The sequence below is a fragment of the Loigolactobacillus jiayinensis genome (assembly GCF_003946445.1).
GTDB classification, from domain to species: domain Bacteria; phylum Bacillota; class Bacilli; order Lactobacillales; family Lactobacillaceae; genus Loigolactobacillus; species Loigolactobacillus jiayinensis.
The window spans coordinates 1-55,704 of record NZ_RHOF01000025.1; the positions used below are offsets into that span (position 1 = coordinate 1).

At 42.2% G+C, this 55,704-nt stretch carries 69 protein-coding genes and 1 tRNA gene; 10 read left to right on the plus strand and 60 right to left on the minus strand.

The window, feature by feature from the left end; genetic code table 11:
• Positions 1 to 131: 131 nt before the first annotated feature.
• Both EKM80_RS07455 and EKM80_RS07460 read right to left on the minus strand, forming a co-directional pair.
• On the minus strand, positions 132 to 989 hold the full coding sequence (locus EKM80_RS07455; protein WP_125552495.1) for a ParA family protein: 858 nt from the start codon (positions 987 to 989) through the stop codon (positions 132 to 134).
• Positions 990 to 1,158: 169 nt separating this feature from the next.
• Positions 1,159 to 1,653, minus strand: coding sequence for a methylated-DNA--[protein]-cysteine S-methyltransferase (locus EKM80_RS07460; protein WP_125552496.1), 495 nt, complete (start codon positions 1,651 to 1,653; stop codon positions 1,159 to 1,161).
• 144 nt (positions 1,654 to 1,797) lie between these two features.
• Here EKM80_RS07460 and EKM80_RS07465 point away from each other — a divergent pair, with 144 nt between their 5' ends.
• Positions 1,798 to 2,439 (plus strand): endonuclease III domain-containing protein, encoded by a 642-nt coding sequence (locus EKM80_RS07465; protein ID WP_125552497.1) that lies wholly within the window; start codon positions 1,798 to 1,800, stop codon positions 2,437 to 2,439.
• A gap of 23 nt (positions 2,440 to 2,462) precedes the next feature.
• On the opposite strand, the gene EKM80_RS07470 is transcribed toward EKM80_RS07465, so the two are convergent.
• The 3 genes from EKM80_RS07470 to EKM80_RS14845 form a co-directional block, all read right to left on the minus strand.
• A complete protein-coding gene (locus EKM80_RS07470; protein ID WP_125552498.1) occupies positions 2,463 to 3,581 on the minus strand; it encodes a glycerate kinase family protein in 1,119 nt (372 codons plus the stop codon).
• A gap of 85 nt (positions 3,582 to 3,666) precedes the next feature.
• Positions 3,667 to 5,058, minus strand: coding sequence for an L-cystine transporter (locus EKM80_RS07475; protein ID WP_125552499.1), 1,392 nt, complete (start codon positions 5,056 to 5,058; stop codon positions 3,667 to 3,669).
• Positions 5,059 to 5,097: 39 nt separating this feature from the next.
• On the minus strand, positions 5,098 to 5,235 hold the full coding sequence (locus EKM80_RS14845; protein ID WP_164509518.1) for a hypothetical protein: 138 nt from the start codon (positions 5,233 to 5,235) through the stop codon (positions 5,098 to 5,100).
• 481 nt (positions 5,236 to 5,716) lie between these two features.
• On the opposite strand from EKM80_RS14845, the gene EKM80_RS07480 reads away from it, so the two are divergent.
• Entirely contained in the window at positions 5,717 to 6,310 is a 594-nt protein-coding gene (locus EKM80_RS07480) for a TVP38/TMEM64 family protein (protein ID WP_125552500.1), read from the plus strand.
• 61 nt (positions 6,311 to 6,371) lie between these two features.
• Here EKM80_RS07480 and EKM80_RS07485 read toward each other — a convergent pair whose 3' ends face one another.
• Both EKM80_RS07485 and EKM80_RS07490 read right to left on the minus strand, forming a co-directional pair.
• A complete protein-coding gene (locus tag EKM80_RS07485; protein WP_125552501.1) occupies positions 6,372 to 7,532 on the minus strand; it encodes a pyridoxal phosphate-dependent aminotransferase in 1,161 nt (386 codons plus the stop codon).
• 72 nt (positions 7,533 to 7,604) lie between these two features.
• Complete coding sequence (locus EKM80_RS07490) at positions 7,605 to 8,177, minus strand: TetR/AcrR family transcriptional regulator (RefSeq protein ID WP_125552502.1); 573 nt, start codon at positions 8,175 to 8,177, stop codon at positions 7,605 to 7,607.
• A gap of 113 nt (positions 8,178 to 8,290) precedes the next feature.
• Here EKM80_RS07490 and EKM80_RS07495 point away from each other — a divergent pair, with 113 nt between their 5' ends.
• The gene (locus tag EKM80_RS07495; protein WP_125552503.1) at positions 8,291 to 9,208 is read left to right on the plus strand and encodes an NmrA family NAD(P)-binding protein; all 918 of its coding nucleotides are present in this window, start codon (positions 8,291 to 8,293) and stop codon (positions 9,206 to 9,208) included.
• Positions 9,209 to 9,692: 484 nt separating this feature from the next.
• Entirely contained in the window at positions 9,693 to 10,004 is a 312-nt protein-coding gene (locus EKM80_RS07500; protein ID WP_125552504.1) for a nucleoside triphosphate pyrophosphohydrolase family protein, read from the plus strand.
• 42 nt (positions 10,005 to 10,046) lie between these two features.
• On the opposite strand, the gene abc-f is transcribed toward EKM80_RS07500, so the two are convergent.
• The 44 genes from abc-f to EKM80_RS07705 form a co-directional block, all read right to left on the minus strand.
• A complete protein-coding gene (gene abc-f, locus EKM80_RS07505) occupies positions 10,047 to 11,540 on the minus strand; it encodes a ribosomal protection-like ABC-F family protein (protein WP_125552505.1) in 1,494 nt (497 codons plus the stop codon).
• A 294-nt stretch (positions 11,541 to 11,834) separates the two neighbouring features.
• A complete protein-coding gene (locus EKM80_RS07510) occupies positions 11,835 to 12,671 on the minus strand; it encodes an NAD(P)H-hydrate dehydratase (protein ID WP_125552506.1) in 837 nt (278 codons plus the stop codon).
• An 874-nt stretch (positions 12,672 to 13,545) separates the two neighbouring features.
• A complete protein-coding gene (locus EKM80_RS07515; RefSeq protein WP_125552507.1) occupies positions 13,546 to 14,244 on the minus strand; it encodes a hypothetical protein in 699 nt (232 codons plus the stop codon).
• Positions 14,245 to 14,267: 23 nt separating this feature from the next.
• Complete coding sequence (locus EKM80_RS07520) at positions 14,268 to 14,771, minus strand: hypothetical protein (RefSeq protein ID WP_125552508.1); 504 nt, start codon at positions 14,769 to 14,771, stop codon at positions 14,268 to 14,270.
• Between the two features lie 228 nt (positions 14,772 to 14,999).
• On the minus strand, positions 15,000 to 16,007 hold the full coding sequence (locus tag EKM80_RS07525) for a peptidoglycan recognition protein family protein (protein WP_125552509.1): 1,008 nt from the start codon (positions 16,005 to 16,007) through the stop codon (positions 15,000 to 15,002).
• A 2-nt stretch (positions 16,008 to 16,009) separates the two neighbouring features.
• Positions 16,010 to 16,240: a phage holin gene (locus EKM80_RS07530; RefSeq protein ID WP_164509522.1), complete on the minus strand. Its 231-nt coding sequence runs from the start codon at positions 16,238 to 16,240 to the stop codon at positions 16,010 to 16,012.
• Positions 16,237 to 16,539 carry a hypothetical protein gene (locus EKM80_RS07535; RefSeq protein ID WP_225418837.1) on the minus strand — a complete coding sequence of 101 codons (303 nt, stop codon included), beginning with the start codon at positions 16,537 to 16,539 and terminating at the stop codon, positions 16,237 to 16,239. The genes EKM80_RS07530 and EKM80_RS07535 overlap by 4 nt, the downstream gene beginning before the upstream one ends.
• Positions 16,540 to 16,573: 34 nt before the next feature.
• Complete coding sequence (locus EKM80_RS07540; RefSeq protein WP_125552512.1) at positions 16,574 to 16,801, minus strand: XkdX family protein; 228 nt, start codon at positions 16,799 to 16,801, stop codon at positions 16,574 to 16,576.
• Positions 16,801 to 17,181: a hypothetical protein gene (locus tag EKM80_RS07545; RefSeq protein ID WP_125552513.1), complete on the minus strand. Its 381-nt coding sequence runs from the start codon at positions 17,179 to 17,181 to the stop codon at positions 16,801 to 16,803. Before EKM80_RS07545 ends, EKM80_RS07540 begins: the two co-directional genes overlap by 1 nt.
• 83 nt (positions 17,182 to 17,264) lie before the next feature.
• Positions 17,265 to 17,720, minus strand: coding sequence for a hypothetical protein (locus EKM80_RS07550; RefSeq protein WP_125552514.1), 456 nt, complete (start codon positions 17,718 to 17,720; stop codon positions 17,265 to 17,267).
• Positions 17,721 to 17,734: 14 nt separating this feature from the next.
• A complete protein-coding gene (locus tag EKM80_RS14850) occupies positions 17,735 to 17,890 on the minus strand; it encodes a hypothetical protein (RefSeq protein ID WP_164509519.1) in 156 nt (51 codons plus the stop codon).
• Between the two features lie 131 nt (positions 17,891 to 18,021).
• Entirely contained in the window at positions 18,022 to 18,519 is a 498-nt protein-coding gene (locus tag EKM80_RS07555) for an acyltransferase (protein WP_225418838.1), read from the minus strand.
• A 95-nt stretch (positions 18,520 to 18,614) separates the two neighbouring features.
• Positions 18,615 to 21,563: a glycerophosphodiester phosphodiesterase family protein gene (locus EKM80_RS07560; RefSeq protein ID WP_125552515.1), complete on the minus strand. Its 2,949-nt coding sequence runs from the start codon at positions 21,561 to 21,563 to the stop codon at positions 18,615 to 18,617.
• Positions 21,564 to 21,603: 40 nt separating this feature from the next.
• Positions 21,604 to 23,106: a phage tail protein gene (locus tag EKM80_RS07565; RefSeq protein WP_125552516.1), complete on the minus strand. Its 1,503-nt coding sequence runs from the start codon at positions 23,104 to 23,106 to the stop codon at positions 21,604 to 21,606.
• Positions 23,106 to 23,828, minus strand: a complete 723-nt coding sequence (locus tag EKM80_RS07570; protein WP_125552517.1) for a phage tail domain-containing protein — start codon at positions 23,826 to 23,828, stop codon at positions 23,106 to 23,108. The genes EKM80_RS07565 and EKM80_RS07570 overlap by 1 nt, the downstream gene beginning before the upstream one ends.
• Positions 23,812 to 29,109: a phage tail tape measure protein gene (locus EKM80_RS07575; protein ID WP_125552518.1), complete on the minus strand. Its 5,298-nt coding sequence runs from the start codon at positions 29,107 to 29,109 to the stop codon at positions 23,812 to 23,814. The genes EKM80_RS07570 and EKM80_RS07575 overlap by 17 nt, the downstream gene beginning before the upstream one ends.
• Positions 29,110 to 29,134: 25 nt before the next feature.
• A complete protein-coding gene (locus EKM80_RS14855) occupies positions 29,135 to 29,305 on the minus strand; it encodes a hypothetical protein (RefSeq protein WP_164509520.1) in 171 nt (56 codons plus the stop codon).
• Positions 29,306 to 29,325: 20 nt separating this feature from the next.
• The gene (gpG, locus tag EKM80_RS07580) at positions 29,326 to 29,676 is read right to left on the minus strand and encodes a phage tail assembly chaperone G (RefSeq protein WP_125552519.1); all 351 of its coding nucleotides are present in this window, start codon (positions 29,674 to 29,676) and stop codon (positions 29,326 to 29,328) included.
• Positions 29,677 to 29,738: 62 nt separating this feature from the next.
• Positions 29,739 to 30,359, minus strand: coding sequence for a major tail protein (locus EKM80_RS07585; protein WP_125552520.1), 621 nt, complete (start codon positions 30,357 to 30,359; stop codon positions 29,739 to 29,741).
• Positions 30,360 to 30,379: 20 nt separating this feature from the next.
• Positions 30,380 to 30,796: a hypothetical protein gene (locus EKM80_RS07590; RefSeq protein WP_125552521.1), complete on the minus strand. Its 417-nt coding sequence runs from the start codon at positions 30,794 to 30,796 to the stop codon at positions 30,380 to 30,382.
• The gene (locus tag EKM80_RS07595; RefSeq protein WP_125552522.1) at positions 30,793 to 31,206 is read right to left on the minus strand and encodes a hypothetical protein; all 414 of its coding nucleotides are present in this window, start codon (positions 31,204 to 31,206) and stop codon (positions 30,793 to 30,795) included. The genes EKM80_RS07590 and EKM80_RS07595 overlap by 4 nt, the downstream gene beginning before the upstream one ends.
• Positions 31,203 to 31,595, minus strand: coding sequence for a hypothetical protein (locus tag EKM80_RS07600; RefSeq protein ID WP_225418839.1), 393 nt, complete (start codon positions 31,593 to 31,595; stop codon positions 31,203 to 31,205). The genes EKM80_RS07595 and EKM80_RS07600 overlap by 4 nt, the downstream gene beginning before the upstream one ends.
• Positions 31,564 to 31,887 (minus strand): hypothetical protein, encoded by a 324-nt coding sequence (locus EKM80_RS07605; RefSeq protein ID WP_125552523.1) that lies wholly within the window; start codon positions 31,885 to 31,887, stop codon positions 31,564 to 31,566. The genes EKM80_RS07600 and EKM80_RS07605 overlap by 32 nt, the downstream gene beginning before the upstream one ends.
• A 148-nt stretch (positions 31,888 to 32,035) precedes the next feature.
• Positions 32,036 to 33,229: a phage major capsid protein gene (locus tag EKM80_RS07610; protein ID WP_125552524.1), complete on the minus strand. Its 1,194-nt coding sequence runs from the start codon at positions 33,227 to 33,229 to the stop codon at positions 32,036 to 32,038.
• Positions 33,230 to 33,240: 11 nt separating this feature from the next.
• Entirely contained in the window at positions 33,241 to 34,005 is a 765-nt protein-coding gene (locus EKM80_RS07615; RefSeq protein ID WP_125552525.1) for a head maturation protease, ClpP-related, read from the minus strand.
• Positions 33,965 to 35,134: a phage portal protein gene (locus EKM80_RS07620; RefSeq protein ID WP_125552526.1), complete on the minus strand. Its 1,170-nt coding sequence runs from the start codon at positions 35,132 to 35,134 to the stop codon at positions 33,965 to 33,967. The genes EKM80_RS07615 and EKM80_RS07620 overlap by 41 nt, the downstream gene beginning before the upstream one ends.
• A gap of 18 nt (positions 35,135 to 35,152) precedes the next feature.
• The gene (locus tag EKM80_RS07625) at positions 35,153 to 36,835 is read right to left on the minus strand and encodes a terminase TerL endonuclease subunit (RefSeq protein WP_125552527.1); all 1,683 of its coding nucleotides are present in this window, start codon (positions 36,833 to 36,835) and stop codon (positions 35,153 to 35,155) included.
• Entirely contained in the window at positions 36,832 to 37,161 is a 330-nt protein-coding gene (locus EKM80_RS07630; RefSeq protein ID WP_125552528.1) for a P27 family phage terminase small subunit, read from the minus strand. The genes EKM80_RS07625 and EKM80_RS07630 overlap by 4 nt, the downstream gene beginning before the upstream one ends.
• 120 nt (positions 37,162 to 37,281) lie before the next feature.
• On the minus strand, positions 37,282 to 37,446 hold the full coding sequence (locus EKM80_RS14860; RefSeq protein ID WP_164509521.1) for a hypothetical protein: 165 nt from the start codon (positions 37,444 to 37,446) through the stop codon (positions 37,282 to 37,284).
• Positions 37,447 to 37,519: 73 nt separating this feature from the next.
• The gene (locus EKM80_RS07635) at positions 37,520 to 37,861 is read right to left on the minus strand and encodes an HNH endonuclease (protein WP_125552529.1); all 342 of its coding nucleotides are present in this window, start codon (positions 37,859 to 37,861) and stop codon (positions 37,520 to 37,522) included.
• 139 nt (positions 37,862 to 38,000) lie between these two features.
• Complete coding sequence (locus EKM80_RS07640) at positions 38,001 to 38,270, minus strand: hypothetical protein (protein ID WP_125552530.1); 270 nt, start codon at positions 38,268 to 38,270, stop codon at positions 38,001 to 38,003.
• 340 nt (positions 38,271 to 38,610) lie between these two features.
• Positions 38,611 to 39,036: a transcriptional regulator gene (locus tag EKM80_RS07645; RefSeq protein ID WP_125552531.1), complete on the minus strand. Its 426-nt coding sequence runs from the start codon at positions 39,034 to 39,036 to the stop codon at positions 38,611 to 38,613.
• 11 nt (positions 39,037 to 39,047) lie between these two features.
• Complete coding sequence (locus EKM80_RS07650; RefSeq protein WP_125552532.1) at positions 39,048 to 39,419, minus strand: hypothetical protein; 372 nt, start codon at positions 39,417 to 39,419, stop codon at positions 39,048 to 39,050.
• A gap of 5 nt (positions 39,420 to 39,424) precedes the next feature.
• Positions 39,425 to 39,742 carry a VRR-NUC domain-containing protein gene (locus EKM80_RS07655; protein ID WP_125552533.1) on the minus strand — a complete coding sequence of 106 codons (318 nt, stop codon included), beginning with the start codon at positions 39,740 to 39,742 and terminating at the stop codon, positions 39,425 to 39,427.
• 281 nt (positions 39,743 to 40,023) lie between these two features.
• Complete coding sequence (locus EKM80_RS07660) at positions 40,024 to 42,378, minus strand: phage/plasmid primase, P4 family (protein ID WP_125552534.1); 2,355 nt, start codon at positions 42,376 to 42,378, stop codon at positions 40,024 to 40,026.
• A gap of 19 nt (positions 42,379 to 42,397) precedes the next feature.
• The gene (locus EKM80_RS07665) at positions 42,398 to 42,925 is read right to left on the minus strand and encodes a DUF669 domain-containing protein (RefSeq protein WP_125552535.1); all 528 of its coding nucleotides are present in this window, start codon (positions 42,923 to 42,925) and stop codon (positions 42,398 to 42,400) included.
• Between the two features lie 34 nt (positions 42,926 to 42,959).
• Positions 42,960 to 44,474 carry a DEAD/DEAH box helicase gene (locus EKM80_RS07670; protein WP_191985941.1) on the minus strand — a complete coding sequence of 505 codons (1,515 nt, stop codon included), beginning with the start codon at positions 44,472 to 44,474 and terminating at the stop codon, positions 42,960 to 42,962.
• A complete protein-coding gene (locus EKM80_RS07675; RefSeq protein WP_125552536.1) occupies positions 44,437 to 45,153 on the minus strand; it encodes an AAA family ATPase in 717 nt (238 codons plus the stop codon). Before EKM80_RS07675 ends, EKM80_RS07670 begins: the two co-directional genes overlap by 38 nt.
• Before the next feature lie 14 nt (positions 45,154 to 45,167).
• Positions 45,168 to 45,650, minus strand: coding sequence for a siphovirus Gp157 family protein (locus tag EKM80_RS07680; protein WP_125552537.1), 483 nt, complete (start codon positions 45,648 to 45,650; stop codon positions 45,168 to 45,170).
• 1 nt (position 45,651) lies between these two features.
• The gene (locus EKM80_RS07685; RefSeq protein WP_125552538.1) at positions 45,652 to 46,260 is read right to left on the minus strand and encodes a hypothetical protein; all 609 of its coding nucleotides are present in this window, start codon (positions 46,258 to 46,260) and stop codon (positions 45,652 to 45,654) included.
• Between the two features lie 258 nt (positions 46,261 to 46,518).
• Positions 46,519 to 46,779, minus strand: coding sequence for a Gp49 family protein (locus EKM80_RS07690; protein WP_125552539.1), 261 nt, complete (start codon positions 46,777 to 46,779; stop codon positions 46,519 to 46,521).
• A 19-nt stretch (positions 46,780 to 46,798) separates the two neighbouring features.
• A complete protein-coding gene (locus EKM80_RS07695) occupies positions 46,799 to 46,984 on the minus strand; it encodes a hypothetical protein (RefSeq protein ID WP_125552540.1) in 186 nt (61 codons plus the stop codon).
• An 18-nt stretch (positions 46,985 to 47,002) separates the two neighbouring features.
• Positions 47,003 to 47,212 (minus strand): hypothetical protein, encoded by a 210-nt coding sequence (locus tag EKM80_RS07700; protein WP_125552541.1) that lies wholly within the window; start codon positions 47,210 to 47,212, stop codon positions 47,003 to 47,005.
• A 16-nt stretch (positions 47,213 to 47,228) separates the two neighbouring features.
• A complete protein-coding gene (locus tag EKM80_RS07705) occupies positions 47,229 to 47,471 on the minus strand; it encodes a hypothetical protein (RefSeq protein WP_125552542.1) in 243 nt (80 codons plus the stop codon).
• A gap of 91 nt (positions 47,472 to 47,562) precedes the next feature.
• Here EKM80_RS07705 and EKM80_RS07710 point away from each other — a divergent pair, with 91 nt between their 5' ends.
• Positions 47,563 to 48,354, plus strand: coding sequence for a hypothetical protein (locus tag EKM80_RS07710; protein ID WP_125552543.1), 792 nt, complete (start codon positions 47,563 to 47,565; stop codon positions 48,352 to 48,354).
• On the opposite strand, the gene EKM80_RS07715 is transcribed toward EKM80_RS07710, so the two are convergent.
• From EKM80_RS07715 to EKM80_RS07750, 8 genes are all read right to left on the minus strand, one after another.
• Positions 48,310 to 48,507 (minus strand): hypothetical protein, encoded by a 198-nt coding sequence (locus EKM80_RS07715; protein WP_125552544.1) that lies wholly within the window; start codon positions 48,505 to 48,507, stop codon positions 48,310 to 48,312. The two genes, EKM80_RS07710 and EKM80_RS07715, sit on opposite strands and share 45 nt — an antisense overlap.
• 15 nt (positions 48,508 to 48,522) lie before the next feature.
• Positions 48,523 to 48,948 (minus strand): hypothetical protein, encoded by a 426-nt coding sequence (locus EKM80_RS07720; protein ID WP_125552545.1) that lies wholly within the window; start codon positions 48,946 to 48,948, stop codon positions 48,523 to 48,525.
• Positions 48,945 to 49,199, minus strand: coding sequence for a hypothetical protein (locus tag EKM80_RS07725; RefSeq protein ID WP_125552546.1), 255 nt, complete (start codon positions 49,197 to 49,199; stop codon positions 48,945 to 48,947). Before EKM80_RS07725 ends, EKM80_RS07720 begins: the two co-directional genes overlap by 4 nt.
• Before the next feature lie 51 nt (positions 49,200 to 49,250).
• A complete protein-coding gene (locus EKM80_RS07730; protein WP_125552547.1) occupies positions 49,251 to 49,454 on the minus strand; it encodes a hypothetical protein in 204 nt (67 codons plus the stop codon).
• Positions 49,455 to 49,732: 278 nt separating this feature from the next.
• Complete coding sequence (locus EKM80_RS07735) at positions 49,733 to 50,056, minus strand: DUF771 domain-containing protein (protein WP_125552548.1); 324 nt, start codon at positions 50,054 to 50,056, stop codon at positions 49,733 to 49,735.
• Positions 50,057 to 50,066: 10 nt separating this feature from the next.
• Complete coding sequence (locus EKM80_RS07740) at positions 50,067 to 50,255, minus strand: hypothetical protein (protein WP_125552549.1); 189 nt, start codon at positions 50,253 to 50,255, stop codon at positions 50,067 to 50,069.
• Positions 50,256 to 50,270: 15 nt separating this feature from the next.
• Positions 50,271 to 51,047 carry a phage antirepressor KilAC domain-containing protein gene (locus tag EKM80_RS07745; RefSeq protein ID WP_125552550.1) on the minus strand — a complete coding sequence of 259 codons (777 nt, stop codon included), beginning with the start codon at positions 51,045 to 51,047 and terminating at the stop codon, positions 50,271 to 50,273.
• Between the two features lie 11 nt (positions 51,048 to 51,058).
• On the minus strand, positions 51,059 to 51,244 hold the full coding sequence (locus EKM80_RS07750; RefSeq protein WP_125552551.1) for a helix-turn-helix domain-containing protein: 186 nt from the start codon (positions 51,242 to 51,244) through the stop codon (positions 51,059 to 51,061).
• A 274-nt stretch (positions 51,245 to 51,518) separates the two neighbouring features.
• On the opposite strand from EKM80_RS07750, the gene EKM80_RS07755 reads away from it, so the two are divergent.
• The 4 genes from EKM80_RS07755 (at position 51,519) to EKM80_RS07770 (ending at position 54,888) form a co-directional block, all read left to right on the plus strand.
• A complete protein-coding gene (locus EKM80_RS07755; protein WP_125552552.1) occupies positions 51,519 to 51,893 on the plus strand; it encodes a helix-turn-helix domain-containing protein in 375 nt (124 codons plus the stop codon).
• A 6-nt stretch (positions 51,894 to 51,899) separates the two neighbouring features.
• Positions 51,900 to 52,331, plus strand: a complete 432-nt coding sequence (locus tag EKM80_RS07760; RefSeq protein ID WP_125552553.1) for an ImmA/IrrE family metallo-endopeptidase — start codon at positions 51,900 to 51,902, stop codon at positions 52,329 to 52,331.
• Positions 52,332 to 52,423: 92 nt separating this feature from the next.
• Positions 52,424 to 53,572 (plus strand): hypothetical protein, encoded by a 1,149-nt coding sequence (locus EKM80_RS07765; RefSeq protein ID WP_125552554.1) that lies wholly within the window; start codon positions 52,424 to 52,426, stop codon positions 53,570 to 53,572.
• Positions 53,573 to 53,715: 143 nt separating this feature from the next.
• Complete coding sequence (locus EKM80_RS07770) at positions 53,716 to 54,888, plus strand: site-specific integrase (RefSeq protein WP_125552555.1); 1,173 nt, start codon at positions 53,716 to 53,718, stop codon at positions 54,886 to 54,888.
• Between the two features lie 164 nt (positions 54,889 to 55,052).
• Here the strand turns inward: EKM80_RS07770 and EKM80_RS07775 are convergent.
• A tRNA-Leu gene (locus EKM80_RS07775) sits at positions 55,053 to 55,136 on the minus strand.
• Positions 55,137 to 55,286: 150 nt separating this feature from the next.
• Here EKM80_RS07775 and EKM80_RS07780 point away from each other — a divergent pair.
• A complete protein-coding gene (locus EKM80_RS07780) occupies positions 55,287 to 55,649 on the plus strand; it encodes a DUF1304 domain-containing protein (RefSeq protein ID WP_125552556.1) in 363 nt (120 codons plus the stop codon).
• Positions 55,650 to 55,704 lie beyond the last annotated feature (55 nt).

Genomic DNA, 55,704 nt, shown 5'->3' on the forward strand with positions numbered 1-55,704 from the left:
CTTACCACCCAGAAAGTCGCTTAAAGTTTCGTCCAATATTTGGGGTTCACTTCAGTGCAACGTTTTTTTGCTGTCACCGTGCTAACTATGACCAAATAAAAAAGCCGCCACCCTTGTGACGACCTAACATATCATGAAAATAAATGAACGCCTTGCCCACGTTCGGTTATCCCGTTAGCATTGGCAAACTTACCTAATTGCTTCTGCAACGTCACTCGCGCCTGTAGTTCATTGAAAACTTCGGCGTACATGGCGCCGGCCATTTGCCGTGCTGCCGTGGCGTGCGTCGCATTAGGCGCAAATGGCTGACTCTCCGCCAACCACGCATTGCGTGTGATCACAACGCGAAAGGCATCGACCACATCAAAAGAGGATGCTGGTTCCACTTGATAAAATGGCTCAGCGCTGGCCAGATCAACTGCCAAATGACCAATAATTGTGGCCCGGACAGTTGGCTGCTCTTCCTTTAATTGCTTGAGATAATAGAAAAGTTTATCGGTCGCATCAAAGCCACCATGCCCAACTGGTTGCATAATGACCACGTAATCGGTACTGGCCAAGCAATTATCCATCACCGTCGCAAAGTCCGCATCTGTATCAATAAAGATATAATCATATTGATGACGCAGATCCGCCATTAACTGCGGCACTAGATCCAGCGTCCGCGCTGTTTTAGCGGTTGCTTCAGCTTCCATCGCCATATCAAAATAATCTTCTAATTTGTCTACCCCAGGAATGAAATCTAATTGTTCCCGTAACGGTGTCACTACTTTAGCTAAATTCTGCACCGCTAAACCAGTTAATAAATTAGCCGATGACTCATAATTAAAAACTTGATTCACCGTTTGCGTCAGTTCCAAAGTTGATGTTGCATCGATGAGCAAAACGCGCTGTTCAAATAATCGATTAGCCGCTAACGCCGTCATCATTGTCGTGGTTGTTTTCCCAGTTCCTACTCGTGAGCCAGCGAACATGACCACTTGTCCCATAAAATCACCTGCTCCACTCCACAATTCTGTGGATATTTTCTGTGCTAAAAACACTTAATGTGCCAGCGCTTAATTACCACTACGCCCACCCATTGAAAAATAGCTTGTTTAGTTTTAAGTCCACTTCTATTATACCGTAAAATGGTAGCGCTGACAGCTGTTATTTTACTTACGCGGCCTGCTCCAATTCTAGTAAGGCCTGTTTCATCGCCAAGCCACCCCGATAACCGCCGAGTTGGCCGTCTTTACGCACAACACGATGACAAGGCACCACGATCAAAAGTGGATTTTTGCCCACCGCACTAGCAACAGCGCGCACCGCGTCGGGATAGCCAGCTTGTTGCGCCAACGCTGTGTAGTCAACCGTGGCACCATAAGGCACTTGCAATAAGGCCTGCCAAACCGCCTGTTGCAGCGGTGTTGCAGTTGGCCACACTATTGGCAAATCAAAGGCGTGCTGCTGACCGGCAAAATAAGCCGCTAACTGAGTAGCGGCGCGCTGCGTTTGCGTCGTTGCCACCTGCAAAGTCGCCTGCGGATAAAATTTTTCCAATTCGCTTAAGTCTTGATCCCATGAACCGACAAAACAAAGGCCCTGCGCCGTCGCAGCAAGATAAGACGTGTGCTTGCCGAACGTGTTTCTACTATAATAAAGGGTTGGCATATCGCCACCTACTTTCAATAATTTTCCTAGCTAAAGTATAGCAAAAATTTTTTAATTCTGAACCCTCGAATTATTGCGCTATTTTGCGTATGATAAAGAAGCAAGGTGACTGACCCTGCCAATACTGCACAAAGAAGGCAAGCCATGCAATTAACAATGAGACAACTTTACCAAACCATGTACCAACAAATGGGTCCCCAAGGCTGGTGGCCGGCCGATTCAAAATGGGAGATCATCCTCGGCGCAATTTTAGTCCAAAACACCAATTGGCGTAACGTCGTCCCCGCTTTGAACCAGCTGAAAGTCGCCACCAACTTGGAACCCGCACGCCTGCACGCACTAAGCACCACTGAACTAGAACCATTGATCCATTCCAGTGGCTTTTACCATAACAAAAGTAAGGCGATCAGCGCCGTTTTCACGTGGCTGGCGCAATTTAATTATGATTTAACGGCCATCAAACAAGCCCGCAACCACCAATTACGCCACGACCTACTAAGTTTACGGGGTATCGGTGCCGAAACCGCCGACGTGTTGCTAGTCTATATTTTTGACGTGCCCACCTTTGTCGCCGATAACTACGCCCGCCGCTTATTTACCCACTTAGGCCTGTCTAGCACTAACTATCAGCAATTGTACCGCCAAGTTAGCTTAACGCCAGACTTCACCGCCGCCGACGCCCAAGAATTTCACGGCCTGATCGACGAATTCGGCAAAGTCTACTTACAAACTGCCACCGCCTGGCAAGACAGCTTTTTAGTGGGAGCGACGTTTGCGCAAAAATAAGCGTGTGCCCTACAATAGTTGGGCTAAATGGCCTGCGTCAGTACCGCCGCCACGCGCTGTGCCGTCCGCGCTAAATTAACTTCACCAGCCGCTAACGCTTGGTCTAACGTACAGACATGATCGACGATTGGGAAAATACTAGTTAGCCCGTACGGCTGAAACGCCGCCAAATCGCCAACTTGATTCCCGACAAAGGCCAGACAAGGCTTACGCTGCTGTTGCGCAATTTGAGCAATTTTTACCGGTACCTTGCCTTGCATACTTTGTGAATCAATTTGACCTTCACCTGTGATCACAATATCAGCCGCTTGCACTAATTGTTCGAATTGGCAAACTTGCGCGATCAAATCAAAACCAGAATGCACTTGACTACCCAGTAAGCGCAAGCCAAAACCAAGTCCACCAGCCGCACCATCGCCGGCAACTTGGCCTTTTTGTTGCGGATCAAGCTGCTGTGCTAATTGCTGGAATTCTTGTTCTAATTTAACTGCGGCCGCACCAGCCAACCCTTTTTGGTGGCCAAATAACTGCACCGCCCCATTTGCACCAGTTAGCGGGCTGGTCACATCGCTGGCGCTTAACAACGTCACGCCATTGGTTACTGCCTTGCTCGTGTCGATCCGTTTGATTGCCGTTAACTGTTGCAGCGGTTGCGCCAATACTTGCCCCGCTGCTGTATAAAATTGGACACCTAAAGCCGCTAACAAGCCGATACCAGCGTCAACCGTGCCGCTACCACCTAGCCCAACGATCACTTTTTGCGCACCTAACTTAATCGCCGCGCCAATCAACTCACCGGTGCCTTGCGACGATGCTAACCGATAAGCGGCTTGTGGCTGAACAAACTGAATACCAGAAGCCGCTGCGGTTTCCACCACCGCTAATTTTTCGGCTGGATACCAACCAAATGCAGCCTGAATCACGTTACCATAAGGATCATGTACCGTTTGTGTGACTAATTTGCCACCAGCCTTATTATGTAAAAAGGCCGCAACAGTCCCCTCACCGCCATCAGCGATTGCGACTGGCGTACTGGTAATTCCCGCCTGCGTAAACGCCTGCGCTACGATATCACCAGCGGCCAAACTGGTAAAAGATTGTTTAAATGAATCAATTGTAATTAATGCTTTCGTTAGTGCCACTTCCTCATTTTTTTCTGCTTTAAGTTTACCATTTTACCTAGTGGACAACAAAAAAGCACTTGTCCGCAGACAAGCGCTCCACTTATTAAAGCGTTGACTCCACCACATGGCTGGCGTCATCAAAAACCGTTTCATCCAGTGTTCCACCACGTTTAGCAGTGATCACACCAGTGAGAATACTATCGTTAACATTGGCTAAAGTTCGTGCCATGTCAACGATTGGATCAATGGCAATCAAAACACCTAAAACGCCGATCGGCAAATTTAAAGTCCCCAAAACGATCAACGTGGAAAAAATCGAGCCCCCACCGACGCCGGCAACACCAAACGACGCTAACGTGACCACCGCAATAATGGTTAAAATATATTGAATTGAAAACACATTGATCCCAACTGTTGGCGCAATAATCGTTGCAATCATGGCTGGATAAACACCAGCGCAACCATTTTGGCCAATCGTCAAACCAAAACTAGCGGCAAAGTTAGCCGTTGGTGAGTCGACACCTAAGGATTTAGTTTGAATTTCAACATTTAGTGGTAAGGTTCCTGCGCTAGTCCGCGAAGTGAAAGCAAAAATTAATGCTGGCCAAGCTTTACGATAATAAATAACGGGATTAATTCGATGCGCTAACAAAATTAGCGTATGTAACAATAAAACACCGATAAGTGCGACGTAGGCCGCGATGATAAACACCCCTAAGTTAGCAATCAAGGCAATACTATCAGTGGCGGTTGCTTTAGTCATCAAAGCGAAAATCCCATAAGGTGTCAATTGTAAAACAAGATGAACTAAGCGACTGACAATTTGATGAATTGCTTCAAAACCCTTGGCAAAAATATCGGCTTCTTGCGGATGATCCTTGCGAATACCCAAAAAGGCGACACCGACAAAGGCGGAAAAAATCACAACGGCGATCGTACTCGTTGCCCGCGTTCCCGCAAAGTCAGCAAAAATGTTGCTAGGTAAGAAACTAACGATCTGCTGTGGAATGCTTAGCCCTTTGACGGCACTTTGATGATCCCGTAAAATTGCTAAGTTAGCTTTGCTGGCAGTATCTTTGACAAAGTCTGCACCTTGTAAATGAAACAAGAAAACACTCAATACCCCTAATACAGCCGCAATCGCAGTGGTCGCTAGTAACGTTACTAAAACCGTTGAGCTGATTCGGCGCAAATTAGTTGATAATTTCAATTTGATAAACGCACCAACTAGTGAAACGAAAATCAGTGGTGTGATCAACATTTGGAGCAACGCCACGTAACCACCGCCAACAATATTTAACCAATCAATAGCGTTGGTGATAATTTTACTAGTCGCACCAAAAGATAATTGCAGAATTAAACCAAAAACGATTCCTAAACCTAAAGCCAGAAAAACTTGCTTAGAAAACTTAACTTGCCGCCGTTGCAAAACGTACAAGCCGGCTAAAATTAAGCCAGAAATAAGAACGATTAGAACTGTAAAACCTGTTGTCATAAAAATTCCCCCTATGTGTACGCATCCTGAATGCGCCATTTAAAACGAACTAACTGCGGCCACATCACGCCCGCCAAAGCGCACCACCTCCTTAAATTGACCACAAAAAAATGCGCCGTCACCTGGATCAGAAAATCCAGGGACGAACGCAGTCGTGTTACCACCCTTATTTGTCACTACCTCACGATAGCCACCTCAAACAGTACGTCAGTGTGCGCGAATAAAAACTCATTCAAACACAGTTACATTAACATCGTCAAAGTAACGCTGATTATACTGGGCAAAGTATCGCTTGCGAAACGAATCAAGGGCGTAAACCCAATATTAGCTCAGAGCTCATCTTCGTTCGCTGCACTTTTGTACGCTTCCATCAACCGTACTTGCTGGAAAAAGCTAGGCGACTTACTCTTCTCATCAACACCATTTATTAAATTAGTGTTAATTATTAAACTTTTTAGAGTAACTGTCAACCCTTATTTCTAATTTTTAATTAATCAAGTGAGTACCCACCTTACAAAATACAGCAATCTACACTAGCTCTAGTTTGCTCCACCTTAAGTTACCCTAAAATTGCGACTTTTGGCCGAAGCTTTTTTATCGGCAAATTAGCTAAAATATGGTATAACATTTGTAATTCAGCAAAATGGAGGACCTGCGTATGAGTACTGCAACATCCCGCCGCCTACTTAACATTGTTTCACTGGCCGGCTTAATTATTTCAATCTGGTTTACAATTTATTGTTTCCACCTTGGCGTCTTTAAAAATACTGCAGCGCTGCGCGATCTAGTTGGTCATGCCGAGTTTTTCGGGCCGTTACTGTTCATTGCCTTACAAATCGTTCAAGTGGTTATTCCCATTATCCCCGGCGGTATCAGCTTAGCCGCCGGCGTGCTGATTTTTGGCCCTGTTGAAGGCTTTGTTTACAACTACATTGGCATCGTCATCGGCTCATTGATTGCCTTTTCCCTAGGCCGCCGCTTTGGTAAGCCACTGATCCACCACTTGATCAGTCAAAAAACTTACGCTCGCTATATCGGCTGGCTTGATAACCAAAACCGTTTCACGAAACTATTCGCCATCGCCATTTTCCTGCCTGTCGCCCCCGATGATGTCCTCTGTTTACTAGCTGGCTTAACTAAAATGTCATTCAAAACTTTTACAATGATCATTTTGCTAGGTAAACCAGCCACGATCTTAGCTTACAGCTACGCCCTCGTCTACGGCGGCATGTTCCTAAGTCATATTATTTAAAAATTTAGCGCACAAAAATAGCACTACGACCTCAATAAAGTCGTGGTGCTATTTTTTATGCTTAGTGTGCTTGTACAAAAGCCGTCAACCGTTCAACTGCTTTGTGTAAGTTTTCCATGCTAGCAGCATAACTGATCCGCACGTAGCCTTCACCACCGGCACCAAAAGAGATCCCGGGAATTAAAGCTAATTTTTGTGTTTTAGCTAATTCACGAACAAAGGTCCATGAATCTTGTGGGCAGTTAGCTGGTATTTTAGCGAACAAATAGAAAGCACCGTCTGGCCGTGCCATTTCAAAGCCTAATGGTTCTAAGGATTTGATCAAATAATCACGACGTTCGATATATTGTTTAGCCATAACCTGGCTGTCTTCTTTACCATTCGTCATGGCTTCCAGCGCAGCATATTGCACCAGGGTGACTGGAGCAGTCACCATGTATTGATGAGATTTGATCATTTCTTCAGTGACTGCTTTAGGCGCCAATAAGAAACCAACCCGCCAGCCTGTCATTGCGTGCGACTTGGACAAGCCTTGCACCACGATGACTTGGTCGGGAATAAAATTAGCTAAAGATTCATGGGGCTCACTGTAGGATAATTCAGCATAGACTTCATCGCTAACCACCCAAAGTTGGTATTTTTCAATGACTTTAGCTAAACCAGCCAATTCATTATGATTATACGTGACCCCGGTTGGATTATTGGGATAGTTCAAAACTACTGCTTTGACGATTTTGTCCCCTTGCGCCTTGATCGTTGCTTCCAAACGTTCTGGTGTTAACACAAAACCGTCAGCACTAGTATCAATAAAAACAACTTGGCCGTGATTTAACAACGTATCTGGAATATAGATCGGGAAAATTGGTGTTGGGATAATGACCACATCATCAGGATTGATGATGGCTTGTAATGCAGTCGCAATTCCTTCGGTAGCACCAACTGTTGTAATCACATTTTCAGCTTGATAATGCCAGTTAAATTTTTCGTTATAATAAGCTGCTGCCGCTTCCCGCAAAGCTGGGATCCCAGGATTGGGCGTATAATGTGACTGATTATCTTCGATTGCCTTGATGGCAGCCTGTTTAACGTGTTCTGGTGTATTAAAGTCAGGTTCACCTAACGTTAATTTGACCATCCCTGGTACCTGGCTAACCTCATTATCGAATTGGCGAATATCCGATACCGCAATCTTTTTAACAATTTGATTAAAATCTTCCCGCAAAATACTCCCTACTTTCTCAATACATTTTAATGTATATTATACGCGTTTTAACCAAACTGTGGCAGAAAAATTTTAGTTGTTAAAATTTGCGCCTAAAACTAAATGCAGAATTTGCGCAGTACTGATTTGATTTGCTGGATATTGCCCCTGCCGAATATTCTCACCGTGACGCCGGGCAACCGCAAAAACAGCGGCAATATACAGACTCACATCGATTGATTGCAGTAGTCCTGCTTCAATGCCAGCTTGAAATAATTGCACCACTGGGTTAGCTGGATCATTCAAATTGGGACCGTTGAAATCTGGTAAAAATTTAATTTGTTCAATCAAGGCTAAGCTATCTGGATTCGAAACTGCAAAATCAGTTAAAACCTGCACGTAACTGATCAAGCGCTGTTTAACTGATTGAGCTGTATCATTGACACCTGCAGCGATTGCTAACTGAACTAATTTTTGTTGCTCACAATTAAAAACCGCCACCAGTAACGCTTGTTTATTCGCAAAATAGGTATACAGCGATGACTGTCCAATACCAACCCGCTTTGCTACTTTAGTGGTTGACACTGCTGCTGCGCCTTCGCGAATGATGATTCGTGCTGTAGCAGCAAGAATTTGTTGACGTTTATGTTCATCTTTTATTTTCATAAATTTAGCATACACAGAAACTTTTCGACAGTCAACATTGACAACCGATAAAGTTATCGGTTATACTACACTTTATTAAAACCGATAGTTCTATCGCTAAAGGAGATTAAATCATGCAGATAACTTTATTAGGTTCCGTTGGTCATATTAATCATTTTCTAATTCCTATGTTGGTTAATGCTGGTCATCACTTAACCGTGGTCACTCATTCCGCTAAACGAGTTCCTGAAATCGAACAATTAGGGGCTACGGCCGCAATTGGCTCGATGTCTGACGTTAATTTTTTAACCACTGTATTCACTGGTGCTAATGCTATTTATTTAATGCTCAGTGGCAGCAGTACTGATCCACAAGTAGCTGCGCAACAACAAGGCCAAATTTTCTATCAAGCCGCTAAAGCTGCCGGCGTACCCAACATTGTCGATCTGAGCAGTGTTGGCGCCAATCTCGATTATCAAGCCACTGGTGCGTTGTCGTTTTATCATTTTATTGAAGCTGCTTTGCGCCAATTAACTGACGTCAATATTGCTTTTGTTCGTCCAGTTGGCTTTTACGCAAACTTGTTGGCCGATATTCCGACAATCAAAACACAACATAAACTGTTTTCAACCACACCAGCAACCATAAACCGAATGTGGGTAGCACCCCAAGATATTGCAACTAAAGTAACCAACTTGTTGCAAGCAACACCCCACGGTCACAGCGTTCACTACGTTGTTAGCGATAATCGAACGGGTCAAGAATTACTGACTGCCTTACAAACAGCATTAGCTTTACCTGATTTAAAATACGTCACCATCAGTGATGCCAAATGGCAGGCTAATCTAGTGACACATGGTGTTCCAGCAAGTACAGCTGAAGCCTTGATGCTGATGAACCGCGCTCAACGCCACCCAGAAAAAATTTACGCTGATCTGTACGCCCATCAACCAACATATGGCCAAGTCAAACTACCTGATTTTATGCAGCAATTTGCGGCCGTTTATCGCGGTGATACAGATGAGCATGCACAAACGTTAGCAGAGCGCTAATTTAATTGTTCTTCCAATCTAGTTAGCTGACGCTTAATCTGTGTTAATTCATCCTGCGCATGCTCAGTGATCTCAGTTAATCGTAACCTTTTTTAGCTAAACCACGCTGCGTATAGATTTTAGTACCAACTGCATGTTCATCACGTAGGACTAACTTAGCAACTAATAGTGTCAAGAGCAATAATTAAAATCCGCTCATATACGATTCCATCCACTCTAAGATAGACCCCTGCTGATACTTTCATTCCTGTCAACGCACTGATCTATATGTCCTGAACTTGTGATTTAGATAATTTTTTGCTCAATTAATCAGTTATCAAACAAGCGCTGATACAAGCCGTAACGTGATTTGATCATACCGAGTTTCATTATATTGACCGCCAATTTCAATCCGCTATATATTTAATATCCGCAAGTTAAGCACACAGGCTTTTTTAAACGTATAATAAATTATTTACAAAAAATAAAAATCGAGGTTACTGCTATGGAAATCAATGAATTGGCCGCACGCAGCCAAAAAATTCGCGCTGCTTACCATCAATTAGAGATTAAGCAAGACGGTCAACCCTGGTCGACTGAACAAGATGCGCTGGCCTTTCTCACCGATGCTGGCTTAGTCGGTCGGCTTGTCATGGCGCAACAAGGGAGTTGGCCGACAGCCGACAAATCATTTTCGCTGGACTATAAAATTGCCGAAAGTATCTGGTGGCTCAGTTCATTGGCAGACGCCAACAACATCGATCTAGACACCGCATTAACCGACTTCCTAAAGTCACGCGAACAACATTTAGAATAACGCAAAGACGCCCGGCCCTTAATTAAGAGCTAGGCGTCTTTTCTATTTCAGCGATACAATTTTCGTTGCCACATGTTCAATAAAGGTTTGGTCGTGCTCAATCAGCAGCATCGTCGGCTGTACCATTAGCAGCAATTGTTCCAGCTGTTCTTGATTGAACACATCTAAATAGTTCAGCGGTTCATCCCAAATGTACAGCTCCGCCGGCAACGATAATGACTTCGCCAGCTCAACTTTTTTGCGCTGGCCCATGCTCATCAGCTCGATACGTGTGTTAAAAACAGCTCGCGGCATGCCTAATTTATGCAAATTGTTCAAAAAAGCCTGATAATCCAGCTTTTGTAGCTTAGCAAAGTCACTTAGTGTGCCGTGATTATCCTCATAATCTTGATGCACGTAACTGATCTGCAAGTGCTGCGGTCGCTGAATCGTCCCACTGACTTGACCGGAAAATTGGCCCAATAACTGGTGTACGATCGTTGATTTACCAGCACCATTTGGCCCCACCAGCGCCACACGTTGGCCTTGTTGCAATTCAAATGACAACGGCTGAAATAACGGTTGCTGCGCGTAACTTAATTGTAGGTCGGTGACCGTCAGCAAACGCTGCTGATGACTGGGCTGAAACGCCATGGTCAGTGGCTCAATTTGCTCAATATTTTTTAGCAATTTTTCCTTGTCATCAATTTCAGTTGCCATCCGCTGGGCCAAATGCTTCGAGCGTTTCATCGTTCGTGCTGCCCGCGCACCGATAAAACCAGTGTCGTACACCGCACCACTACCCTTTTTGTGCGGATCACCATATTTATCACCTTCACGTGCTTGCGACCATTTGGCCTTCTCCGCCGCCGTTTGTTTCAGCCGACCGATATCCTTTTTCAACTGACTATTTTGGGCCTGCTCAGAGGTGTCACTGCGCTGTTTTTGCGCCTCGTAAACAGCAAAGTTGCCTTGATAACTGCTGATTTGATTTTTTTCGATGGCCAAGGTGTGATCGGTGACTTCATTAAGAAAATGCCGATCATGACTGACCACAATGAAGCCCTGACGCTTTTGTTGTAAATAAGCGGCTACTTGCTGGCGGCCAGCCAGATCTAAATGATTAGTCGGCTCATCGATCAAGGGAAAAACACCGTCCTCGATAAATAGCACCGTCAATAACACCTTGGTTTGTTCGCCACCAGACAACGTGTTAAATGGTCGCCACAACAGATCAGCAGCCAACCCGAGCTGACTCATTTCCCGTTCAAGTTGCCATTGCTGAGCAGTACTAATTTCCGCCAATACATCAACGGTCAACTGACTTTTATCACTGATTGGCTGGGGAAAATAGCTAAATTGCTGCTGTTGCTGAATCGTGCCCTGATAGGGTAATTGTCCCTGTAACAAGCGTAACAACGTCGTTTTTCCACGACCGTTACGTCCAACCAAACCTAATTTCCACTGACTATCCAGTATAAAATTAGCCCCTGCGAATAACGGTTTTGCCTGACCATCATAGCCAAAACTTAGATTTTTAATTTCAATTTTAGACATAAACTCACCTCATTATGCTTAACTAACTGCACTGCAAGGAACCACTACTGGTTCAGCGCCAGCACGGCCTTTTAACAGCACGCTTATTTCAGAATCGGCATAAAAGTGAGCACACAAAAAGAGACCCACGCATCAAGTGACTAAGCCAATTCTGAAAATCTGCAGACTCCACCCGTAAATTTACGGTTAAAGTTAACAACAGTTTTAACAGATTGACTTAATTTCTCAACGCACGGATCCCTCATTTCGTCTTATATTAGTTGCATTGTAACATGAACTAGCTTGTTCGTCACGTTATTTTTCTTGACTCATTTGCGCCATATAGGCCGGCAGCGCGGCAATGATTTGTGTTGGTAACGTCACGTATTGCTGCTGGGCCAGCTGATCACTGATTGCGCTGTGGGTATAAACCGCCGCTAAAATCGATTGCGCTGGTGCCGCAGAAAATTGTGCTAAAAAGCCGGCTAAGATTCCCGTTAAGCAGTCACCCATGCCACCAGTAGCCATCGCCGCCGAGCCAACTGGATTTTGCCAAGCTGGTTGACCAGGTAAATAAATTTCTGTGCGGTGCGATTTAACGATCACCGTTGCCGCTAATTTCTGTTGCGCTGCCTGATTGTTGGCCGGCGTTTGCTCAGCCAACGTTAAGCCCGACAAACGCTGCCACTCCATTTGGTGCGGCGTAAATACAATTTGAGCTGACGGCAACGTTAACTGTTGCTGGGCCACTAAAGTGATCGCCGAACCATCAATGATTAAATGCTGTTGTGACTGTACCTGACTGAATACGAATTTTAAAATAGCCAGTGCCGTAGCGTCAGTGCCTAACCCAGGGCCAATGACGAGCACATCCATTTGTGGCAACAACTCAGCTAACATCTGCTGGTCGCGGTAATCCACCACCATGGCTTCTGGTAACCGCGCGTGGAGGCTAACGAAGTTTTGCGGGTCCGTGGCGCAGGTTACTAAGCCAGCGCCACTATAAACTGCGGCACTCGCGCTCATGATGATCGCACCACCAAAATATTGGTTACCGCCAATCGTTAGCACGCGGCCAAAACTACCTTTATGGCTTTCCTGTGTGCGCGGCTTGATCACCTGGCACACTAATTTTTCTGTAATCTGTTGCATCCACGAGTACCTCCAATTAACTTAGGTTACTTACAGTATAGCATCAGCAAAACAAGAATTGTCCGGCGAGCCTTTATCTTAGCGACTAGCGGCAAAACTGATAAGCTGGCACTCACCTTTAGCAATAACTTTTTGCCGTAGCTATTAGAATTGAATAGTGGCATTCATAACACTTTTAGGCTATCATTTAAGGTGCGGTGTTGCCGTAGCGCTTGCCGGCAGATAATGGATCAATGTGCAATCGCTACATTTTAGTCGGTGACACAAAAAAATAGACTTGCCCTAAACACGATTAAATCAGTGTTTTAAGCAAATCTAAATTTTCCTGAAACAACTATTTATGCCGCTGGCAGGCTTTCTCATACCTATTATAGCAGCATTTAGAGATTGCTTGTGTGCAGATTGTGTGCAAAAAAAACAAATCACTCCTACTTGCGAATATTAAAGTAAAGGAGTGATTTTATTATGCAAATTATCTACTTGCTTAACAATGTACAAATCAGAATTATTGGTGACACGATTATCACAGTAGTGGTAGACGCGGACAATAACGTGATGGCTTACCGAATGGGTAGGTAGTAAAAAAGGCACTCCGGCCGCATATGGCTGAGGTGTCTTTTTATAATTATTCTTTCTGCGACTTAATAATTGGATCCACAAATTGCTTACGCCCCAGTCTTAGTGCTTCCTGTGCTTTGGCCATTGTTTCAAACTGGCCGAGATAGTCCCATTTTTGCGCAACTGGAAGTTAACTGCGATTACGTTGTCCCAAGTTTTCCCACTTGTCAAGCGTACTTGTTGCATTTGTTCGTTAGTTAAATTTTCGGCTAAGATTAGTTTATTCAATAATTCGGAAATATTCCTACTCAATCGGCTATTCACGTGGCGCTAATCGTTTGTCAAAGTATTCATTTTCAAAAGTTGTCGCAAAGTTTTTGAACACCATTTGCCACACCCGGTTGCCCGACAAGTCGTTTAATAATTCCAGTGCTTCAGCCTCTGCAGACGGGTCGTCTAAATCCTTTTCGTGCCGATCACCAAATGGGCCACTGGCATCAGGTTTGATTGCACCAATCATAAAGAGCGCGGCGGGTAATTTGGCAACTTCATTGACCACTAGCTTTTCAGCTTCACCGTAAGAATTGATCAGACTGATTTCAAAAGCAATCCCGTCTTTTTTGAGCACGCGAACGACGGTAAACTTTCTAGCGGGCTTAAAGCTAACTAGCGGTTTATCTAGCGCAACTGCATTATATTCGCTATCCATTGCTCTCAAAATGTCATCAGTAATGTTATCCCGTAATCCCCGTCTCGGAAGTTCTTTGCCCTTATTCGCCATTAAATCACGCTGCCAAATGCTTTCTTCGATCGCATATAGCTCATTTAACACGCTCCCAGCGTCACGATTAAAGTACCGCGCGATCTGATCAATCACTTGCACACGTAGATCGTCGACGCTACTTTCTCGGGTTAACCGAGCCAGCGTGGGATAGCTAAGCGCAGTGTGATCCGCGACTCGTTTCGCGTTTGTCTTATATTTGCCAAAAAGTACTGCTAATGGTTTTTGTGTCATGATGTAAATCCTCCTATTTTTAATTAGATCAATTCGGCTGGAGCAACTAAACCTAAGTCGTTGATTTTTTTAATTACTGTTGCTTTCTTCATGCGAGCACGCAAGCCTTTAACGCCGTGGTCTTTAGCCCAAGCTTTTAAGGCATCCATTTTAGCAAACGCATTTTGTTTACGATCATCATTTGCTTTTAAATCAGCTGCAGTCATTAATGCGGCTTTTGGTGCCCATACTTTTAAATCCCAGCCTAAGTAAGAGATAAAGTCTAATTTAACGGCCTTTTCAGTTTCGGCAACTTTTTTAACGTCAACATAGCCACCGCAGACAAGGTTCAATTCGTCACCGGTCAAGTGGTCTGGAGTAAACCAGTTTTTGAAACCGTAGAAGCGAAAATCATCAATATGCTTAGCTTCGAACCAAGCGATTTTGAAGCTGTCTGATAAGTAGGAAACAACTGAACCACCGAATTGGGATTGACCATTACGAGCGACTTTCCAAGCGGATGTTACGATTGATTTTAAGTTAAACATTATGATGACTTCCTTTCGTTTTGCTTTACCTCAACTCTATAATCTTATTATATATCACATTTGATATATGTCAATATAAATATATCATTTTTAATATTTATTTTTCGGCAATAAAAAAAGGCCTACCCCGCAAGGGATAGACCTATTACTTACTATAGTAAACACGTATGTGTTAATTAATTATAAAAAATAACGCCACCTCCGATTAAGGAAGCGACCTTTGTTTTTTTAAAACGGGTTCGATGGCGAAATTTTAATCTGTAATCGATCCAGTGGCTCGCCGTCTATCCCAGCCCAGCTATCAAAACCAGCAACAGATCCATCGTCAGCACACACGCCAAGCCAGCCAGCACGTTGTGTCGTTTGGCTGCGGTAATAAGCTTGCTGATAGTTTTCGCCGACTGGGGTGTTATAAACGATCTGTACGCCCGTGATCGCATGACCACTGACACCAGCAGCACCGTTAGCTAGATCATTCTTATTACTCCCAGTGACCCAACCCAACCAGCCGTCCTGTGCGGTTTTAACGCGGTATTTGACGGATCCGTGATTTACGCTGACAGTTAAATAATCGTGTTGCTGATTCGGGACGCCGGCAAAGCCATTGTCGCCAGAGCCGAAGTTAGTCACGTTATCCAGCCAGCCGCCATTAAGGCTACGTAACGCATAAGTGACATCAGTGCCGACTGTCTTAGCATTGCTAGCTACTGGCGCGATAGTAGCTTGACTTGTACCACCATTAGCCAAACGCACAACTTCATCAACGTTGATGCCACCAGGACATGCAGTGCTAGTCACTTCTTTATGGCCTAAGACATGACCACGGTCACAAGGGATTCCGTACCGATTGCAGATATCTTTAACTAGTTTTGCTAGATTAGCCATAGTGCGTGGGTCGATCTGCCAGCTTGGTGCGCCTGTAGAATTTAAGTTTTCGATACCGATTGATCGTTGGTTTGGGTTAGCCATCTTAGGAATATCTGCACCACCGGTACCCCCGCAATGCCAAGCTGCATCAGACTCACTGACACAACCAATAATCTCAGTCGGTGTTACCTCATAGTGTGCGGACGTCTGCGCGGCGCCACTTTGAAGCCAAGTTGCTAAGGCGACGTTTTTATTTGTCGTCGCGTTGTGGTGGATCACGATCCGATCGATCTTGATGCCGTTACGACTACTAAAATTCATCGGCCGTGGATCGACACTGGTAATCAATTTACTGTAAACTTCTGCCATAATTATTTATCCCCCTTGTCTGTAATACCCGCTGTTGTCGGATCAGCGACGATCCCGACAATCGTCAGCACAGCAAATGCGGCGTTAACGATATCCAATAACTGCTTGTTGATCAAATCGATGTCAAATTTATAACCAAATGGCACAGCAACCACTTGCGCGAGCAATAAAATAGCCGGCACCAGGGCCAGCCAGAAAGTCTTGTTTTTAATTCGAGTTTTCCAGTTCATTATCTATCGTCCTTCTTATTATCAAATTTAATATCACTACGTTTTAAGTGGCTTCGATCATATAAAATTCCAATCTCCTGATCATGCTTCCATAGCTGTTTATCATGGATATCGTAGTGCTGCCACAGCCGATTATGTTCGATCAATGAATTTTCGCTAATCTGGTCGATCGATTTACTTAACGCTTCTAATTTTGTCAATAATGGCTTAACGATAAAACCGTAAGTGCCGGATAAAATTCCGATGATCCCGACCCACTCCGATACTGTAAAGCCAAAAACTACGTGTGGCCCCAACCGCATCACCTTCCCTTAAATCTGGACAAAATAAAAACGCCTAAGCTGTAGGCGTTACGTTAGCTGTGCCACTAGTGGCAGCAGTAGAATCAGATGCTACGGTCGAAGTGCCGACTGGTGCCGTGGAAGCAGCTGGCACCTGATATTCCTCACCAACGATTGTCTTATACTGGTCAGCCGTAATCGCTGATTTAGCGACTTGTGCCGCGACGTCTTCCTTTGTCATGGTGTTCCAAAGTTGATACGCGAATTTAAATGTAATAAACATTATGCATTACCTCCATTTTTTGTTGTTCCTGTTGCCAACGCCGTTACTGACTGTGCTAGCGACTGTAAATAAGTTTGAGTATTATTATCATTGTCTGCAATCTGTTGAGCTAGTGCAGTCAACGCTTGTTGTTCAGCGGTCGGTTCTGGCGCCTCTTCTGGATGTTCCTTTAGCATCTCGGATTGCTCAGCTTCTTGTGCCGCTTGCCACACTTCTTTGTCCGTACCAACCCATGTTGTTCCACTCCAAGTGACTGGTTCATATAATCCATCAACCGGCTTAATTTCTGTTTCTCCGGCTTGCACTACATAATTATCATCAACCAGCTTTGAGTTTTTAAACTCGTGACTAGTTGTGTCATATAAATAAATTGCTTTCAATTTTTGTCCCTCCTATATTACGGTTAAAGTACCACTTAATAGTTGCTGTCCTCTCAATCATCAGAGCAGAGCAATATAATCAATTACCAGCTTAGACAAAGATTAGTCTGAACCATCGCTCTAGTAGTGAATTCCTTTGTAAGACCCCAAAGATTTATCGTCAGTGCCGAATCATCCGAGTTCGTACCGAACATAACGTACTGACCAGTTGAAATATAACAATTTTTGTTGAATATAAGTGTGAGACCACTTCTAAAGATTTCAGTTGGAAACTTACAAACTTCTACCACACCTTGCGTTGACTTTAGTGCTGGCGCGTCAAAAAATCCGCCAAATTGGGTTTCTATCAGTACACCACCTAGTTTAATAGTGCGATATTTCAACGTATTTGGCATGTCTATAGTATGTTGGGAATACCCATTAATATAGGTCATACCAGCATCAGTCCATGCACTAATTTCTAGTAAATTATCCTTAAAATTTGCATCAATTGCTTCCGGTCCTAGTTCCATGCCTGAAAAAATCTTAGTTAAAGTCATTATTTAATCTCTCCTTATCCATAATAAATCGCCTTATAACCACTAAAAGCTGCACAAATGCCATCAGGCTGTAATGATAGGCTTGTGCCATCTGCAAAACTCGTATCAGCGGTGGCTAGTTCAATAACACTATTAGCTGCCGTAACACTAGCTACTTCCTTTTGGTGCAAAATAAAAACGCCTAAGCGGCTGGTCGTTGTGTCGGGTTATCTCTGATTTTATTTAGCATTTACTCACTTCCTTTAGTGCAAAATAAAAACACCCTATTACCTTATTAGTAGAGTGTTTCGTTTTCACATGTTTAATTTTTTTCTAAATCCCTTTTTCGTACTGCCGGAACTCCTGCGTATAGGCCATTTGGTTCAGTACTTTTAGTAACCACAGATCCTGCAGCTATAACACAACCTTTTGTTATGGTTACATTAGGTAAAACTGTTACATTTGCACCAAGCCAACAGCCATCTTCAATTTTAACGTCACAGTATTTACCCTTTCCTGCCCGAGCGTTCTTTTTACCAATATCATGGGTTACACCTAATATCGTTGAATTAGGTCCAATTTGTACATTATTACCTATATAAATATTAGCAGTTCCTGCACCACAAATGATTGCCGTGCCAACATTTATAACACATTCACGGCCAATTAGTATAGCAAGTGTATCCATATATACATGTGGTGCCACTATTGTCTTATTTCCAATTGTCATTCCAAGCATTCTTAGTATTTTAATTTTTACTGAGCTCTTTAAGTTTGACGTTGATAGGTGCCTTAGAGCTATTTTGGTTAATAAATCCACGCTAAACACTCCCGATTGCATTAGTTAACACTTTTGATTATATTAATTTAAAGCCATTTTTTCAAGTCAAGTCTATTAAATACTTTACTCACTTCCTATTCAAACAGTGCATCCGCGACATTTAACCCATTCGTCATGATTGCACTAACACCGAGATTTGCGAATCGCTTAATATCGTTAGCATTGTATGCAACCCAAATGATCACATAATAGCCGTGTTGTACTGCGTCGGAGATCTGTTCATCTGTGCATCTGCTGTCTAATGAGATACATACTCTATTTGAACTAGTTACATAAGTCTTAGCATCTTCATAAAATGCATCATCTAGCATATCTGTTGCATGAACTAATAATTCAATTTGCGCCCTTGGTTCTAATTCGATCATCGGCTTTAACATATCGCGTTGAAACGCTTGCCAAGCAATACTATCTTGCATATGCCATTTAATTACAGTGTCGTGCAGAATGCTAATCTGCTCTGTTGTATATGGATATTTGAATTCAACATGCACGTATGCGTCATATTGTTTAGCTAGTTGACAGAATCTATCAAATGTTAAGAGCTTAGTTCCAACAAATTGTTCGCCTTTTGCAAGGCCAAAGTCGTAATTAGTATTAAGCTCTTCTAACGTTAATTTGCGCATATCTGTTGTTTCAGTGACTTCAGTTCCATCTGCGTATCGCGCGAAATTATTAATAAACGCATCATGCAGCATGACTGGCACATTATCAGATGTGAACATAATGTCGCCTTCCCAATTGTACGTACCAAGTTCTTTGATTGATTGAATGTAAGCTAACTCGGATTCTTCTGGATATTTATCACTGTAACCACGATGGAGAATAGCCGTGATATTAGCCTTTTTCGGATTCTGTCTGACCGTTTCAGTAGGAATGCCATCGACAATCACTGGAAAATCCGAAATAATCTCCGTTTTTTGATTTGCACCACTTAAAATTGTGCAAATTATGACACTGTATGGAGGGACCATCTCTGCATATGTTTGTACTTTCGCAACATTAGTTTTCAAATTGTAAACGACTTTCTTACGATAATTTGATAATGCAGCCGTTGTTGGTTGCGCAATTGTTCCAACTGGTACTAGATAAAATCCTTTATTACTGATAATTGTTGCCGGATTTGATTTCTGACTGTTGAAATCAAATGTTTGTTTATTACTATCATACATCGGATAATTATTAACGCACGGATAGAATTTGATTGTTTCCGGCGTCATTTTGCTTAAGTTGCCGCAATCTAGTTGATTTAGTGATCCATTGACAACACAATCGAATCCGTTGAATACGGCATAATTTGGCCCTGATGTCATGACACTTCCAACAACAACTTGTCTGCTCAAGGAAATGGTTCTTGCAACAAATGATAGCGTTTGAGTGTCAATATTAAATACTAATATTGCCGCATAGCTACCAACACTGTTTGTAATGACAGTGCCGCTAGGGATGTTATATTTCTTACCTCCAAATTTGATTATGGCCGGTTGGTTATCAGTTGATTGAAAGTCAAGAGTCTTTGTGTCGAGGTCATAAGCGGGCAATCCATTTAGCGACGCAATAAATGTTGCTTCGCTGTAATAATCATAATTTAATCTTCCATCAATTGTGCACGGAAAATCAGCAGTAACTGTTGTTGTCTGTTCAACATCTTGGTTGTTGATAATTGCAACTAAATAGCTTCCCGTTGGCGTTCGACTATTCCAATTAATAAATTGAAATGAACTGCCATCATAAATCAGCTTGGCTGCTACTGATGTGGCATTGTTAACAACTGTTGTGTCAGGCGGTATTAATGTATATTTATTGTCGCCCATAAAAATCGCAGCCTGTCGTTCGGAAGCTCCACCCCAACTCCATATTTTTGTTGCAGTATCATAATTTGGTAATACCTTGCCAGGCATTAATTTGATTCCAGCCATGACGGCAGTATCAAGTTTAGCTGCAGTGATTGAACCATCAGCAAATCCAGTTGCTTGATAAACGCCTGCATCAGTCCATACGTTATTTGCCCAAATATACTTGTGCCCGTTATCGGCGGTTACGAATATACCGGTTTTTCCGTTTGGATAAGCATTTTTTAATGCAGCAAGATTAGCGAATGTTCCTGAAACGGCACTGTCGCCTTTGTCGCCTTTAGGACCAACGAGAGATGCCAGCCATTGACTGACATTGCCAGAGAAGCCATTTTTGACGGCAATCTGATATGAAGAAAGCCCAAGGTCTCCAGCATAGCCACCACCGTTTGCATTTGTCGACGTTTCATTGCTACCGTTTCCGGCTGTTGCTTTGGCATCGTCAATACCATCGCCAAGATCAAATCTAAGCGTCTTGTATCCATCAATCAGATACCAGTAACCAGCCTTGTAAGTGACAATACCTGTCAACGCGTATGCCAATGGTAGATTAATAACAGCGGTATCATCATCGAGATAATCTACAGTGCATGAAATCGTTTGTGTCGATGTTTCTCCAAGCCCATAAGGTCCTGTACCGAACCCGTGAGTCTCGGTCCCAATAGCATACTCGTAATAATGCACAACAACTTTAGGTTGCCGATTCTGATTGTGTTTGATTGAGACGTGAAAGCCGGCTGGTACGTGTGCCGCCAACCATGACTCAATGTACTCCAGCCGATCATCAAGCACCGTGTAATCTCCAAACCGTACCGAATCACGAGCCAAGGCGACTTCACTGTCCTTAGTTACGTTGGAAATAACAGCTTTAAATTGATCGACAACGTCACTCATAGTTCCTTCAACTTGTGTTTGACGATCTTTTACACTGTCTTGTTGATTTTGCATATCAACTTTGAATGCTGTCTCATCGTAATTGATGTATGTCTGCACTGCCAGCATAATCTCAATCCATCGAGCCAACGACTCCCGCACATCAGTGCCATACATCTTTGTTCTAATGAACTTAGCTAACTCAATCGCAATCGGTTCGATGTTGCTTGGTGTATATTCCTGTTGTTTAGGAATCGGAGTTGAATCTTCATAGTTAACTGATCCACTAACTGTTGCCATTTAAATACACCCCCATTAATCTGTATTTTCGTTAGTCTTTTTATTCATCTGTCTTCGTTCCCCCTGTGCCTTCCAACGCACTAATGCGCCGGTCAAGTTCAGCGTCTGCGACTTTAAGCTTAGAGATCGCACTCTGATTAGCCAAGACTTCCGCACCGATTTCGCCGAGATTGGTCAACACTGTTGTGGCCTGATTCTGCAAGGCGGTTAACTGTGCCAGCATCGTCTTGTAATCAGCGTCACCAACGGCGTTAATCAGCTTGTTATAATCAGTCTGCAGCTCACCCAATGACTCACTAGTGGCTTTGGCGGCATCAGATAAATCGCCGATCTGTGTGACTTGTGCTTGCTGTACTGACTGTATCGCGGCAAGCTGTCGGTCTTGATTACGTCGCTTTTTCTCAAACTCTTCCTGACCAATAATCTTGTCACCAATACTTAGTGTTGACTGGCTAGGATCATTTAAATTGATCGTCATTTGAACAATCCGTAAATCCTCGTCGATTGCCATGAGCCTGTTACTGACGCGGTAAATCCAGCCTAGGTCAAAATCATCAACTTGCTTATTGATCATTGATAAATCAACAGCTGTAACTTGGTACTGGATAGTAGCAGTTTCGCCATTAGCCAAGTAATCTTTGCCGCGAGATAACAAAACTTTTGGGTCTTTGATGGTATCAAAGACGACCGGCTTAACTTGCAAGCCGATCGCCGCTATTAACTTCTCATCTCTGAGATAAACTGAGTTATTGTTTACCGACGCGATTGTGTAACGTGGTTGTGCTACAGCAACTTCATCCGGGTTTGTTTCTGTCGTTGTTCCTGCCGGCTGGTCGATTGTGGCGCCAACCGGTTTAATCACAGATATCATTTTCGTTGGGTCAACTGTAGTAGACACCGACAGTAGATTTTCAGCCAAACGAATGATCTGCGTTCCTTTTTGACCAACTTGTTTCAGATAATCCAAGTACAAGCCGGCAGATTCTTCACGCACCAAAAGCTCGCCATTTAGGCGCGAAACAAGTTTGTCTTGAATTGTGTCCCAGGTGTCCTTGTCGTCTTCGGTATAGCGGACTTTGTTCTCATTGCCAGTCCCAGTCACGTCACACTTGCCTAGCTTGAACTGCTTGAACGACTCAACCTGACCATTGTGTTTTGCCAATACTTTCTCCAAATATTGTGGTGGCGTTAACTTCTCATACTTGCCGTAATCTTGTGTTGAATCATGCAAAAACGCCATTATCCCTTCGCAGGTTACGTCTTTTTTGAGTACACCATCCTTGTCCATCGATTCATTCGGATAGAGCACACGGCCGTTAAACAGTACCTTGCCGCTAACCGTATTTATGACGCGGACAAATGAAGTGAAGTAATGCAACTCATTATAAGCAGCACTATTCGGATAAATCGTAAAGGTGAAATTATCAATACTACCAACATCCTTGTGAACGATAGGGCTGATTAATTTGGTCTCGTTATTCCAAGGCGATTGGATAGTTGTTTCTTCACCATCCCAGCCCTGCCGCAATGTCACTCTGTACACTAGATCAACTCCTCATAAAAGATAATCTCAATATGACCAGTTCCTGTTAACGTCACATTCTGCACTCCCGGCGGCATCGTTAAATCTGGGGAACTAGTGGTTCCGGCTTTAATCTGATAAGTGCTAGTGCCGATTGTTACTGTAAAATCTGCATCAGTTTTAATTGTGGGATGCACCCATTGACCAGGGTTGATCATAATTGTTGTTTTTGAACCAACAACATCGAACTTAGTTTCCTGTGCCACGCCATTCTCAAAGTCAAAATCATTCCAAATGTCATTACCAGCACTTGTATCGTGGATTCGGAATGGGTAACACGTAAATGTTACCGTCAGCGTACCGATATAAAGCAGTTCTTCAAACGTCGGTGCCGATACCATTTCAGCCAAGTAGTGGTAAGTTGGCATAATATCATCGTACAACGCGACTTTACCAGTAGGTTCTGCAAGCCAGTTAACGACCTGGGTCCATTTTCGATACATCCCTTCTTTGCTCAAATTGTTACGATCTTTGATTTCAAAAGCTATCTTAATTGTCCGTTCTTCAAAGGGCTGCTGCCCATAGATTCCGGATAAATCGATTGGCGCATTACTAAATGGCACATCAATTGTTAGTTTACGTTTAGCCGGAAAACCAATCTCTTTACCAGCACCAACCATCAACCCAAATTCGGACGAATGATGCCCATTAAAGGTGATCCCGTACTCAGATTGATTGGTCAATGCTTAGCCCCCTGTCTGCGAAATTTGAACGTTGAACTTGATTGACGGAATTGAACGGTGCCATTTGCTTAGAAAAAGAAGCACCGTCAAGCTTCAATTCTGTCTTCTTTTCAGCAAGACTTTGCAGCTTTTCGCCAATGCCGGTACCTGCAAACAAATTCATAAACGCTGCTATCATGTTTGACTGCTGTTGCATAAGTTCAGCTTGTTGTTGCTGTGATGCCTGGATCATTCTCGTTGTTTGGTTATTACTATCAACAATGCGGCTATCATCCATTTGCACTACTTGCTGATTTAACTGAGTGGTTAAATTGCGTGCGTCCTGCAAGTAATCCGCATTTTCCGGAATGCCTCCAATACCATTGGCAAACTGTGGGATACCGCCCAGTAATCGATTAGTCTTTCCAGCTGGCACCACTTTGGTGTGCTTGGGTGCATTAAAAACAACGTTGCGCCCATGCGGCACAAATGTTTCACCAGTCGGAAATTGAACTAATTCACGAAACATTGGGCCTGCCTGGTCATTGACCATCATGGTCCCACCTTCGAAGTCGCTAGTACCGCCTTTCAAGTGTTTTTTAATAAATTCAGTAATATTTCGAGTGATCGTCGTTAGTGTCACAGTATGACTACGTCTCGCCGAAAATCCATCAACCGCACGGCTCGCACTGTGTGCAGGCCCCGAAGCATTATCCACCGCAGTAGCACGTTTTGCACCACCTGGTGACGTGCCACGGAAACGATCGATTGATCTTTTAGCCGTGCCGAAAGGCTGGGAAGTGTGATCAGAACCGTTAGCATTTTTTGTGCTACCAGGCGACGTGCCGCGAAATATATTAGTGCTTCTGGTGGCGGCACCTAGTGGCCTTGAGGTGTTATCTCGACCATTGGCTGTTTTTGTGCCACCGGGCGATGTGCTTTTGAAAGTCTTAGTTGAGCGAGTAGCTGATCCCATTGGTCCACTGGCACTATCTTTGGCATTGGCCGTTTTTGTGCCACCGGGGCTGGTTTTGCTCCAACTCATAATGGTGCTGATTGCGCCTTGTACATCGCCTTTACCAACTTGTTTAGCGATTGCGGTCTGTTGCTTAGGAGTCAGCTTATTCCAACCGTTAAAAGTGTTTATAGCTTCTTGAACATCGCCTTGACCAATTTGTTGGGCAATTGAAGTTTTGACGTTTTGTGGTAAGCCATTCCAATTTTGGAAAGTTCCAATGGCCGCCCAAACTTGATCTGAGCCTCGTGTGTTTGCAATGGCCCATTGTTGAGCCGGTGTTAGCCCAGTCCACTGATTCATGGTATTGGTCAACGCTGTGATGTCGCCATTACCAATAGCCACTGCAACGGCTTGTTGAGTCTTTGGATCTAATCCATTAAAAGTATTAATTCCACCGATCATTTCAAGCATCTGCGAGTTACCCAAAGCTTGAATACTAGCGGTTTTTTGGTCAGGCGTCATTGTTTGCCAAGCATACAAGGTGTTTAACGATCTTGCAACTGATTCACTACCGATTTCATGTACAACGGCTTGTTTCTGTTCCAAACTCATGTTGTTCCATGATTCCAAGCCACCCATGGCGGCAAACAATTCTTCTTTGCCTTTCGCGTGGGCAACGGCATTTTTTTCATCGGGGTCTAATTGATTCCAAAAACCTAACTGGTCTAATAACTCTGCCAGTTCCTTGCCACCTTTAGATTTGATTGCAGCAATCTGTTCTTTTGAAGGCAAGCTATTCCACAATTGATATTGGGTGAAAATGTCAGCTAATTCGTCCTTACCCTTGGCTTGGACAATTGCTTGCTTAGCTTGGATTGATAAATCATTCCATTTACCAGCATCGTTTAAAGCTTCCATGACCGGTTTTGATGCCTTATTGGTTACTAAAGCTTCTTGGTCATCAAATTCCAAATTATTCCACTGACCAGCATCAAAGATTGCCTGAGCAATTTCAGCTTTACTGTTAGACCGTACAATCGCCTCTTTAGCTTCAAGGCTCATGCCATCCCATTGACCTTTAGCCATTAAAGCTTCCATTGCTGTTTCGCCAGCGTTAGTTTGGACTAAAGCCTTTTGTTGTTCCCAAGTGAGGTCGTTCCAATGACCGTTATCGATCATTGCTGCGCCAACTTCACCCTTAGTGTTTGAATTGATAAGAGCTGCTTGCTGTTCCCATTTAATTTGGTCCCAAGTTCCATTGTCCTTCATCACGTTGTACATAGTTTCCGCAGAATTTGTACGAATCAGAGCTTTTTGTTGCGGCCAAGTCAAATTATTCCACTTACCGTTTTGTAGGACAGCGGTGGCAATTAACTCTTTGGCGTTTGACGATAAATTAGCATGTTTCAAATCATACTTAATTTGTTTCCAACCCGATTCAGAGGCAACGGCTTTGGTGACTTCCTCTTGTGCATTAGTTTTTACTATTCCAGTTTTTTTATCCCAAACAAGATCATTCCAGTATTTCGCCGCTTTACTAGCTGTTTTACTCATATTGCCGGTTTCATTCGTTAAAACGCCACTAGATTCTTTCGCCGATTTACTTTGCTTTTTGATCTTGGCGGCGACCTTATCATAAGACGACCCGACGGTTTGTAAGTCCTGGTCAATCTGTGCCGCACTTTCACCATTGGCTTTGCCGAGTTTATAGACTGACTCAGCCATGGTCTCGTTCTTTTTCTTGTGATCATCAGCCAGCTTGTTTAAAGCTTTGTGATAAGAGTCAGCCGAAATTTCACCAGACTTGTACATATCCGTTACAGTTTTTTTCTGTTTACCGTACAACATGTATTCTTTTTCAAAAGAACTTTGCAAAGCCGAAATAGCAGTGGAACGTTGCTGCTTAGTCATGTTGTTAATTTCACCGTTTAATGCCGCTAATACAGTTTTTTTCTGTTTACCCGTGATATTTAAAGTGGCTACTTCTTGCTGGTTCAATTTTTGCTGTGAATTAGCAATATAGGTATTTTCATCGTCAGTCAGTTTGCGATGTTCTTCGCCAGCTCGTTTAACGATATTATTGACATTAGTAGTCGTCTCCTTGGCGGAAGCGACAGTGTCGTTATTCTGCTTTTTTCGTGCTTCGGCTGATGCCGTAAGGGTAGCAGCCACAGAAGCAGGTAAAGATGCCAGATTTTTGTCGATCTTTTTATTAGTACTTTCAGCGTCCTTGCTGATCTGTGAGTACATATCGCTAAAAGCACCAGAAACTTTTTTAGCGGAGCCCTCAGAGTTGCTGCTCCAAGTTTCTAGAGCGGCCGAAGCGTTACCGCTAAACTCGCTCATTTTGCCGAGTGACTTATCGGCGGCAGCGCCAACATCAGTACCCCAACGAGACGTGCGATCAGCTGCAGCAACTGCTTGCTTACCCCAGCCTTCCCAGATGACGGCACCAACTGCGACAGCAGCACCTACACCTAATACAGTTGCACCTAGTGGTGTCAAGGCTGAGCCTAATACTCCAGCTCCTGTGCCACCGGTCGTCAAAGCTTTGCCAAAAATCGTAAAGCCTTTAGCACCGCTAGTTGCCTTTGTACCAACACCTTCGGCAGCATTACCAAACAGCGATAACTGGTCCTTAGTGGTATTGCTGGCAGCACCTAAAACTCCTAAATCACTAGCCGCTGTTCTAGCGGCCTTTAATCCTGCTAGTTTAGCCGCTAGCTTAACAATTCCGGTTAACACCTTGCCAGAGCCAGTGGTCAAACGACCAAACACGGACAGCAGTGGTCCTGCAGCGGCCGCGCCCACGCCAAGCTTGACAATAAAGTCTTGCATCTTAGGACTGAGATTGCCAAAAGCGTCTGCCAGCTTGCCAAAAGTGTCCATACCCTTAACAATATATGGCATTAGCTTTTCGCCAAGTGTGATCGCGGTAACTTCAAACTGTTGCTGCAGTCGTTTCAAGCGTTCAGCTGGGGTCTTCATCATTTCCTCGGCGACACGCTTTGTCGCACCACCAGCGGCGTTAGTTTTATCCGTCAAGTTCTGTAACTTATCCGCACCAGCGCTGATTAAGGCATTCATTGACGTTTGATTTTCCTTGCCAAACGCGGTGGCGATTGCCTTATTTCGATCGGCTTTGTCCCAACCTTTTGTGCCCTCAGTAATATCACGGATCAATTGCGGTAGATCTTTAGAGTCACGTTTTAACTCAGATGAGCTAATACCCATTTCATCAAATGCGCCCTTAGCGGCTCTGGTTGGTTTGACCAATGAGGTTAAAATCGACCGTAAACCAGTACCAGCTTTTTGACCCTCAATACCGCGATCAGATAAGACACCGATAGCAGCGGCTGTTTGTTGCACGGACAAGCCCGCCGAAGCGGCAACTGGCCCAACATAGCTAAAGGCTTCGGACAAATCGCCAAAGCCAGAAGCTGTTGCGTTCGCAGCGTAAGTCAGTGAGTCAGTAACCATTTGCGTGTTCTTCATTGTGCCAGCCGTCGAGTTCGTTTTTAATCCAAACTGTTCGACAATTGACGCCGTCGCGTTCATCACGGTACCCATGTCTTCGCCACTGGCTTTTGTCGCGTCTAAAATCGATGGCATTGATCCTAATACCTGATTAGTTGTAAAGCCACGCTTGACCAACTCAGACATGCCGTTATTAATTTGAGTCGTAGAAACCCCATATTGCACAGCCCATTTTTTCGAACTTTCTGCCATCTGATCTAACTGGGCGCGGTACTTAGCAGTAACAGCGCCACCGTTAGTTAGCAGTGGCCCCATCGCATCGATCTGACTGTTAAAGCTAATTGCGGCCTTACCAGCTGCAGCAAAACCTAAGGCAATTGGTGCGGTAACGCGTTTCGTCATCGTATCGCCAACGCTAGTCACAGAGCGGCCAACCTTAATTGCACCATTGCCCATGGTGTTCATGGCGCCAGTGACGCCAGTAGTTTGAACTTTTGCCTCAGCAGCAGCCCGCGCATTATCGATGTATTGCTTATTCAGAGCGGCAAGCTTAGCCGAAGCATTGTTAAATTGTGAGGCTAACTTGGCTGTTTGCGCCGATGGTTGCCCATCGACCAACGAATTTTTGTAAGCTTTGCCTAATTCGTTAACTTCGCCACGTTGAGCCATAATTACTTTAGCCAAGCCAGACGACTTTGCCGAGAGTAGATCAAATTTGCCACCAGCTTGACCGATCACGGCCATGCTGGCTTTCATCTCGGCCATAGATGATCGTACGGCCTTACGAGCACCCTGTAGTCCTTTTCCAAGCCCGGCATCATCCAAGCCGAGCTCAATGACCATCCGGCCTAATGGTTCATCTGCCATTTATTTTTCCTCCTTTCTTTAAAATTTAAATTGATTTAATAAAATCACCTAAATCCATTGGCTTTTGTTGCGATTTTTGTGGCACCGGACTGCCAGATTGCTCATTTTCATTGTCGCTGTCAATATCCATGCTGATCACTTTGATCAGAGTATCCCAATCAGTATCCAGCGCGTCATTGATCGAGTAACCAGGCATTCGCTTAACTATAGTGCTAATTAATCGGTAGATACTGTCTCTAGCGTCTCCAGGACTGACGGATCTACCGGATTCCAGTTTGGGCTATCAGCACCCGTCACTGCATTGATAATTTTTTGCAGTTCATCATCCATAGTCAGCGCGTTCATGCCGTCCCAAATCATATCTTCGGTGACACCTTTATTAGCAAATAGGTTAGCAACTAGGCGCACTTCTTCTTCATAAAACTGTTTCATATTGTATGTCGCCTTACGGGCGGCGGTGTCAAAATCTAAGAACTCAAGTCGTTTCCGTGCCGTGATGGTCGTTTGCACATAAGTTTTGGTTTTACCATTTTTGTCCTTAAGCTTTAACTCAATTCGTTTAGTCAAAATAAATCCTCCTTATATCAAAAAAGCGAGGCGGAGCTATCCCCATCCTCGCAGTGGTTAGATTATCCAGCTGGTTCTGGTGCTGGTGCTGGTGTGAACGTCTTATCATCAGGGTTTAAAACTTGGTCTGATAACTCCTTAATGACTGTTGCATCCGTGCCGACATATTTAGCAACAACTTGGCCATTTTGGTCGCCTTCGTGACCGGTAGACATCGCTGAATAAGTAAACGAGTCTGCCTCAGGCTCAAATGATTTGCTTACGTCCAAAGTATTGGCCGAAATTTTTTCTCGTGAGAACGTGCCTGAGAAAAAGCCGAGTAAAGCTGCTTCGCCTTGCATATTTTCAGACTCCATTAGAGCTGCGCAATATGGTGCTTCGGTGTTTTCACCAATATAAGCAATTTTACCTGGCTTGTAATAGCCCATAATGATGTCTAGTTGTTCTTCAATCATATCCAATATGCCAAAATCGACAGAAACGTCGCCAGTACCTTTGCGTGAAATATAATAAGCAATATTTGAGGCGGAAACTTTTGTTGGGTCTTTCGACAACCCAGAAATTTCTGCACTAACAGTACCGCCTTTATCCTTCTTACCTTCGATTACAATTGGTTCTGACAATAAATCGCCATTGCTAGCAAATGGCTGAATCGTCAACCGCTTAAAGCCTACTAGAGTCATATCTATTTCCCCTTTTCATATTAATAATCTATATCATAAAGACGAGTGTTTCCACGGTAGCGCCTTGCATCCACAAAGCGGCTGGTTTCTGGGAAATACTCGTCTATTCCGTCATTTAACTGGCCGAAGCCAAGCTTAAACATTTCTTTTTTTATTTCATACTGCGCCTGCTTACAAGCTTTGCGATCTAGCGCCTCAACATTGATCTGGAACGTAAATTGTAGTGACAGCTCTTGATCACTGCCAGAAGTAATCGGCACCGGCGGCTCCAGCGGCGTGATCACAATAAACAAATTGTCGTGATCAGCTGTAGCTGGATTGTCGTAATATTTAATCCTGTGTCTGCCATCATCAGCCAGTGATAAGTCTGCGATGGTCTGATTACTCAGTAACTGTGAGTAGATCGTGGTTAACATGTCTTTTAGTGGCTCACTCATAGCAACCGCTCCAATTCATGGCGTTCAAGCTGCTTAACCGCGTCCTTAGAGCTATCAAAAGCCCCCTGGATTTGGCCCATGCCGCGAGGACTATAACTGCGACCCCAGCGCGTGTAGCCAAATTCGTTTAGGTGGACTAACCGCCAACGTTGACCTGAGCCACTGCCAGACCAACCAATGCTGATTGATTTAACACCGCCACGTGTGCGAGCACTACCGGTAGTAATTTCGATCACTGTTTTACCAGTATCACGGTAGCTGGCTACCGCTTGTTTGAGTCTTACCGCCATTAAGCGCCCAGCAATTCGTAGCGCATTGTTTTCAATTCGCGAAACGCGTCCTTTAGAAAACTTGGCTTCCAGTTTTGCAATAACTTCGTCCACACCAGTAATCTTTACTGTGCCACTCATTCGTCCACCCCCAATACTATTTTGACAAAACGATTGTCCTCAAAATCTGGTGCTACCTGTTTGATTTTCCAGGTAATTGGGCGACCATTTTTGTAATAGCGGCGATCATCAATCACAGCCATATGCTCAGCGCTTGGGTCGTACTCGCCAGCAGTGTCGCGGATTTTAATCGTGACGCCAAGTTTAGCGCCATGACTAGTTAAATAGTCCTGGTCTTTTGCTGAGGGCGAATAGGCTAAGCCAAGGCATTCAAAAAGCAACTCCGTGCCTGATTCGCCCGGTTCAGGCCCATCATTCGGAGCTGCTCCAATAAACCGTATTGGTGTTCGCAATTGTCCAGTATTTACTGCTATCTTTTTAAACTGGTACTGGGGTCGTTCCGCCATCATCGTCACCTCCATCACTTGGCTCGTAATGCTGCAGTGATGCGGCTAATAAATCACTTAAAAAGTTTTGTTCAAAAAATTCAAGCTGATCGTTATAGGCATAGCGCGATCGCTCCATAATCAGCTCAGCAATTAACGGCTCCGTTAAATCTTCACAATTAGTTAGCTGCTTAATTCTGGCTTGCGAAGCTGTTAAGCTTCGTGAAAGCTCTTCGTCTTCGCTTTTGTGAAAAATCTTCATACGCCGCTTAAAATCAGCCAGCAATTCGTGTGGTACGAAATCTTCATCTGCCATTAATCCACCTCATTTACAAGCGCCAAAAGGTCGGCTTTCAGGGTCACGCCGTTATAGTCAATGCTATTTGCGTCCAAGAAAGTTTTAATTTCAGCAATCGTATTTTTATCGGTTGGTTTCACAACCCCGTCGTTTTCAGACGGGGAAACTATTCCCCCGATTCAACTGGCGGTACAGTGGGCGCTGTTGTGTCAGGATTCTTAAAGTCTTTAGCTGGATTAGTTGGTGTGAAATCCAATACTAATGCAGCATTATTATCCTTAGCTTTCCCGTATGCGAACTGTTTGGCGGTAAAGAGCTGCATGTCTTCAATGGCAAGTGTTTGATCAAACTGCTTAATGTTCACACCGCCAGCCGTGTAGGCATCGTAACGACCTTTAACAAAGGCAATCACTTTATCTTCTGGAGCAAATTCTGATTCAATAACTTGCATCCCGAATGGTAGGGCAAAAACCCATTGACCGTTAACGTTTTGAATCATTGAAGCTGCGCTAAAGTCGATGCTAGCACCAGGAGTAACCACCAAAACAACATTGCCCTGAGCTACGACAGGCTTGCCGTTTTCTTTTTTGGAAAGAGTACGGACAATACCGCCCATTTCAGCAGCAGTCGTTTTAGCATCAGCCAAAGTGATTGTGCCGGCAGATTTCTTTTCTGGATAAACACCACCGGTTACTGGTGCGTCTTTAGCAACATTACGATTTAAGCCAATCGGTTTTTGGTTACCGTCACCAATCAAGAAAGCTTCTTCTAGACCAACTGCAAAGGCTTCTGTGACTTGTGTTGTCACAAATTGTTTGAGCCATGCTGCCCCATATTCAAGCGCATCATTTGGCACAACAACGAATGCTGTCACCTTGTTTTGAGTTGCCGGTTCTTCGGTAAACACTTGATCTAATTGACCTTTGATTTCGTCAAAAATCTTGCCCCAAACGACGGCACCTTTTGTGTCAGATTTCAAAATCTTGAGACGTAATCCAGTGGTCTTCAAAGCAATGGCATCTAGAAACGGATGCAAAGTTGTTAAATCATCAAAGATTTCATTAACTGTTGTTTCTGGCAAAACAATTTCGTTTTTAGCGCCAGTTTCTGTGGTCAGCTCATCGAAAAACTTAATTTCTTCATTCGTGATTTTTGGATCAACACGCCGATTCGCTTCAAAAGTTGATAATTTAGTATCCACTTGTTTGGTGATTTCATTAGTCATATCACCTTGTAAAGCGTTCATCATGTCGTCATATGCAGTTGCTTGGTCGTCCACACTTACGCCGTCTTTAACAGCTTTTGCATAGGCAGCTTTCTTGTCTTTAAAATTGACAAGGTTGTCTAAATTCATTGTCATTATTTTTCCTCCTAAAAAAGGAATCGCTTAGGTTGCGGTTCCTCGGGTTCAGTATTTTGTTTTGCAACTGGTTTTTTTAAAGCGTCGATCTGTTCTTGTAGTGGCTTAATTGCCTCTACAACAATCGCTTTAATGGATTCTGCTTTTAAAACGACAGTAGACTTGCTAGCTGGCTCATTGCTCATCATTCGGCGCGCTTTATTAAGCACTTCGGTAGGCAAAACACCAAATCCAGCTGCTACAGCAGGTGCTTCATTCTCGGCAAACATGATTTCATCTGCTAAGCCTTGTTCAACGGATTCCTTCGCCGTGAAATAAGTTTCTTTGTCCATCAACGCTTGGAAGTCTGCAGCGTTCTTTCCAGTTCTTGCAGCATAAGAATCAGCAATTTGTGCAGAAACGCCGTCTAAAACGTCTGCTAAATGTTTATGATCGGTGGCATTGCCTTGAATTCTGGCAGATGCATTGTGAATCATCATTTGTCCCATTGGGCTAATAGCAACGTGATCGCCGGCCATCGCAATTACAGAGGCGGCAGAAGCAGCAACACCAACAATATTTGCATTAACTTTCCCGGTGTAACCCCGCAACTTCGTATAGATTTCAGCACCAGCGTAAACATCGCCACCTGGAGAATTAATTTCAACTGTCACATCGGAATCGTCTTCTGGCAGTTGAATATCCTTGGGCGCCGTCACATCATAACCAAGCCAGCGATAAATGGCAGCATCACTATCACTCACGATTGTTCCCTTCACTTGAATTGGTTTCATCATTTTCACCTCCCTTCATTGTGTAATTCTTGGTGATCACATAGTCATCGCCGCCTTGACGCGGTTCATAGCCTAGTTCACCGCGTAATTCATTAGGACTGAATGCTGAGGAACTAATCAACTTGTCAACGGCTTCGGATACGCCAAATAGATCACGTTTATTAAGCCCGACCACTTCAATGTGCTTTCCATTGCCGTATTCCTGCGGTGTGAAAATTTTTGCATTAAGTTCATCTTGAATTGTTTTGATCAACGGCTTTAAACAAAAATCTAAATAACTTTGAATATTAGATTCTAGTTTCTCATTGGAACCGTGAATCAATGCTGGCGGTACTCCAATCAAGTTAGCCACCGAATCAGTCATCTGATCCTGCACGCTTTTCAAATCAGCTGCCGATTGTTTTTGAGTGCCGGTTTGCTTGGTTAGTTCCTCGTACTCAAACCCGCGCACCTGTGGTACCAATGCAATTGATTTGTCCTTAAACGACTTATAAATTTTATCGATATAAGCCTGCAGTTTTTTCATATCCTCTTCATTCACGCCAGCAGTCAAGTCCGCTTTAATTGTGCCGCGAATCTGGCCATTGCGCATTTGAACTTCAAGAATCCGCTCATACAGTTTCCCGATTTCATTGCCTAAATCGTCGATATAACGGCTTAACTTTGAGTTTGAATAATTTAAATACCAAACATCATCCATCGAAAAAGTTCGATAAAATGTATAGCCAGTACCTGAATTGCTGGAAATTGACACGTTGGAAAACGTCAATGGAAATAATGCAGCTGAGTTAGTGGTCCAAGTGTCAGCAATTAATAGATCATGTGTATCTGACTCGATTACTAAGGCTTCGTTGTCTTTAATTAGCCGGTAAACGAGATCACGCCAAAAAGTCGTAGACGACTGATTAGCATTTGGCCGGACGTTCAACTTGTATGAAATTGGCCCCGTGTCAATTCGACTGCCCTTATAAACTCTAAAATCGGACTGTGCCAAAGATCGGGCTACAAAATTAATAACTGTCTCTAACGCGATTGTTTTGATATAAGCAGCATTCGCGCTATCCTCAAAAAGGTCAAAATCAAAGACTGTGCTCGCATCTTGTCGGCGTCTGAAAATATCTAAAAAGCTCACTGTCTCACCTCCTTTCGCTTAAAAATTGAGGTCGACAGCGGCACTTAGAAAGCCACTCACATCTGTTCCAATAACCTCATCAATCCGATACAGTGTGTATTCAAAACATTTGAAGCCATCGGTTTTTCGTCTGACTTCTTCTTTTTTGAGATATTGCTTGTTGCCGCGTGGATCAGTTTTAACGGCAATATTTTGTGTGTTCCAGCGAAGTATCGGGTTGTCACCCCAGATAAATTTACGTTGGGCGAAGCCATCTTCAATCCGCGGCGCCAGTAAACCATCAATTGCGGTCGGGTTCTTGATCACTTCGATTTCGATGCCAGCTTCTTCAAAAAAGCGCCGCAACACGTCCGCACGGAAATTATCAATGATCACTTTTTTTAGCACATATTTACGCCGAACTTTGTTAAAGTAATCAATGATCAAACGCGGGTCGATTGTTGGCTTATTGACCACAGAGAGTAGTCCCATTTGTTCCCATTTCCCAATCGGTGCCGCGGCGGTGAACTTAGCCCGTTGTTCATCGCTAAGCGAATAACCGTAGTACTTATCTACGAATTGTTTTCGGGCAAATTGGTGTTGAAAATGGATCACTTTATCACTTTTACGACCAGAAAAACCGACTGCCGCAAAGTCGCGAAGGCTAGCAAAGTCCACCGCACCGATCACCTCTTGACCAGAGATATCAGGCTGATGAACGTTAGTCGCTTTAACTTGAGCGTAAGGCACAACCGATTTTTCCAGGTCAACTTCTGGATAATCCATGCGCTTAGTCATAAACTCAGCGCGACCAGATGGTTCCGCTTGTAATTTGTTAAATTGCTTCACGATTTTTCTAAATAGTGTTTTGCCATAAGAGTTCCGCGGCTCTTCTAGCATCGGGTTAGCCAGTGGCCAATATTTCGGATCGTCAGCTTGTTCGCGAGTGTCAATTTTGCAAATAAAAGGAAACATGGTATCGGGTGGTAGTTTTCCGGTCAGTACTTGCTTAGCCACCGCCTTTTTACCGTCAAGGTAGCCCTCGCGAACAAACCCATCGGAACCAATTTCAAATTGTCGTGACTGCGGTCGCTTACCCAAGCCAGACTCATAAACGCCAACGCTTGAGCTATCCTTGTACATATGGATTTCGTCGAAAACGTCGAAGCCATCACGTAAACCGTCTTTTGTTTTGCCATTGCTGGTTTGATAAGTAACCGTTGAGTTAGTCGCACGTCCAGTGATCTGGGATTTGTGGGCATCAAACTCTTTTGCTAACCGATCATTTGCGGAAACAATATTATAAATTTCGGTGACCGACGTCATGGCCTGCTCTTCTGAGTTAGCGACAATGGAACCATCATAGCCGGGAATACCATTTAGTGAGCTAATAAAGTAGGCGGAAAGTCCTGAGATCAATCCATTTTTACCAGCCCCACGACCGATCACATATAAAAATTCATCGTAAAAAACATCCTCGGTACGACGATCATATAGAAAAATAAAGGCTACTAAAAATTTTTGATAAGGCACCATTGGGAAAAACCATTTTTGAATGAAGTTAATACAATCGTTAATACGTCGTTCATCAAAAAATAAATCTTCGTTGTTCAATACATATTTTTCTAAGTATTCAACTAACATCTTGCGTTCTTTATTAAAGAGTATTTCACCCTTTTTATAGCGTTTAAGATAGCTATCAACATATTCCTGATGAATCATACCAATGTTTCCTCCTCGTCCTCTACGGTCGTTTTAGGAGGTAATTTAGATGGGTCATTATCTTTTGGCAAAAACAATTTGAAATCACGTTCCAGCGCTAGTAGTTGTACGTTGATTTTTTCCTTCTCAGTGACAGCAGGGTTGATTTTGATATAACTTTGCTTGCCATTTTCCACCGTCACAACCGCGCCGTGTTCGCGAATAGCCGTGTCTAGCTTGTCAAAAAGTCTGCGCAAATTTAAGTACCGCTTGATTTTTTCTTGCTGAATAAAATCTTCTGGATCAGAATTTTCCTGCAAGAATTTTTCTACTTTACTTTTAGTCACACCCCCACCCCCTCACGTGAGAAAAAATTTCAGTCAAATCTTTCCGGAGTTGAGCTCACCCACCGGTTCTCTGTTTCAAATATTTTCCTCAGGTTTTTGACCCGGGGGGCTTGCTCAAAATTATTTTCCAAACGGACAGCGCTCAATGAAAAAATAGCCACGCTCACTCTCAGCTGGATCGGCATTGTGAGCCTTAGCGTAACGCTTGGCGTCCTTCTCAGCCATGAACACTCGCTCAGTCATCACGACCTTGCCTAGCCCTTTAAGCATGACCACATAACACATACGACTGCCTCCTCATTGATAGAACACTTGACCATTGATCGCACACTCTTTATTAGTTAGATGCTTACTCACATTAGTCCCACCTTTCGTCCTGCGCCCATCTATTCCTGGGCTTGCCATTGCCATTGCTACGCCAACCCATGCGACCATGCCGCTTATTGTGACAATCTTTGCACAGTGTCCTTAAGTTATCTGGGTCAAGTCGCAACTCAGGATGCTGCTCTAATGTTTTGATATGATCCACCTCTAACACCACAGCATTGCCTTGAGCATCAACACCACCTACCCTAGTCACTCGACCCTCGTCTTTACACCACTGACACTCATAGTGATCACGCTCTAGGATTTGCTCGCGCAAGTGTCGCCACTTACTGGATAGATAAAAGCTATGGCATTGGTCTTTAGTCCACACCATTGTTGACTGCCTCCTAATCAACCGCATAACAAAGACCCCAGCCGAATCGACTGAGGTCTTGCTGAATTACTATGCTATTAATATAAACCCTGTAAAGCAATAAGTCGTTATGATAAAGGACTGTACTTAAATCATACCTTTACCGATCAAGCGAGAAGCGTAACACATCAAGCTCGTACTTATCAATAAACGTGAGCCATCGCTTTAGCTCTGCATGACGCTGCTTGACATATGAGTAAGAGTAATCACAGTCATTTGCGATCTGTTCTAAGGTCTTGCCCTCAACATATTTACCATAAACAATCGCGCTGTCGATGCCATCAAATGCTTTAAGCAAGGCTTCCGCTTCTTGCGCTTCTTGCTTTTGTACTGCCAGCTCCGTCTTTATTTCCGCGATATGTTCTTCCAATTTGGCTTGCTTAGACCCTTCGGCAACAGCGATACGACTAAGGTCACCTGTGAGCCACCGGTCTAACTCATGCTCTGATTTACGCAGGTTCCAGCTCAACAAAAGCATCAACAAATTTTTGTTGTTTAACTGTTAGTCCCACTCTTACTACTTCGCTTTCTGGCTAATAAATATGTAATAAAAAGAACATCCAATACTGGATGCTCTAAAAAACTAAATTAAGACTCGCGATTGAAACGTTTTTTTAAGTTTTTGGTTAACTACGTCCTTAACTTAATTTTTCTACAATACTAATTTAACACGAAAGAGGTGCTCAGTTTTTGCGTGTTTTTCCCGTTCGCTATAAATCGTATAACCCAAGCTTTTTTGCAACTTCACTAACAAATTCATTTCTTAACTCGTATGCATGACGCTGACTGATATTAACCACATGATTATTAACCAAGCCGAGCAATGTGTATTGTGGATGTTTTTTAAAATATAGCTCCTTGATAATTTTTTCGGTATTGTCGTCCACACCATCTAAGCAGTCATCAATTATTTCGCGCTGTCGTTTCAGTGCGTTAATACGGCGGTCTTCGTCGATAGTAATTAATGTGTCTAACGTAGCTTCGTTATACTTAAATTGTGCTCGGCCACCACCGATATTTTCATCGGTTTGCCCAGTTGGATAGCGTAATTGTTGCTCGCGTTCTTCGATATAATCATCTATTTTCGTGTAATCACGAAGTAGATCTTCAACTTTTCTGATTGTTGACCGTCTCAATTACTCACCTCCTATCGTTCTGTTATATTTAACGAAAACTGATTACCGCTATAAATCACAGTAGTTCCAGTATTATCGACGACTTTTATATCTCCATTATCCAGCCTAATTGCTGAAGCCAACGTCTCTCTGCCATCGGTCATATCATCAATTACTAACTTGTCACTGTCATTTTCAACCACTTCCGCGAAAAAACTGCCTGTATATTCGCAGTTATTGAAATCAAAGCCTAATGTTTTACAAATTTGTTTAACATCGTATATATTTCGACTGCTCAAAAGTAACTTGCTTGTATCGTTTTCGCTCTCGGCATAAAGATTGATAACCGCATTACCTTTATAATCCACCGTTAAGCAAAAATTCAAGTCTTTAATTATTTTCATTTCATTCACTTCATTTCAATAATTTTTAATGCATCATCAACCGATTGGGCTACACCATACAGCACCGGTAATTTACTAACCATTTCCGCAAATCGTTGCTGTTCTTTGCGCAAACGTCCGTGTTCATTTTTAACTTCGATCAGCACCATTTTGCCATCGCTTTTTCGAAATCCGGTTAAGTCAGGCCATCCTTTCGGCGGACCTGCGCTAAACAAACGGCCATCCTCTGTTTTAACGGTACCGGTATTGGTGCGAATAATGGTACAGCCAGCTGCTGATAGCGCTACGCGGATATCATTTTGTATCGTGTGTTCTGCTGTCATGATTTACCTCCACAGTTTCAAAGGACGATTTATAGTTTATTTATTAAATCATCTACTAAGATTAGCTCTTACTCCCACAAGGGATACATACATTCCGAGATGCTTTTAGTAGACGATTTGGACGTTTCCTATTCTTTACTATATATTTTAACTTTTTTTATTTTGTATAGTAAACAATAAGAAAATCATCTATATCATCTACTAAAACGGCTTCACCCTTACTCTAGCAATGGATTAGCTTAGTAGACGTTTTTTTATGATATCATCTACTAAACTAATTTTCAGAAATTATATCCTTGCTGAAAAGGGGACAATCCTTTTTTGATTCTTAATCCAGCATATTGGCGCTGCCCCATAACTGTCTTTTTATCAAATCGCTGCGCTAATTCACGACCCAGTTTATTTTTTGTAATACCCGTTCCATGAATTTTTTCCCATTCATCAAATGCTAGTGAGATTTCCTTAAATGACGCTTGGTAACCAGGTCCAACTTCTGCTACTTCTTCTAAGAAGCCACCGATGGTATCCATTTCGCCGCGATATTGTTTCGAATCTTCCTGTACAATCTGTGGTGGATTTAAGCCTTCACGTTGCCACATTAGTGCGCCGTCGACAGCCCAGTTTAAAATACCCGGTCCTTCACGCAATAGTTTTTGTTTTAGTTTAGGGTCTTTTTTATTATTCGGCACTTGGACTAAAAATGGGATAAACAATAGTCGCCGCCAAATACCGTCGTCTGTGCCACGAACGATCGGTTTATGATTAGTCGATAGCCAAATCGTACCTGTCGGCTGAAATTCAAAATAATCACCATATAATTGTCGTGCTGTGACTTTTTCGCCACCAGTCATTTGCTTGATCAGGCCTTCTGATAGTCGCATGCCTTCGTCTGGCTCACTAGACGCAATAAACCGTGCGCCTTTCATACGGGCAATGTCATTATTCGGACCACCAGAACTAGCTAACGGCTTCGCCATTAATGTTTCCGGCTGAATTGTGATGGCATAATTACCGATAATGCTGCTAACTGTTTCGACAAAAACAGATTTACCGTTAGAACCATTTTTACGTTTTTCACCATGTAGAATTGTCATGACTTGTTCGTCCATAGTACCAGTTAAACTGTACCCAACTAGCTTTTGCATAAAATGGATCAAGTCCTGATTACCGTCGAAAGTTTGATGTAAAAACTCTTCCCAACGCGGTGCGGCGTAAGTATCAGAATATTCAAAATTAGTAATTTTAGTGAACATTGATTCTGGTGTCGTTTCCATTAAGCTTCCTGTGGCCAGATCAATATAGCCGGACGGTGTATTTAAAACATTTAGCTCTTGATCAAAATCATCGGTAGTTGTGGCAATTAGCGTCTGCGTTTCCGCAAGTGCTGCCCGTTTTCCAGAGTTGTTACGGCTACGTTTGATAAATTTGGCTTTTGCTTCTGTTGCCGCGTCTTTATCATCAATCGAAGCATCTTTTGGCACATGTACTGGCTCATCTTTCAATGATTCGACGACTTTATTTAATAGCTTTTGTGCGACAAAAGTTTTATCCTGCCGCCAAGCGTGACCATCAAAATACATAAACTTTCCTGCGGTGGTATCAAACTTAACCACGCGACCGTACCGATCAAAATAACGCTGTGCACTACCAGTATCATCATATGAGCGCCACTCGTCTTTTTTATCAGTGACTGAATGCTCGTCTACAGTTAATCCAGGTACAGTCAGGCTAAAGGTCGACTCGGCTTGTTTAGCGCTATAAACACTGCCTGTACTCGAGATTGCCTTGTTCAATAAACCTTCGCCGTACGTGACCTTGCCGTGCTTTTCATCATATTTATCCCGCATCAAACCCGATTGACGGAAAATCTCGTCCATTTTCTTGAAATCTTTTGCCGTCCAAAAGGCTAGGTCATTCGCAAAGGCAAGGTCAGCCTCAGACTGGGAATCATAATAACCTTCCCAATTACCATTCATTAAAACTTTAAACCGTTGCCCAGTTTTACTTTTCAAGGCCGCTTCAGTGATTTGCTCAGTCGTGAGATCAGTAATCCCGTACTGCGGTTCATCGTTTAGCATAATGATATTATTGCCACTATCGATGTAGTGTTTATATAGCGTTTTAAGCGCCTTGTTATCAGGCTCAGTCACTTCACGGCAATCGGTAAAAGCATTGCCTGTCAGGGCAAAAAAGCGACCTGAATCGTACATTTCAATGTCACCTTTACGCCGTTTTCCTTCCGGTAGCTTGCCCTTAACAATGATGTGGATGCCTTCGCCTGATAACGAAACTTCGGTGTACGAGTTTGTGGTTTGCATAAATTCATAAACCAAATTTTCGGCGGTGTCACCATGTAAAACCCGGTCGATTTCTTCTTTAACGTGATCTAAATCAATGCCGACATATGGTGCCTTAAAGAAAAAAGCTAAGCCGGCAAAGTGTTCGTTTTGGTTGACCGCCTTTAAGGCGGTACTAAAATCTGTCCAAGTGGTTTCATCGTTTGATTTTCCTTTCTCTCCTGTGGTTGCATCGTATGGAATTTTTGTATATTTGCCACGTTCTGGTTTCCATATTTTTTTGAAAACGCCCCACTGTTTGAGGGCTTTTAACTCATTGGGAATTGCTGAATAATCCATAATGCCCTCCTTTATCTATTTAAAACGGTAAATCTGAGTCTGAAATATCAATCGATTCACCATTATTTGCAAACGGATCATCATTTTTTAATTTATTAGGATTGGTTTTATCAGGCCACTTGTGCTGTAACTGTGGGAAATCAGTTTTAGTCCAACGCTTTACATTTAAATTATTATAAGTTTTACCATCGTAGTCCGATGATTCATTTTTAACTCGTAATTTTGCTGGTTTAGCTAAAAAGTCTTTCATAAAATTGTCGAAATTGTCGTATGATTTGCCATCTTCTAAGCTGAATGCTTCAGCAATTCGCATAATAAATTTTTGCGGGTATTTATTAGTCGTTTTATTGCGGTAAATCCGTTGAAAGACGTGTGAATTTTGAAATCCTTGCTTGATATCATTGCGGATAATCATATCAAAATTAATAAATTCAGTACCGGTATTTGGATTAGCATCCTCTTGGACGTTGCTCATAACTACTTCATAGTCGCCGTCTTTTACTTCTGGGAAATCTTCGTTTTCTGAAAAATCTAATTTAAATGACATTTTATTTTCCTCCTCAGGAATGTAAGTTTAGTAATTAAAAGTTAAATAACGTTGGTAAAGCAGCTTCTGCTTCGTGTTTATCTTTAACGCGCTCATAGGTAGCAGTAATTTTGTTAAGTGAATTGCCGGCGCGAGCGGCTAATTCTGCTAATTCTTCTGGCTGGATTTCTTTTACCTGATTTAATCTGAGATGCATTGCTCGATAAACTGGCCATTTAACTTGTCGCGTTTCAGTTTCTTGTTGGGCAACTAAAATATCGTAAATTTTACTGAGATTACGCGAACGTGTCGGATTTTTCTTGGCTAACATTAGTTGATTAAATCGTTTGATATCAGTGATTTCAGCCATATCATCTTGGATGATTTCCTTACCGTTGTCGCGTTCTTTTTTATCATCTTCATCAATAGCTGGTGCTTTGCTGCAGTAAGGGCAGATACGACGTTTATTTTCGTCATGAGCCCATTTATAAAAGGCACCCTGGCAAAAGTCGCAAGTAATTAAGCGTGGCGCGGCGTCTTTTGGCTTGCCTTCTAAAGACCAACTGCGTGGCGTATCTGGCAAGCCATGTTCAAGTGCATTAGCAACCTGATCAATAATAATCGCTGTCTTATTTGGCTGGTAACGCATCCCACGCATCGCTTGTTGAATGTGGAGGACTAAGGATTTAGTCGGCCGCAGTAGCATAATCACGCTCACATCCGGCACATCAAACCCTTCTGAGATAAGGTCAACGTTACATAATACTTTTATCTCATGATTACGAAACGCCTTAATGATTTGTGCTCGCTCGTGACTAGGTGAGGTTGCGTCAATATGTTTAGCCGTAATGCCAGCATTCACGAATTGCTGTGCAAACATCTGACTGTACTCCACACTGTGGGCGTAAAGAATCGCCTGTTTACCGTTTGCTAACTTGCGGTAATTATCAACCACATCACCGAAAATGGTCTTTTCTAACGCTTCATCGATCGATTGCTTAGTGAAATCACCTTGTGATGACCGCTTTAACTCGTCGCGGGCAACGATTGATTGGGGCATAAAATATTTATACGGTGCCAGCGATTGATTTTTAATTAGCCAATCAACGGTTGGCCCTTCAACCATCGTTGAATAAATATCGGTAAAGCCTTGTCCACTCATCCGCCAAGGTGTGGCTGTAAAACCTAATCGCGGCACATCGGCGTAGTAATCGTATATTTTACGGTAAGTCTTAGCTAAGGCGTGGTGTGTTTCGTCCGTTATAATAACCGTCGGCACCGGTAGCCTTGCTAGCCGTCTAACGACTTTCCCGACCGTCATAACAATCGCTCGGCTCATATCCACAGCGTTGTTTTTAAACGATTGTGTGATTTGCTCCACTAGCTCTTTACGATGCACTAGGAACAACACTTGCCCCTGCTTTTCTGTTGCTAGGCGGGCAATCTCGGCAATGATGACACTTTTACCCGAACCCGGTGGCGCAACTAGTAACACGCCTTTATTACCTTTAGACAGTTCTTCACGAGCGCGTTTAACTAGGCTCGTCTGGTAAGATCTCAGCTGATACATTATCATCACCTTCTTTAAACAAATCCTCTTGTAAACAAAACTCGCGTTGATCAAGTTGGTTTTTAGCAAAAACTGCATTGGAAGGTGTTAAAATAATGCCCCGCTTACCTGTTTTAGCTGATACTTGTAAGCGACCAACTTGTAGAGCTAGACCCATCACATTGCTAAGAATTGGCTTGCGAATCTGTGGGTAAGCTCTAGTAAAAGTTTGTCCTGATTCGGTAGCAAAATCATCCGTCTGCTCCCACGCTGTGATCACAATATTTTTGTTCCAGTTTTTCATGTAACGAATCATATCTAATTCAAAAAACTGCAATTGTTGGTAGTTTTGAATACCGGGAACGCCGTTGTTATTGCCTTTTTTTCCATATTCAGTTAGGACAGCATTTTCTAATTCTGAAATATTATCCAATGCAATACTGTCGTATTCATCGAGATGCTTATCTTTGATTTCTTTTAATAATTTTGGTAGTGATTCGCGCGGATTATATGGGTCATCAAGCGTCACAATATCAATATCGGGCTTATTGCTCAGGACCGACGACGTGCCGTCTAAATCAATGATTAATTTACGGCCTGGCATGTACTGGAGTGTGGATGTTTTGCCCATCCCTGGTGCCGCGTAAAGTATCCGCAACGCCGCTGGTTTATTAATTTCGGTTGCTTTAATTACTTTCAATTTATTTTCACTTCCTATTTAATCATCAGGGATTCACTATGTGTCAGCTCAGCACCAGGTACTTCTTTACCACTTTTCAACGCTTCTTTAATGAGTGTTTTGGATAATTTCATCGGCTGTGGCTGATAGTAGTCAACTGGAACTTCTTTATCATCGATCATGTGGACTGATGCGGGATTGTGCCGAATTTTAATCGTAAATAATGAGTCTTTAACCTGATTAATATCAGCCGTGTGAAATGCATCGATTAAATTAGCTTTCAGCCGATTAATATTATTTTCGACTGCTTTTTTTCGTGCCTGCAGTCGTTTAATTTCCTCTGAAATATCTGTGATATCAGCTTGCATTGCGTTGATCACCTTGGCGTAACCGATGGCCTTATCCTGAATGGCGTCATCAATCGATGCCATCGTATCGTTAAATACTTCTGGATCAGTTTCATCTGCCAGCGACTGTAACTTCCTGTAGTTACTTGTTAATTCATATAATGTTGCCATTTTAAAACCTCCGAATAGGTGTGATTAAATAAGTTGCTTTTTGAGCCGTTAGCGAGAAAGGCGTTAGCGAAGCGTTAAAATTAAAAATAACTTCGTCCGTTGGTAGCGCTTGCGTGAAAAATTCAATTGCTTGCGCCATATATTCAGAGTTAAAACTAACTTCTAACGGATCACTAGACCTGTTTTGGACTACAATTGGAATGTGAACGGTAACTAAATTATTTTCACCGCCGGCGATAGTCAAAGTTTCATTATCGTTTTCCCACTTTAAAACAGCTGGATCGTTAGCGCTCTTAAGTTTAGCCATCCCTTTAATGATCGGGAGCACGTCGATTAAATCGCTAGTTTTGGCATGAAATTGATATTGATAACTTTTCGGAATTATCCGGCTTGTGTCAGGATAATTTTCGTCACATTCGCCAAACGTTTTAAGATTCAAATTGAAATCTTGTTTTAAATGATGAAAGTCTTCTATTCTTAACAGCACATGACTATCTGTTGCTATCACGCTACCGTCTTCGTTAAAATGTAAACACTGTAAAGCAGGGCGTGAATTCACGCTACTAACGGCTTTTTTAAATGCCGCGCCTAATTTATTACTAGTTTGCATTGATTTTCCTCAATTCTGATTTTTTTGCGGTACAATTGACTTAAGCACCCCACACACCTCTTAGCAATGTGTCCCAAGTGGGGACTTTTTTATCGCATGAAATATCTACGATTTATATTCGATATTTCAAATTAAAAGCTGTAAAGCTTGATATAACAGTATTTATTTATTTGATTTATCTACGAAAAAAGTGTGGTCTATCGCGTGGATTTTAGAATTGTGAACCATTTCCATTTTGGAAACAGTTCCTCCTTAAAATTACTTTTTATCGTGTAATTCCGCCTGTAGCCGGTAGCCCTCAAGCTCCCAGATTTTATCAGTGATTCGATCCAAGCAAATCTGTTTACCCATGTCCGCATCATAATTATCTGGATCAACAGCCCCTGATGCTTCTGTAATGACAAAACCGGATGGTAATTTTAATGAAACCACTGTGACTTTATCAAAAACTGTTTCAGTTTTAATTTCGGATTGGTTCATCAGTGCTTCTATGTCAGCGTTTGTTATTGTATTTTTCATTTTTTATTCCTCCTGAAAGTTAGCTTTTTTCCATGATACGTTTAGCAAGTAAATGTGCCTGTTTCTCATTCAGTGGAACCAGTTCAAAACTCCACGCATCATAATACAACTGGGCTTCATTACTCCATTCGTACCCAATGTTCGTTAATAAATCGTCTTGACTGATTCGGTCTTGAATATCCTTAGACGGCTTGTCTAAATTCATGCAATCACCTCCGTAAATTTAACTTTTAACGTCAAAGTGGTTGTTGCCTTTTTGGAAATAACCACTCATCCTAGCCAACCGACACAACCGCCGCCATCGTTTTCTAGTGGGTGCGATTGGCTGACCAAATAAATCAGGAAACTCTTCGGCGGCGTGCACCACCATTAAGTGCTCCCATTCTGATTTATTAATTCGATATTTAACCTTTTGCTTTCTTTTCAAATGCATTAACTCACCTCAAAAGCTAGTTCTTATTATCAAAGCGTTGCATTAATTCAATCGCTTCGGCATTATTTTCTTGTGATGCGGTCACGTCTTCTACGCTGATAGCTGGTCCGCATACTTCAGTGTTAATGATATTGGCATAGGCATTCAATTGGTCAAACTCAGCTCTGGTCATTTCTACAATCTTGTTGACTTTATAATTTATCCCGGCGGCATCTAACCAGCCTTGGTCATCATCAACTGTTGTGATTCTAGCTTTCACATCAATCAACTCCTAAACTTAGTTTTTGGTATTAATTATTACGATTTATCTGTATAATTCTTCTTATATAAAGATTAATGGGAGATAAGCTATGACACGTTTTAAAGATCATAAGGGTGCTGCAAAACTACTAAAACAAATTGACGAAAACAAAAGTGATTATCTTATCATTCACTACGCTTGTGAAAGCTTTTTTGATACAAATGGACGGACTCCACATGTCACATCAATTGCGGTAAAAAAATTCGATGATGGACAGGCCGAATTATTTGCCATTCATAAAATTGCGGAAATCAAACATGTTCCAATTGAAAAAATCACCGCTGAATATGACAATCTTGAAAAAGAAATGCTACGTAGGTTTTTTGATTACGTAAAAATTCATATCGAACAAAAATGGATTCATTGGAACATGCGAGATTCAAACTATGGATTTAAAGCACTGGAACAAAGATATTTAGTTCTGGGTGGAACTCCCACAGTTATTCCCGATTCTAATAAAGTTGATTTATCTAGATTATTTATTCATCTTTATGGAAAAGGTTATATTGATAATCCAAGAATTCAAAGTCTTTTAAAGTTCAACAATATAAAACCATTAAACTTTTTAGACGGTAAGCAAGAAGCAAAAGCATTTAATGATCATAATTATGTGGAACTCAGTTTTTCTACCGCCTCAAAAGTTGATATATTTGCTAATTTCTTAACGCAATCCATTGATAAAAAGCTGAAAGTGAAATCAAAACGTAGCGAAATATATGGTAATTCGATGCTCGGGTGGTATGATTTTATTGCTGAAAAACCATACGGTAAACCATTAATCTGGATTATAGGTGTTTTAATTAGTGGCATTATCGGAGCCGAACTCGGTCATATTTTCTAATGATTTCTCTCGATAGAAGTTCAATGCCTCAGTTGCCTCTTTTTTTGTTACGCTCTCTGTATTTTCAAATAATGTCATTAATTTGGTATAAAACACTAAGTTATCCAATACTTCAGCCGCTGATTTTAATTTAAAAATGTCTTCTTTTTTCATTAATGTCACTCCGTCCTATCGTGATAAATGTGGAATAGTAAATGGCTTAACTTTCTTAGCCTTAACACGCGGCGCGTCTGGATCAATACCGTATTTTTTTAAGACACGGTAGATCGTACTTTCAGACCGCAGTACAGTCGATTTAATCCGATCAATACTCCATCCTTGTCCCCAAGTACTGATAATTCGGCGCTCTGTGCCTTGTGCATTAGCCGGATCAAGTGCTGCTTTAGCGGCTGTCTCTTTAATTTTTTTATAACTAGCAACAATTCGATCAACACCAAGCATTTTAATAACCGGTGCCGCATCAGCCGCATCCACGATAATACAGGCGCTATTTTCATATGCTCTAAAGATAGTTCCGTGTAAATTGTGGAATATCTCTTTGCCGCTACGATATTCGGTCACGGTGACCATTGATCCTGCTTTGATACCTTTCATTTAGTGCCTCCTGCTTCGATTGATGCGATAGCCGAAACAGATTTGCCGTTTTCAAAAGTGCCCGCGCTAATCAAAACGCGGTCGTTTGGGCTATTTATAATCTGTGGTGATCCCCAAATACCGACAAAAGCTTTTGCATCGCTCATTGATTCGTTAAATCTGTAAAAACTAACCGATGTAGCAGCGTGATAAAGTTTTAAAATTTTACGTTCGTCTTCAGTTAAATATTTTTTCTCAACTCGTTTGGTCATTTTGTAGTTCCTCCTTGTGATATACTGGAGGTGTACTCTGTAATACACCTTTTAGTCCGCACGGTTGCCCCCGTGACGGGCTATTTCTTCTATCTTATAGCCAATGACTAACCGTTCAGCAACTGCATAGCTCTGACCGATATAAAACCAACCGTGGTCAAAGCCAACTGGCTCATATTCTGGCAACTCAACTTCGTAAACCTCTTTGTGAAGTAGCCCATCACACAAGGTTAACGTGATTCGCCAGTGCTTCATCGGCATAACCATTTAATAACAATGCCCCAGACAATTGCTGACAAATCAATAATTCCCACCCATACTAAGCGGGTTTCTAACTCATCCTTACTCAAAGTAGTAATCCTCCTCATCGCGCATTGCTTGGTCATCGATTTCAGTCCAATTAATGTTCATTTTTATCGGCCTCTTTTCCCAAGTGATAAAGGCCCCGAAACGCCGTAAACAAGATTACACCGATCAAAATGCCAAACGTAAAGCTTGCTACATCGATTGTCCAAACCATTTAAATCACCTCCTTACCAGTTAAATTCTTGCCAATGCTTGTCTAGCCATGGTCCAATGACTGACGCTTGAAACCGCCATGGACTCCCACTACCACCGCCAACGATGGCTTTACTGTTGCGCATTAGCTGTATCTCACGGCTATACCGTGGGCTATTTACCGTATTATCCTTGACCCACTTTTCGCTTTTATTACCTAGTCGCTTACGCAATTCGGCCATTGTCCACATCTTAGCTACCAATGATTCGCTGTTTAGCTGATCAAATTTATTTTGATCAATCAGTACATAATCTTTTGGCACTTCAACCGGAACTGTCACTTGTAACATTTGTGGCATCTAGATCACCTCACTGTTCATCTTCAATCTCGACATTTTGAATACCGTAACGGATAAACTTTTCTGCAATCCGACCAATCGAAATTCCTGTCTCATTTTTTAAATCAAGAATTTGCTTGTGCAATTCCGCATCGATAAATACTGGCTTAACGGCCTTACTTTCAGTTTGTTTAGTTAAAACTATTTTTGGTTGTGCCATTTTGTTATTTCCTCCTTAGCTTGCCTGTTCCTGTTCAATCAGCGGTAAAATATTTTCTTGTTTAAGCAGTTCGTACAAGCCTAATCTGCCTTTTTGCGTCCATTTAGTATTTAGTACAGCTTTTTCAGTGCCGTCTTTGCGTTTAACTATTGTGGTGTCAGAATGTGTCCATCCAGTTAGCTGATATTTTGCATATAACAGCCAAGTATTGCCTTGCTTGTAAATAACACCTAAGTCATGAAGCTTTTTATTTAATGCTCGACCGCTCATGCCGTAGTCCTTGGCGATAATACTGATCGTTACCAGCGATTTATCGGCTAATACGCGATCATAATAGGTAGCTTTAGGCTGCAACTCATTGACCTGTTGTTCAGCGATCAATCGTCCTTCACGTTCTGACTTCAATTGCTGAGCCAGATTGATAATCGTATCTGGATTCAGCAAAGCTTCTTCAATCTTTTCTGGTGTCATATAGGCGCCATGCTTACGAATAGCCGGTAAGACCTCCGCTGTAACCCAATGTTTAAATCGTTTTGCTGATTCCAAATGGCTACTAAAAATCAATGAGTAGACACCCGATTCAGTAATAATTGTCATGTCACGATTTTGACCTGAGTCGGTAAAATGCCGAGTCAGCTTATCCTCATCGTCAACGTGTCCTCTAACAGCATCGGCAGTCCGCTTATAGCCTAAAATTTCAGCTACATCCTTACCGACAAAATATGGTTCGTTATCAATAATTACTGTTCGTACATAGTTACCTTCAAAGTTAAAGTTTTGTAATTCGTCCATTGATCGTCACCTCACTTGATATCCAAAATCTTCTTGATTTTTTTGATATGTTCTTGTGGTTTTGGTCCTGTTTTGCGTCCGTGAAGAATATCGCTTAAATAAACATCACCAATACCAACTAGCTTAGCCAATTGTCCTTGTGTCATATTTTTTTCAAATAGTTTTCCTCTGACAATTGCACCTAGATCACTGCTCATAATTAAGTTCACATCCCTTCCTTAATAATTAGCTAATTTTTTCGCTAAAACCATTGAACATTTCTACCCCTAGTGGTAGACTAAGCACATAGTTAAATAAACGTAATGAGTCCATTGTTATCAAGCTGGGGAGCTGATTTATCGGGCTTATTTCGTAAACTTTTTAGCTAAGTAATTAGCTTATGTAAATAGAATAGTACCTTTAAAGGTAGATGTCAAGCTATTATTCAACCTTTTTTGGTAGAATTTTATTTATGCGGAAAGGAATCCTATAATGACACTATTTGATCGAATAAAAAAATTGGCAGATTCCCAAGGGAAATCTATAACCAGAGTAGAACAGGATCTTAATATGAGCCGTAATTATCTTTATAAATGGAAAACCATGAATCCAAAATCTGACTCACTTGAAAAAGTCGCCGACTACTTTGGTGTAACGACCGATTATCTGTTAGGTCGTAATCAAGCGCCTGAATGGGCTCATCCCGAAGATATACATGATCTCAAGCAAATGCTTGATGATAATGTTGGCTTAGCCTATGGAGGTGAGGATTTAACTGATAAAGATAAACAACGCTTAAATGATATTTTAACTGGTCTTTATTGGGAGAAATTGCATAACAAAAAGAAACGGGAAAATCAGGAGTGATGACATATGGAAAAACACTTAGCAAGGGTTCTAGCCAAACTTAAAATCACTTACGGGACCTCTGACCCATTTAGGTTGTGTGACTATTTAAATATTGATTTACGTTATATGGATATGAAACAACACCCGCTTGGAAAAACTGCGTGGATGCTTGGAGAAAGTATTATTTTACTTGATGAATCGATTAGAGATGATTCGCGGCGTTATTTTGTTTGTGCCCATGAACTGGGACATTTCTTCGATGATAAAGGCTTTGCCGGCTTTTATGTTGCAAATCAACGTTTCAAAGATATATCCGAACGTGAGGCAGATAGGTTTGCATCCAATTTGATTTTTTCTTTGTATGTGGAAGAACATGGAGAAGAACCATCTATGATTCAAGAATTATCCGCCGAATATGGCTATCCAATTGATGGTCAATATTATTTGACAAAATAAAAAAGCCCCACTCCGCTGCCACGGAATGAGGCTGGGCTCCTAATAAAATAAGCCGATAACTTATTTTATCATATAAAAGGAGTGAGTTGGGTATGGATACATTTTTGTCGTTATTATTTTTAGTTGGGGTTATTGTTTTTATCGTTGGTGCCGGACTTTTAGTGTTTAATTTAATCAAGAAAAAGGAGAAAAAACGATCGATCATAGTTCTGTCGTCTGGCGCTGGATTATTTATCGTCTCTATTATTGCTGCAATGTTCGTGATGCAAGCGCCGAAAATCAGTTTGTCGCCTTCCAACCCCACTATAAATAAAAACGGGGAAGCGAAGATTATTATGAATACTGAGAAGGGAGCTACAGCAACGATTAAGAAAGTGACTGACTCGGAAACACTAGCTTATGCTAAGGTGACCAATAAAGGTCAAAGACACTTTATAGTCAATTATTCTGGTGACTACATGGTTTACGCAAAAAATAAATATGGCCTTTCTACAAAAAAGATTAATGTTAAAACATCAAAGTACGAAACGGTACCTCAAGATATCACCAATCTTTATACGAACAATACGTTAACTGCACTCAAAGCTGGTATTACAATGGACGATATAAACGCAATTGAATCCGAAGTTGACGATTTAAAAAATGGAATAATCAAAAAAAACTGTTTGAAATATATTAAAAAAGCTAAAATTTTACAGCCTAAATTAGCTGCTGCTGAAGCAAAGGCCAAAGCTGAATCGGAAAGCGAAAGTAAAGCTCGTTCTGAAAGTATCGCCAAAGCTGCTTCTGAAAGTTCTGTAAAACAAGCCGCTGCCGACAGTTCTTCAAAAGCGTCTTCTATTGCTGCATCTCAATCAAGTGTAGCAGCCGCGAAGAAAGCTCGGGAAGAATCACAGGCAGCTAAGCATCAAGAAGCTCAAGCTAATGGACAAACTATTACTTATGCAATGCTCGACAAAAATGCTGATGGTTATTCCGGAAAGCCTTATTATGTCCGCGGTCAAGTCGCTCAAGCTCAAGAAGATAGTGGCATGACAGTTCTCCGCGTTAATGTCACCAACGAAGGCTATGATATCTGGGACGACGATATTTATGTCACATATATCGGCACTACCCCTGCTGTTGAAGATGACGTTGTTGATATCTATGGTACTTTGAGCGGCGGCGAAAGTTATGAAACTCAAATGGGACTCGAACGAACCATCCCTTCCATGATCGCGACTGAAATCACGGTGGAATAAATTTATTAAATAAAAATAAGCTTACTGCCCCTCCGCCAAGAAAGTCAGTAAGCTAACCAATAAAAACTCACGCCAAGCGTGGTGTCTTTGTATACTCTATTTTATCATAAAGTCGCCTAATGGCAACGAAAGGATGAATTATTATGGCAAATATTGTGAGACACGGTAAAGGCTGGATGGCGCGCGTTTATTATAAGGACAGTACCGGAAAACGTAAATCAAAAGCTAAAGGTGGCTTTAAAACTAAAGGTGAAGCCAAAGGTTATGCGATCAATTTAGAAAAAGAATTACTTGATGGTGGCTCATTAAATGACTGCGATACGCCTTTGCCTGAATATTTTTGGGAATGGTACGAAACTTTTAAAGAGCCGAAAATATCTGCGCGAACCAAAAAAAGCTATGAATACACCTATAATGTTCTAAAAAACCATTTTAATAATAAGGCTCTTTCTGCAATCACACGTACTACCTATCAAACTTTTTTAACGAAATATGGTAAGACTCATGCTAAAGAGACTGTTCAAAAGGTTAACGTACATGTTCGTGCTTGCGTAAAGAATGCATTGTACGACAAATTAATTCCACGTGATTTCACAGAACAAACCTCAGTCGTCTTTGATAAGGATCGCACACAACAGATTGAATATCTAAGTATCGTTCAAATGAAGAACCTAGTTGCATATGTGAGCAACAGCCTAAATCCACACTTTACCAGTAAATATATGATTTTGCTTGCCGTTTATACTGGTATGCGCCTTGGCGAGCTTCAGGGATTGCAGTGGCGAGATATTAATTTTAATTTCAAAACCGTTAGTGTACGACGGGCTTGGAGCGATGTTGAAGACGATTTTAAAGAAACCAAAAACAAATCGTCTGTTCGTACTATTCGAGTAAATAATGATATTCTAAATTATTTTTACGCTTTGAAACAATCAGTCAGCCCTGAGTCTAGTAAACAACAGGTCTTTTTAAATCAGTATGGCACTGTGCCCACCTCTAACGCCGTTAACAAAACATTACGTGAATCACTTAAAAAAATAAATGTAGAAAAAAGAGGCTTTCATTTTCATTCACTTAGACACACTCATGTGGCTTATTTACTAGCTAATCAGATTGATCTCTACGCAATATCTAAGCGCCTCGGCCATTCAGATATTGGAACCACGAGCCGTGTATATTCTTACTTAATAGATGAATACAAGGCAAAAACAGACACTGAAATCGAACACGCATTGTCACAGATCACCATTAGCGATGATGACTCTCAAAAAGCGAACTCTAAAACTGTGTGCAGCACACTAATGATCAAGCCATAATTCCTATTGCCTAGGGACTTTATCAATAAATTTTGTGTGCAGATTGTGTGCAAAGTAGTCAAAAAGTGGTCTTTTCTAGTCTTTTCTCATAAAGCAAAAACACCGCTAAACGTTGGTTTAACAGTGTTTTATAAAATGAGCTAAGTTTCTAATACGTTATAAAATGCCGCTGGCAGGGGTCGAACCTGTACTTCCCGAAGGAAACAGCACCCTGAATGCTGCGCGTCTGCCAATTCCGCCACAGCGGCAAATCTCATTTGAGCACTTGAATAGTTTAGCATTTTCTCGCTAGGTTGGTCAAGGCATTTTGCAAAAAACAGCATAAATAACCAGAACAAAGCACCTAAAATTCAAACAAAAAATAACTATTTTACTGTGACATAGACAAGGAGAAACTCATGCAGACATTTACTTTAATTTTGGCCGTTCTAATTGGCCTTGAGCACCTAGGGATTATGGCGTTAGAAATATTTGCTGGTCCAAAAAGTCAGGCCAAGGCCTTTGACATGCCATTTAATTTTGTGAATTTGCCTAACGCCCGCGTTGCAATGGCCAATCAAGGTATTTATAATGGTGCCCTCGGTTTACTGATCATCAGTAGCCTATTCTTTTTTAATGGTACTGCCTTAGTCACATTACTTAAATTACTGATGTTCTTTATTATGATCGTTGCAACTTATGGTGGCTTCACCGCAACAAAAAAGATTTTTGGCTTGCAATTATTGCCAGCAACCCTAGTTTTTATCTTACTTTGGCTATAGAAAAAGGCTCTATACTTTATCCTGTTGATAGATTGCTCAAAGTGGTAATCTATTA

Bases quoted from the DNA above. Each gene is read 5' to 3' on its own strand.
- EKM80_RS07455 (WP_125552495.1), bottom strand. From the start codon at position 989: ATGGGACAAGTGGTCATGTTCGCTGGCTCACGAGTAGGAACTGGGAAA.
- EKM80_RS07460 (WP_125552496.1), bottom strand. From the start codon at position 1,653: ATGCCAACCCTTTATTATAGTAGAAACACGTTCGGCAAGCACACGTCT.
- EKM80_RS07465 (WP_125552497.1), top strand. From the start codon at position 1,798: ATGCAATTAACAATGAGACAACTTTACCAAACCATGTACCAACAAATG.
- EKM80_RS07475 (WP_125552499.1), bottom strand. From the start codon at position 5,058: ATGACAACAGGTTTTACAGTTCTAATCGTTCTTATTTCTGGCTTAATT.
- EKM80_RS07480 (WP_125552500.1), top strand. From the start codon at position 5,717: ATGAGTACTGCAACATCCCGCCGCCTACTTAACATTGTTTCACTGGCC.
- EKM80_RS07490 (WP_125552502.1), bottom strand. From the start codon at position 8,177: ATGAAAATAAAAGATGAACATAAACGTCAACAAATTCTTGCTGCTACA.
- EKM80_RS07495 (WP_125552503.1), top strand. From the start codon at position 8,291: ATGCAGATAACTTTATTAGGTTCCGTTGGTCATATTAATCATTTTCTA.
- EKM80_RS07500 (WP_125552504.1), top strand. From the start codon at position 9,693: ATGGAAATCAATGAATTGGCCGCACGCAGCCAAAAAATTCGCGCTGCT.
- abc-f (WP_125552505.1), bottom strand. From the start codon at position 11,540: ATGTCTAAAATTGAAATTAAAAATCTAAGTTTTGGCTATGATGGTCAG.
- EKM80_RS07510 (WP_125552506.1), bottom strand. From the start codon at position 12,671: ATGCAACAGATTACAGAAAAATTAGTGTGCCAGGTGATCAAGCCGCGC.
- EKM80_RS07515 (WP_125552507.1), bottom strand. From the start codon at position 14,244: ATGACACAAAAACCATTAGCAGTACTTTTTGGCAAATATAAGACAAAC.
- EKM80_RS07520 (WP_125552508.1), bottom strand. From the start codon at position 14,771: ATGTTTAACTTAAAATCAATCGTAACATCCGCTTGGAAAGTCGCTCGT.
- EKM80_RS07525 (WP_125552509.1), bottom strand. From the start codon at position 16,007: ATGGCAGAAGTTTACAGTAAATTGATTACCAGTGTCGATCCACGGCCG.
- EKM80_RS07535 (WP_225418837.1), bottom strand. From the start codon at position 16,539: ATGCGGTTGGGGCCACACGTAGTTTTTGGCTTTACAGTATCGGAGTGG.
- EKM80_RS07540 (WP_125552512.1), bottom strand. From the start codon at position 16,801: ATGTTTATTACATTTAAATTCGCGTATCAACTTTGGAACACCATGACA.
- EKM80_RS07550 (WP_125552514.1), bottom strand. From the start codon at position 17,720: ATGACTTTAACTAAGATTTTTTCAGGCATGGAACTAGGACCGGAAGCA.
- EKM80_RS07560 (WP_125552515.1), bottom strand. From the start codon at position 21,563: ATGGCAACAGTTAGTGGATCAGTTAACTATGAAGATTCAACTCCGATT.
- EKM80_RS07575 (WP_125552518.1), bottom strand. From the start codon at position 29,109: ATGGCAGATGAACCATTAGGCCGGATGGTCATTGAGCTCGGCTTGGAT.
- EKM80_RS14855 (WP_164509520.1), bottom strand. From the start codon at position 29,305: ATGCCTGGTTACTCGATCAATGACGCGCTGGATACTGATTGGGATACT.
- EKM80_RS07585 (WP_125552520.1), bottom strand. From the start codon at position 30,359: ATGACTCTAGTAGGCTTTAAGCGGTTGACGATTCAGCCATTTGCTAGC.
- EKM80_RS07590 (WP_125552521.1), bottom strand. From the start codon at position 30,796: ATGAGTGAGCCACTAAAAGACATGTTAACCACGATCTACTCACAGTTA.
- EKM80_RS07595 (WP_125552522.1), bottom strand. From the start codon at position 31,206: ATGAGTGGCACAGTAAAGATTACTGGTGTGGACGAAGTTATTGCAAAA.
- EKM80_RS07600 (WP_225418839.1), bottom strand. From the start codon at position 31,595: ATGATGGCGGAACGACCCCAGTACCAGTTTAAAAAGATAGCAGTAAAT.
- EKM80_RS07605 (WP_125552523.1), bottom strand. From the start codon at position 31,887: ATGGCAGATGAAGATTTCGTACCACACGAATTGCTGGCTGATTTTAAG.
- EKM80_RS07610 (WP_125552524.1), bottom strand. From the start codon at position 33,229: ATGACAATGAATTTAGACAACCTTGTCAATTTTAAAGACAAGAAAGCT.
- EKM80_RS07615 (WP_125552525.1), bottom strand. From the start codon at position 34,005: ATGATGAAACCAATTCAAGTGAAGGGAACAATCGTGAGTGATAGTGAT.
- EKM80_RS07625 (WP_125552527.1), bottom strand. From the start codon at position 36,835: ATGATTCATCAGGAATATGTTGATAGCTATCTTAAACGCTATAAAAAG.
- EKM80_RS14860 (WP_164509521.1), bottom strand. From the start codon at position 37,446: ATGTGTTATGTGGTCATGCTTAAAGGGCTAGGCAAGGTCGTGATGACT.
- EKM80_RS07635 (WP_125552529.1), bottom strand. From the start codon at position 37,861: ATGGTGTGGACTAAAGACCAATGCCATAGCTTTTATCTATCCAGTAAG.
- EKM80_RS07650 (WP_125552532.1), bottom strand. From the start codon at position 39,419: ATGAAAATAATTAAAGACTTGAATTTTTGCTTAACGGTGGATTATAAA.
- EKM80_RS07655 (WP_125552533.1), bottom strand. From the start codon at position 39,742: ATGACAGCAGAACACACGATACAAAATGATATCCGCGTAGCGCTATCA.
- EKM80_RS07660 (WP_125552534.1), bottom strand. From the start codon at position 42,378: ATGGATTATTCAGCAATTCCCAATGAGTTAAAAGCCCTCAAACAGTGG.
- EKM80_RS07665 (WP_125552535.1), bottom strand. From the start codon at position 42,925: ATGTCATTTAAATTAGATTTTTCAGAAAACGAAGATTTCCCAGAAGTA.
- EKM80_RS07670 (WP_191985941.1), bottom strand. From the start codon at position 44,474: ATGTATCAGCTGAGATCTTACCAGACGAGCCTAGTTAAACGCGCTCGT.
- EKM80_RS07680 (WP_125552537.1), bottom strand. From the start codon at position 45,650: ATGGCAACATTATATGAATTAACAAGTAACTACAGGAAGTTACAGTCG.
- EKM80_RS07685 (WP_125552538.1), bottom strand. From the start codon at position 46,260: ATGCAAACTAGTAATAAATTAGGCGCGGCATTTAAAAAAGCCGTTAGT.
- EKM80_RS07690 (WP_125552539.1), bottom strand. From the start codon at position 46,779: ATGAAAAATACAATAACAAACGCTGACATAGAAGCACTGATGAACCAA.
- EKM80_RS07695 (WP_125552540.1), bottom strand. From the start codon at position 46,984: ATGAATTTAGACAAGCCGTCTAAGGATATTCAAGACCGAATCAGTCAA.
- EKM80_RS07700 (WP_125552541.1), bottom strand. From the start codon at position 47,212: ATGCATTTGAAAAGAAAGCAAAAGGTTAAATATCGAATTAATAAATCA.
- EKM80_RS07710 (WP_125552543.1), top strand. From the start codon at position 47,563: ATGACACGTTTTAAAGATCATAAGGGTGCTGCAAAACTACTAAAACAA.
- EKM80_RS07715 (WP_125552544.1), bottom strand. From the start codon at position 48,507: ATGAAAAAAGAAGACATTTTTAAATTAAAATCAGCGGCTGAAGTATTG.
- EKM80_RS07720 (WP_125552545.1), bottom strand. From the start codon at position 48,948: ATGAAAGGTATCAAAGCAGGATCAATGGTCACCGTGACCGAATATCGT.
- EKM80_RS07725 (WP_125552546.1), bottom strand. From the start codon at position 49,199: ATGACCAAACGAGTTGAGAAAAAATATTTAACTGAAGACGAACGTAAA.
- EKM80_RS07730 (WP_125552547.1), bottom strand. From the start codon at position 49,454: ATGAAGCACTGGCGAATCACGTTAACCTTGTGTGATGGGCTACTTCAC.
- EKM80_RS07735 (WP_125552548.1), bottom strand. From the start codon at position 50,056: ATGCCACAAATGTTACAAGTGACAGTTCCGGTTGAAGTGCCAAAAGAT.
- EKM80_RS07740 (WP_125552549.1), bottom strand. From the start codon at position 50,255: ATGGCACAACCAAAAATAGTTTTAACTAAACAAACTGAAAGTAAGGCC.
- EKM80_RS07745 (WP_125552550.1), bottom strand. From the start codon at position 51,047: ATGGACGAATTACAAAACTTTAACTTTGAAGGTAACTATGTACGAACA.
- EKM80_RS07750 (WP_125552551.1), bottom strand. From the start codon at position 51,244: ATGAGCAGTGATCTAGGTGCAATTGTCAGAGGAAAACTATTTGAAAAA.
- EKM80_RS07755 (WP_125552552.1), top strand. From the start codon at position 51,519: ATGACACTATTTGATCGAATAAAAAAATTGGCAGATTCCCAAGGGAAA.
- EKM80_RS07760 (WP_125552553.1), top strand. From the start codon at position 51,900: ATGGAAAAACACTTAGCAAGGGTTCTAGCCAAACTTAAAATCACTTAC.
- EKM80_RS07765 (WP_125552554.1), top strand. From the start codon at position 52,424: ATGGATACATTTTTGTCGTTATTATTTTTAGTTGGGGTTATTGTTTTT.
- EKM80_RS07770 (WP_125552555.1), top strand. From the start codon at position 53,716: ATGGCAAATATTGTGAGACACGGTAAAGGCTGGATGGCGCGCGTTTAT.
- EKM80_RS07780 (WP_125552556.1), top strand. From the start codon at position 55,287: ATGCAGACATTTACTTTAATTTTGGCCGTTCTAATTGGCCTTGAGCAC.